This is a genomic window from Paenibacillus qinlingensis (genome assembly GCF_013204845.1).
In the GTDB taxonomy this organism is placed as follows: domain Bacteria; phylum Bacillota; class Bacilli; order Paenibacillales; family NBRC-103111; genus Paenibacillus_E; species Paenibacillus_E qinlingensis.
This window is the reverse complement of sequence record NZ_JABMKY010000019.1, coordinates 1-57,671: the sequence shown is the minus strand read 5'-3', so window position 1 is coordinate 57,671 and position 57,671 is coordinate 1. Positions and strand designations below refer to the sequence as shown.

At 42.9% G+C, this 57,671-nt stretch carries 53 protein-coding genes (1 of these 53 running past the window's edge); 16 read left to right on the top strand and 37 right to left on the bottom strand.

Going from position 1 to position 57,671, the window contains the following annotated elements:
- On the top strand, positions 1 to 1,230 hold the 3' portion of the coding sequence (locus HQN88_RS27075; RefSeq protein WP_173118363.1) for a CPBP family intramembrane glutamic endopeptidase. Its footprint begins 411 nt before the window's first position; only the last 1,230 of its 1,641 coding nucleotides appear in the window; its start codon lies beyond the left edge, outside the window; it ends in the stop codon at positions 1,228 to 1,230.
- Here the strand turns inward: HQN88_RS27075 and uvrC are convergent.
- The 3 genes from uvrC to HQN88_RS27060 all read right to left on the bottom strand — a co-directional run bounded on the left by uvrC (position 1,190) and on the right by HQN88_RS27060 (position 4,062).
- Complete coding sequence (gene uvrC / locus HQN88_RS27070; RefSeq protein WP_173118361.1) at positions 1,190 to 3,088, bottom strand: excinuclease ABC subunit UvrC; 1,899 nt, start codon at positions 3,086 to 3,088, stop codon at positions 1,190 to 1,192. The two genes, HQN88_RS27075 and uvrC, sit on opposite strands and share 41 nt — an antisense overlap.
- Before the next feature lie 116 nt (positions 3,089 to 3,204).
- The gene (gene trxA / locus HQN88_RS27065; RefSeq protein ID WP_056613612.1) at positions 3,205 to 3,519 is read right to left on the bottom strand and encodes a thioredoxin; all 315 of its coding nucleotides are present in this window, start codon (positions 3,517 to 3,519) and stop codon (positions 3,205 to 3,207) included.
- A 159-nt stretch (positions 3,520 to 3,678) separates the two neighbouring features.
- Positions 3,679 to 4,062, bottom strand: coding sequence for a MerR family transcriptional regulator (locus HQN88_RS27060; protein ID WP_056613610.1), 384 nt, complete (start codon positions 4,060 to 4,062; stop codon positions 3,679 to 3,681).
- 210 nt (positions 4,063 to 4,272) lie between these two features.
- On the opposite strand from HQN88_RS27060, the gene HQN88_RS27055 reads away from it, so the two are divergent.
- Together HQN88_RS27055 and HQN88_RS27050 are read left to right on the top strand one after the other, a co-directional pair.
- Positions 4,273 to 4,413, top strand: a complete 141-nt coding sequence (locus HQN88_RS27055) for a YqzM family protein (protein ID WP_173118359.1) — start codon at positions 4,273 to 4,275, stop codon at positions 4,411 to 4,413.
- A 103-nt stretch (positions 4,414 to 4,516) separates the two neighbouring features.
- Positions 4,517 to 5,518: a globin-coupled sensor protein gene (locus HQN88_RS27050; protein ID WP_173118357.1), complete on the top strand. Its 1,002-nt coding sequence runs from the start codon at positions 4,517 to 4,519 to the stop codon at positions 5,516 to 5,518.
- A 41-nt stretch (positions 5,519 to 5,559) separates the two neighbouring features.
- Here HQN88_RS27050 and dnaI read toward each other — a convergent pair whose 3' ends face one another.
- The 4 genes from dnaI to HQN88_RS27030 all read right to left on the bottom strand — a co-directional run bounded on the left by dnaI (position 5,560) and on the right by HQN88_RS27030 (position 9,518).
- Positions 5,560 to 6,513, bottom strand: coding sequence for a primosomal protein DnaI (dnaI, locus tag HQN88_RS27045; protein ID WP_173118510.1), 954 nt, complete (start codon positions 6,511 to 6,513; stop codon positions 5,560 to 5,562).
- A gap of 54 nt (positions 6,514 to 6,567) precedes the next feature.
- Positions 6,568 to 8,061, bottom strand: coding sequence for a replication initiation and membrane attachment family protein (locus tag HQN88_RS27040; RefSeq protein WP_173118355.1), 1,494 nt, complete (start codon positions 8,059 to 8,061; stop codon positions 6,568 to 6,570).
- 212 nt (positions 8,062 to 8,273) lie between these two features.
- Complete coding sequence (locus HQN88_RS27035; protein WP_173118353.1) at positions 8,274 to 9,164, bottom strand: alpha/beta fold hydrolase; 891 nt, start codon at positions 9,162 to 9,164, stop codon at positions 8,274 to 8,276.
- A 69-nt stretch (positions 9,165 to 9,233) separates the two neighbouring features.
- On the bottom strand, positions 9,234 to 9,518 hold the full coding sequence (locus tag HQN88_RS27030; protein ID WP_173118352.1) for a YuiB family protein: 285 nt from the start codon (positions 9,516 to 9,518) through the stop codon (positions 9,234 to 9,236).
- A gap of 204 nt (positions 9,519 to 9,722) precedes the next feature.
- Here HQN88_RS27030 and hemQ point away from each other — a divergent pair, with 204 nt between their 5' ends.
- On the top strand, positions 9,723 to 10,469 hold the full coding sequence (hemQ, locus tag HQN88_RS27025; protein ID WP_173118350.1) for a hydrogen peroxide-dependent heme synthase: 747 nt from the start codon (positions 9,723 to 9,725) through the stop codon (positions 10,467 to 10,469).
- Positions 10,470 to 10,569: 100 nt separating this feature from the next.
- Here the strand turns inward: hemQ and HQN88_RS27020 are convergent, their stop codons facing one another.
- Together HQN88_RS27020 and HQN88_RS27015 are read right to left on the bottom strand one after the other, a co-directional pair.
- Positions 10,570 to 10,851: a hypothetical protein gene (locus tag HQN88_RS27020; protein ID WP_173118348.1), complete on the bottom strand. Its 282-nt coding sequence runs from the start codon at positions 10,849 to 10,851 to the stop codon at positions 10,570 to 10,572.
- Between the two features lie 27 nt (positions 10,852 to 10,878).
- Positions 10,879 to 12,069 carry an NAD(P)/FAD-dependent oxidoreductase gene (locus HQN88_RS27015; RefSeq protein ID WP_056613596.1) on the bottom strand — a complete coding sequence of 397 codons (1,191 nt, stop codon included), beginning with the start codon at positions 12,067 to 12,069 and terminating at the stop codon, positions 10,879 to 10,881.
- A gap of 402 nt (positions 12,070 to 12,471) precedes the next feature.
- Between HQN88_RS27015 and HQN88_RS27010 the strand changes: the two genes are divergently transcribed.
- The gene (locus tag HQN88_RS27010) at positions 12,472 to 13,473 is read left to right on the top strand and encodes an NAD(P)/FAD-dependent oxidoreductase (RefSeq protein WP_173118346.1); all 1,002 of its coding nucleotides are present in this window, start codon (positions 12,472 to 12,474) and stop codon (positions 13,471 to 13,473) included.
- A 61-nt stretch (positions 13,474 to 13,534) separates the two neighbouring features.
- Here the strand turns inward: HQN88_RS27010 and HQN88_RS27005 are convergent, their stop codons facing one another.
- Positions 13,535 to 13,738, bottom strand: coding sequence for a hypothetical protein (locus tag HQN88_RS27005; protein ID WP_173118344.1), 204 nt, complete (start codon positions 13,736 to 13,738; stop codon positions 13,535 to 13,537).
- Between the two features lie 39 nt (positions 13,739 to 13,777).
- Complete coding sequence (gene sda / locus HQN88_RS38700) at positions 13,778 to 14,023, bottom strand: sporulation histidine kinase inhibitor Sda (RefSeq protein ID WP_216855846.1); 246 nt, start codon at positions 14,021 to 14,023, stop codon at positions 13,778 to 13,780.
- A gap of 258 nt (positions 14,024 to 14,281) precedes the next feature.
- On the opposite strand from sda, the gene HQN88_RS26995 reads away from it, so the two are divergent.
- A complete protein-coding gene (locus HQN88_RS26995) occupies positions 14,282 to 14,443 on the top strand; it encodes a mechanosensitive ion channel protein MscL (RefSeq protein ID WP_068664416.1) in 162 nt (53 codons plus the stop codon).
- Between the two features lie 42 nt (positions 14,444 to 14,485).
- On the opposite strand, the gene HQN88_RS26990 is transcribed toward HQN88_RS26995, so the two are convergent.
- Positions 14,486 to 15,163: a glycoside hydrolase family 73 protein gene (locus tag HQN88_RS26990; protein ID WP_173118342.1), complete on the bottom strand. Its 678-nt coding sequence runs from the start codon at positions 15,161 to 15,163 to the stop codon at positions 14,486 to 14,488.
- Positions 15,164 to 15,320: 157 nt separating this feature from the next.
- Between HQN88_RS26990 and HQN88_RS26985 the strand changes: the two genes are divergently transcribed.
- Complete coding sequence (locus tag HQN88_RS26985; protein WP_173118340.1) at positions 15,321 to 16,370, top strand: MerR family transcriptional regulator; 1,050 nt, start codon at positions 15,321 to 15,323, stop codon at positions 16,368 to 16,370.
- An 82-nt stretch (positions 16,371 to 16,452) separates the two neighbouring features.
- Complete coding sequence (locus tag HQN88_RS26980) at positions 16,453 to 17,139, top strand: class I SAM-dependent methyltransferase (RefSeq protein ID WP_173118338.1); 687 nt, start codon at positions 16,453 to 16,455, stop codon at positions 17,137 to 17,139.
- 282 nt (positions 17,140 to 17,421) lie between these two features.
- On the opposite strand, the gene HQN88_RS26975 is transcribed toward HQN88_RS26980, so the two are convergent.
- A complete protein-coding gene (locus tag HQN88_RS26975; RefSeq protein WP_173118335.1) occupies positions 17,422 to 17,793 on the bottom strand; it encodes a HesB/IscA family protein in 372 nt (123 codons plus the stop codon).
- Positions 17,794 to 17,903: 110 nt separating this feature from the next.
- Positions 17,904 to 18,086, bottom strand: coding sequence for an aspartyl-phosphate phosphatase Spo0E family protein (locus HQN88_RS26970; protein ID WP_274318827.1), 183 nt, complete (start codon positions 18,084 to 18,086; stop codon positions 17,904 to 17,906).
- A gap of 339 nt (positions 18,087 to 18,425) precedes the next feature.
- Between HQN88_RS26970 and mqnE the strand changes: the two genes are divergently transcribed.
- Together mqnE and HQN88_RS26960 are read left to right on the top strand one after the other, a co-directional pair.
- Complete coding sequence (mqnE, locus tag HQN88_RS26965) at positions 18,426 to 19,526, top strand: aminofutalosine synthase MqnE (RefSeq protein WP_056613524.1); 1,101 nt, start codon at positions 18,426 to 18,428, stop codon at positions 19,524 to 19,526.
- A 53-nt stretch (positions 19,527 to 19,579) separates the two neighbouring features.
- A complete protein-coding gene (locus tag HQN88_RS26960; RefSeq protein WP_173118508.1) occupies positions 19,580 to 20,644 on the top strand; it encodes an NAD(P)/FAD-dependent oxidoreductase in 1,065 nt (354 codons plus the stop codon).
- A 15-nt stretch (positions 20,645 to 20,659) separates the two neighbouring features.
- Here HQN88_RS26960 and HQN88_RS26955 read toward each other — a convergent pair whose 3' ends face one another.
- Positions 20,660 to 20,914: a YuzB family protein gene (locus HQN88_RS26955; RefSeq protein ID WP_173118333.1), complete on the bottom strand. Its 255-nt coding sequence runs from the start codon at positions 20,912 to 20,914 to the stop codon at positions 20,660 to 20,662.
- Positions 20,915 to 21,010: 96 nt separating this feature from the next.
- On the opposite strand from HQN88_RS26955, the gene HQN88_RS26950 reads away from it, so the two are divergent.
- On the top strand, positions 21,011 to 21,256 hold the full coding sequence (locus HQN88_RS26950) for a NifU family protein (RefSeq protein ID WP_028558591.1): 246 nt from the start codon (positions 21,011 to 21,013) through the stop codon (positions 21,254 to 21,256).
- A gap of 63 nt (positions 21,257 to 21,319) precedes the next feature.
- On the opposite strand, the gene HQN88_RS26945 is transcribed toward HQN88_RS26950, so the two are convergent.
- The 7 genes from HQN88_RS26945 to HQN88_RS26915 form a co-directional block, all read right to left on the bottom strand.
- On the bottom strand, positions 21,320 to 22,114 hold the full coding sequence (locus HQN88_RS26945; protein ID WP_173118331.1) for an SDR family oxidoreductase: 795 nt from the start codon (positions 22,112 to 22,114) through the stop codon (positions 21,320 to 21,322).
- A 6-nt stretch (positions 22,115 to 22,120) separates the two neighbouring features.
- Positions 22,121 to 22,828, bottom strand: a complete 708-nt coding sequence (locus tag HQN88_RS26940; protein WP_056613519.1) for a Cthe_2314 family HEPN domain-containing protein — start codon at positions 22,826 to 22,828, stop codon at positions 22,121 to 22,123.
- Between the two features lie 50 nt (positions 22,829 to 22,878).
- Entirely contained in the window at positions 22,879 to 23,844 is a 966-nt protein-coding gene (locus HQN88_RS26935; RefSeq protein ID WP_173118329.1) for a DMT family transporter, read from the bottom strand.
- Positions 23,844 to 25,607 carry a UbiD family decarboxylase gene (locus HQN88_RS26930; protein WP_173118327.1) on the bottom strand — a complete coding sequence of 588 codons (1,764 nt, stop codon included), beginning with the start codon at positions 25,605 to 25,607 and terminating at the stop codon, positions 23,844 to 23,846. Before HQN88_RS26930 ends, HQN88_RS26935 begins: the two co-directional genes overlap by 1 nt.
- A gap of 106 nt (positions 25,608 to 25,713) precedes the next feature.
- Positions 25,714 to 26,613, bottom strand: coding sequence for a COX15/CtaA family protein (locus HQN88_RS26925; protein ID WP_173118325.1), 900 nt, complete (start codon positions 26,611 to 26,613; stop codon positions 25,714 to 25,716).
- A 572-nt stretch (positions 26,614 to 27,185) separates the two neighbouring features.
- Positions 27,186 to 27,530 carry a thioredoxin family protein gene (locus tag HQN88_RS26920; protein WP_056613511.1) on the bottom strand — a complete coding sequence of 115 codons (345 nt, stop codon included), beginning with the start codon at positions 27,528 to 27,530 and terminating at the stop codon, positions 27,186 to 27,188.
- 389 nt (positions 27,531 to 27,919) lie between these two features.
- A complete protein-coding gene (locus HQN88_RS26915; protein WP_173118323.1) occupies positions 27,920 to 31,846 on the bottom strand; it encodes an FG-GAP-like repeat-containing protein in 3,927 nt (1,308 codons plus the stop codon).
- Between the two features lie 180 nt (positions 31,847 to 32,026).
- Between HQN88_RS26915 and HQN88_RS37390 the strand changes: the two genes are divergently transcribed.
- The 3 genes from HQN88_RS37390 to HQN88_RS26900 all read left to right on the top strand — a co-directional run bounded on the left by HQN88_RS37390 (position 32,027) and on the right by HQN88_RS26900 (position 34,027).
- Positions 32,027 to 32,185, top strand: a complete 159-nt coding sequence (locus HQN88_RS37390) for a hypothetical protein (RefSeq protein ID WP_216855845.1) — start codon at positions 32,027 to 32,029, stop codon at positions 32,183 to 32,185.
- 274 nt (positions 32,186 to 32,459) lie between these two features.
- Positions 32,460 to 32,741 (top strand): ArsR/SmtB family transcription factor, encoded by a 282-nt coding sequence (locus HQN88_RS26905; protein WP_028554769.1) that lies wholly within the window; start codon positions 32,460 to 32,462, stop codon positions 32,739 to 32,741.
- Between the two features lie 83 nt (positions 32,742 to 32,824).
- Positions 32,825 to 34,027 (top strand): MFS transporter, encoded by a 1,203-nt coding sequence (locus tag HQN88_RS26900; protein WP_173118321.1) that lies wholly within the window; start codon positions 32,825 to 32,827, stop codon positions 34,025 to 34,027.
- 235 nt (positions 34,028 to 34,262) lie between these two features.
- Here HQN88_RS26900 and HQN88_RS26895 read toward each other — a convergent pair whose 3' ends face one another.
- From HQN88_RS26895 to HQN88_RS26880, 4 genes are all read right to left on the bottom strand, one after another.
- Positions 34,263 to 40,136, bottom strand: a complete 5,874-nt coding sequence (locus HQN88_RS26895) for an S-layer homology domain-containing protein (protein ID WP_173118319.1) — start codon at positions 40,134 to 40,136, stop codon at positions 34,263 to 34,265.
- 24 nt (positions 40,137 to 40,160) lie between these two features.
- Positions 40,161 to 40,982 carry a carbohydrate ABC transporter permease gene (locus HQN88_RS26890; protein ID WP_216855844.1) on the bottom strand — a complete coding sequence of 274 codons (822 nt, stop codon included), beginning with the start codon at positions 40,980 to 40,982 and terminating at the stop codon, positions 40,161 to 40,163.
- A 23-nt stretch (positions 40,983 to 41,005) separates the two neighbouring features.
- Positions 41,006 to 41,875, bottom strand: coding sequence for a carbohydrate ABC transporter permease (locus HQN88_RS26885; RefSeq protein WP_173118315.1), 870 nt, complete (start codon positions 41,873 to 41,875; stop codon positions 41,006 to 41,008).
- A gap of 81 nt (positions 41,876 to 41,956) precedes the next feature.
- Positions 41,957 to 43,318, bottom strand: a complete 1,362-nt coding sequence (locus HQN88_RS26880) for an ABC transporter substrate-binding protein (protein ID WP_216855843.1) — start codon at positions 43,316 to 43,318, stop codon at positions 41,957 to 41,959.
- A 261-nt stretch (positions 43,319 to 43,579) separates the two neighbouring features.
- Between HQN88_RS26880 and HQN88_RS26875 the strand changes: the two genes are divergently transcribed.
- Both HQN88_RS26875 and HQN88_RS26870 read left to right on the top strand, forming a co-directional pair.
- Entirely contained in the window at positions 43,580 to 45,370 is a 1,791-nt protein-coding gene (locus HQN88_RS26875; RefSeq protein WP_173118313.1) for a sensor histidine kinase, read from the top strand.
- Positions 45,363 to 46,925 (top strand): response regulator, encoded by a 1,563-nt coding sequence (locus tag HQN88_RS26870; RefSeq protein WP_173118311.1) that lies wholly within the window; start codon positions 45,363 to 45,365, stop codon positions 46,923 to 46,925. The genes HQN88_RS26875 and HQN88_RS26870 overlap by 8 nt, the downstream gene beginning before the upstream one ends.
- 427 nt (positions 46,926 to 47,352) lie before the next feature.
- Here HQN88_RS26870 and HQN88_RS26865 read toward each other — a convergent pair whose 3' ends face one another.
- The 11 genes from HQN88_RS26865 to HQN88_RS26815 all read right to left on the bottom strand — a co-directional run bounded on the left by HQN88_RS26865 (position 47,353) and on the right by HQN88_RS26815 (position 57,482).
- Positions 47,353 to 48,147, bottom strand: coding sequence for an SDR family NAD(P)-dependent oxidoreductase (locus tag HQN88_RS26865; RefSeq protein WP_173118309.1), 795 nt, complete (start codon positions 48,145 to 48,147; stop codon positions 47,353 to 47,355).
- Positions 48,148 to 48,197: 50 nt separating this feature from the next.
- On the bottom strand, positions 48,198 to 49,226 hold the full coding sequence (locus tag HQN88_RS26860; RefSeq protein WP_173118307.1) for an AraC family transcriptional regulator: 1,029 nt from the start codon (positions 49,224 to 49,226) through the stop codon (positions 48,198 to 48,200).
- Positions 49,227 to 49,299: 73 nt separating this feature from the next.
- Positions 49,300 to 50,271 carry an aldo/keto reductase gene (locus HQN88_RS26855; protein ID WP_173118305.1) on the bottom strand — a complete coding sequence of 324 codons (972 nt, stop codon included), beginning with the start codon at positions 50,269 to 50,271 and terminating at the stop codon, positions 49,300 to 49,302.
- Positions 50,272 to 50,281: 10 nt separating this feature from the next.
- Positions 50,282 to 50,713: a MerR family transcriptional regulator gene (locus tag HQN88_RS26850; RefSeq protein ID WP_173118303.1), complete on the bottom strand. Its 432-nt coding sequence runs from the start codon at positions 50,711 to 50,713 to the stop codon at positions 50,282 to 50,284.
- Positions 50,714 to 51,641: 928 nt separating this feature from the next.
- A complete protein-coding gene (locus tag HQN88_RS26845) occupies positions 51,642 to 51,947 on the bottom strand; it encodes a hypothetical protein (protein ID WP_173118301.1) in 306 nt (101 codons plus the stop codon).
- 568 nt (positions 51,948 to 52,515) lie between these two features.
- Positions 52,516 to 53,349 carry a hypothetical protein gene (locus HQN88_RS26840; RefSeq protein ID WP_173118299.1) on the bottom strand — a complete coding sequence of 278 codons (834 nt, stop codon included), beginning with the start codon at positions 53,347 to 53,349 and terminating at the stop codon, positions 52,516 to 52,518.
- Between the two features lie 489 nt (positions 53,350 to 53,838).
- Positions 53,839 to 54,966 carry a DUF4303 domain-containing protein gene (locus HQN88_RS26835; protein WP_173118297.1) on the bottom strand — a complete coding sequence of 376 codons (1,128 nt, stop codon included), beginning with the start codon at positions 54,964 to 54,966 and terminating at the stop codon, positions 53,839 to 53,841.
- Positions 54,967 to 55,400: 434 nt separating this feature from the next.
- Positions 55,401 to 55,793 carry a hypothetical protein gene (locus HQN88_RS26830; RefSeq protein WP_173118295.1) on the bottom strand — a complete coding sequence of 131 codons (393 nt, stop codon included), beginning with the start codon at positions 55,791 to 55,793 and terminating at the stop codon, positions 55,401 to 55,403.
- A gap of 23 nt (positions 55,794 to 55,816) precedes the next feature.
- The gene (locus HQN88_RS26825) at positions 55,817 to 56,074 is read right to left on the bottom strand and encodes a hypothetical protein (RefSeq protein WP_173118293.1); all 258 of its coding nucleotides are present in this window, start codon (positions 56,072 to 56,074) and stop codon (positions 55,817 to 55,819) included.
- A gap of 330 nt (positions 56,075 to 56,404) precedes the next feature.
- Positions 56,405 to 56,860: an SMI1/KNR4 family protein gene (locus HQN88_RS26820; RefSeq protein ID WP_173118291.1), complete on the bottom strand. Its 456-nt coding sequence runs from the start codon at positions 56,858 to 56,860 to the stop codon at positions 56,405 to 56,407.
- Between the two features lie 220 nt (positions 56,861 to 57,080).
- Positions 57,081 to 57,482 carry a GNAT family N-acetyltransferase gene (locus HQN88_RS26815; RefSeq protein WP_173118289.1) on the bottom strand — a complete coding sequence of 134 codons (402 nt, stop codon included), beginning with the start codon at positions 57,480 to 57,482 and terminating at the stop codon, positions 57,081 to 57,083.
- Positions 57,483 to 57,671 lie beyond the last annotated feature (189 nt).

Sequence of the window (57,671 nt, the reverse complement as noted above, 5' to 3'; positions counted from 1 at the left end):
AAAACGAAGTCATCGTCACCGATGAGTCCGACTAAAGCAGACACACTAGCGAAACTGGAGCTTCGTCAAATGGGCTTTGACCCAGAGGACTTCAGCACAGTCGACAATGCAAGCAATGATTTTCCAGAAGAGCAAATGACGCTTCAATACGAAAAACGCACGCAACCCATCGGTGAAGCGAAGCTTAACGTACGAGTCAATTTCGATCAAACGACTCTCACCGGTTTCAATGTAAGCTTTGGACTGCCTGATTCTCACTTAGATTGGATCACCCAACAAGATGATTCCGCTTCACGCATGACCTGGATTTCCATGGGCTTCACCCTCTTAATGACGCTTGCTGCAATTGTCTTTGCCATCATATATAGGAAACAAATCAAATTCAGCAGAGGCTTGCTATTAACTACGATCTTCTTCGTGATTTATATCATGAACAATGTGAATATGTACCCAGCTTTCCGAGTTATGAGCGGGGATACGAACAGTAACGAGGCCGTTTGGTTTACAATTATATTTATGAGTGTCGTCACTGTCCTACTAGGGATATCGCTCTATCTTTCTTTAGTCGCCGGTATTGGATTATGGAACTCTATTGGTCAAAACAAGTGGTCTGCCTGGAAAGAAGACAAGTTTGGCCAAGACGTGTACCACGGAATGGGGCGAGGCTATTTGCTCGCACTCTTCATACTAGGTATCCAACAGGTATTATTCTACACAGGTGAAGTGAAATTCGGTGTGTGGTCGGTCAATGACCCTGCCGATTCAGTACTCAACATGCTCAAGCCTCAATTATTCCCGCTTATGGCGTGGGTTGCGGCCATTTCGGAAGAAGCTACCTTCCGATTCCTAGGCATTATCCTTTTCAAAAAACTGTTCCGCAACAATTTCATCGCCATCTTACTCCCAAGTGTAATCTGGGCAGCTAGCCATACACAATACCCGATCTATCCCGTCTATACGCGACTGATCGAGGTCACAATTATCGGAATCATACTCGGATATGTTTTCCTGAAATATGGATTCATTACAGCCATATTCGTCCATGCGTGTATGGATAGCATTCTGATGGGGTTATCCCTATTCTCCTTAGGCCATATCAGCGATGTACTCGCTGGCATCCTGTATCTTGCACTCCCTGGACTGGTTGGGCTTGGCTTAGCTTGGCTGCATGGAAAAAGGCGAAAGCCCCCTATTCTTGGGGAGCCGCCGCCTCGCCTTGAAGTGCTTTGATAATTTCACTCGCTAATTTCTCACCAATACCTAGAGGCTTGAAGTCCGTGACTTCAGCCTCTTTCATTTTGCGCACGGAGCCAAAATGCTTCAGCAGCGCTTTACGGCGCTTCTCACCGATGCCTGGAATGGCATCGAGCTGCGAGACGACCATCGACTTGGCACGCGTTTCCCGATGAAACGTGATGGCGAAGCGATGGACTTCGTCTTGAATACGCTGCAGCAAATAAAACTCCTGGCTATCCCGCGGCAGTGGAACAATCTCAGCAGGATCACCGATCATTAACTGGGCTGTTTTATGCTTGGCATCCTTCACAAGTCCGCAAATCGGAATATATAAGCCAAGTTCATTCTCCAGAATGTCGATAGCAGCGGAGATTTGCCCTTTCCCTCCATCGACAACGATCAAATCAGGCATGGTGAGATTATCCTTCAGAACACGCTCATAGCGCCGTCTGATGACTTCCCGCATCGTTTCATAATCATCCGGTCCGACGACCGTCTTCACTTTATATTTACGGTATTCCTTGCGATCCGGCTTCCCATCCACGAATACAACCATGGCCGACACGGGATTCGTCCCTTGGATGTTCGAGTTATCGAACGCCTCGATTCGGCGTATCGTACCAATGCCAAGCCACTCGCCGAGGTTCTCGACAGCCTTCGTTGTACGCCGCTCGTCGCGTTCAACAAGTCGGAACTTCTCGTCCAAAGCGTTCACTGCGTTATCTCTAGCCATATCGACCATTTGCTTCTTAAGGCCGCGCTGAGGCATGTGCACCTTCACCTTGAGCCAACCTTCCAAGGCTTCGCGAATCTCTTTCTCGTCACCCTCGGTGCGCCTTACGCCATCTCCCAGCGCCTCTTGCTGCGCTTCTGGCTCCGGCATCGTAGGCAAGAAGATCTCCTTCGGCAATGCGGGATTATCGCTGTACACCTGCGTGACATACGTCATGAAATCGTTGTACTCATCGCCGTAGTAAGGGAAGAGCGAGACGTGCCGTTCGATGAGCTTGCCTTGGCGCATGTACTGGATGTGCACCGCCATCCAACCTTTGTCGACGGCGTAGCCGAATACATCGCGATCCAGCGCGTCCGATGTCGTGATCTTCTGCTTCTCCATGAGCGCATCGATGCTCATGATATGATCGCGCAGCTCCTTCGCGCGCTCGAAGTTCAGTTCTTCCGCTGCCGCCAACATCTTGGTCGTCAGCTCTTCTTTAATGACGTCGTGTCCCCCGTTCAGGAAACGACTGATCTCTTGCACCATCCGCTCGTTCGTCTCCGCGGATACCTCTAGTGCGCAGGGCGCAAGACATTGCCCCATGTGATAGTATAGGCATACTTTATCGGGCATGGTCTTGCACTTGCGCAGCGGATACAACCGATCCAGCAGCTTCTTCGTCTGCTGGGCTGCAAAAGCATTCGGATAAGGGCCGAAATATTTCCCCTTATCCTTGTACACCCGCCGCGTGACTTCTAGACGCGGCTGCTCTTCATGTGTAATTTTGATATAAGGAAAAGTCTTATCATCCTTAAGAAGTACGTTATACCGTGGATGATGCTGCTTAATCAGATTACACTCGAGGATGAGAGCCTCCATGTTAGAGGAGGTAATAATATATTCAAAGTCGCGAATTTCGCTGACTAGCTTTTGCGTTTTGGCACTGTGACTCCCCGTGAAATAGGAGCGCACACGATTTTTCAACACTTTGGCCTTACCAACATAAATAATGGTGCCTTGATGGTTCTTCATAATATAACAGCCCGGCTTGTCCGGGAGTAAAGATAGCTTGTGCCTAATCGTTTCTAGACTCTGTTCGCGGACGTCTGCGTCCTCTTGCTCCAAATCAGTCATACCTATATCTCCTTCCAGAAAAAATCATCGTGAATGAAAAAAAAGCTCTTTCTCAGCATAGCAGAAAAAGAGCTTTTTCTCACGAACAATTGTTTCTAGTTTGTAACGGTTAATTCTTATTGGTGACGGGAAACAACGTTTTTCAACGCGTCTTTGGATTGGAAACCAACCACTTTATCAACCGGTTGACCATCTTTGAAAACGATTAGAGTAGGAATACTCATAACGCCAAAGCGAGCAGCGGATTCCGGGTTGTCATCCACGTTTACTTTTGCGATTTTCAAAGATTCAACTTCTTTATCTAGCTCTTCCAAAACAGGAGCGATCATTTTGCAAGGTCCGCACCAAGGTGCCCAGAAGTCTACAAGTACTGTACCTTCTCCTTCAACTTCTGCTTTAAAACTGTTGTCAGAAACATTCACGATTGCCATGATAGTTCCTCCTTCTAAGAATGAATTTGATTTATAAGGTGAAAAGTAAGATTAAGTTAGTCACTTAACTTGCTTCGCATCACGTCAACATACAAAGTATACCACACTCATATGCCTTTTCAACCAAGCCATAAGTTAGCAAACGGGGTATCCTTCGGTCTATATCGAGGGTAATCCAACGGGCAGGCCTTGGCGTCGCTGTTCCTCAATATAGGAAATACGATCTTTGAGATTCGCTTGGAGCAATTGCAGCATCTCCATTTGTTTCTCGATTTCTTGCAGCTTCTCGGTGTACAGCGGCAGCAAATCATCACACTGTGATTCTTGATTCTTCATCACACAGTTCAGAAAGCTTTCAATCTGCTCGGTCGTAAAGCCGAGGCTCAAGTAAAACTGAATGGTTTTCACGCGTTCAACAACCATTTGATTGTAGACCCGATAGCCATTCTCTTCGCGTTGTGTAGCGATCAGCCCTTTGGCTTCGTAGTAGCGCAAGGACCGAATACTTGCTCCGGTAAGCTTGGATAACTCACTAATCCGCATGGACGTCACTTCTTTCTAGTCCCACATGCTTGGAGGGATGTCTTTATTGTAAACCATAACACTAATGTCAGAGTCAAGAAATATTTTACCCATTCTGCTATTTATTACGATTGTTTGCACAATTGTCACTTTGATTAGCTTTACAACTTTCGACGAATTTGGGTATACTAGGCTTACAAATACGAATGTCGGACGTTAGGGGGTAACCACATGAGCAATCAACACCCTGAGCATCACGTGTACGAAGAACCGCGTAATGATTTCATGGATGTAGGCATAGGCTTTGGCGCATTCTTTGGCGTATTGTTCGTCATTGCAGTCATTGCTACCGTCATCCAAGTGATGAATTAAGAATAGGTATAACGTATCAAGTAAAAGCCGCTTTGCACACAATTGCGAAGTGGCTTTTTTCCTGCAATTTTCTAGTCATCCAGTCTAAAGGGGAATCCTATCCATGATTAAAGTTCAGCCAGAACGTCAGAAACTCATTACCTATATTGGATTAACGAATGAAGACTTACAGCTTTTGAAAAGCAAAGAAGCGGCCTTCAAACTCATCGTAAATCAACTTGTTGAAGAATTGTACGCAGACATCATTACTTGGCCTGAGCTCAGGGCACTGATTGAGAAACACAGCACACTGGAACGACTCAAAGAAACACAGCGCTGGTACTTCATGTCCATGACCTCCGGTGTAATTGATGAAGAGTTTATCTCCAAACGTCTTTATATCGGCAATGTTCATTCCCGTATCGGTCTAACAACATCGTGGTATCTAGGGACTTATCTCAAATATACAGACTTGGCTACAGCCCATTTCAAACACATCCTACCAGATGATTGGGCTCAAGTCATTTATTCGCTAAGCAAAATGTTCAATCTTGACTCACAGCTTGTCCTTGAAGCTTATGAACATGATGAGAAACAAAAAATTCAAACACTTGCTGACGAGCAGCATCACATATTGACTACCATCTCCAGCGCTGTTCAAGAGCTTGCCTCCATGATGGTCGAACTCGGCAGCAGCAGTCAAACGGTTGCAGATACAGCGATTCAAACGGCAGAATCTCAAGATCTTTCCAATTCCCGCATCGATGAGTTGAACAATGAGATCAAAGACATTTCCAAAATGGGCTCCGTCATGAAGGAAATCTCTGATCAGACACACCTGCTCGGATTGAATGCTGCCATTGAGGCTGCCCGCTCCGGCGAGCACGGCCGTGGATTCGAGGTCGTTGCAAATGAAGTACGCAAGCTGGCTTCCAATTCGAGACAAGCCCTTGATCAAATTCAATCTAAGCTCAAACTCATAACACAGAAGCTCGAGCTTGTTAGGAAAGGCTCCGAAGAAACGACGCACTACGCACGTACACAAGCTGCAAGCGCGCAAGAACTTACCTCTTTCGTACAAATGATTGAGAAAATCACCACCGAGCTTGAGAAATTGAAAAAATGAATAAAAACCTAGCCATCTTCGGCTAGGTTTTTATTTACGTTTTATCTTCCACGTTTGTTCGTACCTGTTACCTCAACCACATCAACGAAAGGGCGTATCCGATCCATAATCCGTTGTCCCTTATACTCTTCGTCCCCATCCTTGTTCGTGAAGCTGAAATGCTTCTCCAAACCAGATAGCGCATAATTGGAGGTAAAGAATGTTGGTTTGCGATTCATCCGATGATTCACAATCGCACCGATGACATGATCTCTCAGCCAAGGGTTCAAATTCTCGGCCCCGATATCATCAAATACAAGCAGATCCGTCTCCTTGAGAAGATCAATCGTCTCCTTCAGCTTATAAGGCTCTTGGAACATTCCCTTCAAGTCTTCGGCGAAGTCTGGCATGTACACAATAGCTCCCGTCATACCGACCTTCGCCAGTTGATGCAGCATGTAACCCATCAAGAACGTTTTCCCTGTACCGAACGATCCAGATAAATATAACCCTCGCGTCTGAAGACCTTCTTCAATGGTCAAACTCACATAGTCATTGATTTGCATAACCGCTTTCGCACGATCGAGATCTGTTTCCAAGATATCTCCAAAAGAGAAACTTCGCGAAATCATGCGTGGGTCCACGTGAAAAGTGCGAATCCGGCTGGATATGGCATCCTGTTGTCCCTTGGCAATAAACTTCTTGCAGGCCACTTTCTCTTCATGGATATAAGGAGTTTGGCCATCCACCGATTGGGCTGAAATAATCGTGTAATGTCCTGTCATATCATTTGGACATTTGTCTAGACCAGGGCAATTGGAACAATTCTTATATTCAGAAACATGCTGATATAGCTTATTCATATTTATTTTAATCGCATAATCATCCACAAATGGATACTTCTGACGAAATTTAGCAATCAAAGGATCCGCAAGCACACCTTGAATTTTCAATTCAGCTTTTCTTTTCCACTCCGTATCCGGTAATGATTTGAGTAAATGCGATAGGGACTCCATCATGTTTGGCACCTCCTAACAGTTCCATCGTTTAATCCATAGACAAGCAGCTAACTAATTCTTCCGGTTAAATCGCTCATCCAGCTTCTGCGCCATTCGTCTGGCCGCCTCGAGCTCCTCTGCAGACAGCCTAGTAGACGCTGTAGTCCCTGTATCAGGCAATACAATAGGGATATGAGGCTTCTGTGTCTTGCCCTGACGTCCACGCGTAGCAGAGCCTCCACCTGCTTTCGCAGATTCCACTTTCGAAGCAGCTTTCTGTTTGTAATTGATTTTCTCACGTACATATTCAACGGCATGCTCATACGAATTAATTTGCTTGCCTAGCATATCGGAAGCTACAGCCTCAATCGAGGATTTAGCCCACGAACGACGATCAATATGCAAGAAGTGAATCAACACATTAATGACTTCTTCTTTTAATTTATAGTTCAAATCGATTTTTTCGAAAATATTAAGTACGCCATCAGGTATCGAACCCTGTGTGAAAAACATTTTCAACACAGCCGTGTATGGCTCATTTCGCATGATGTAGTTGTATTGATGATCGGTACATTCGCCGCGCAGCTGTTGAGGTACTTCCAAATAATAAGCCATCTCCACCGACTGCTCTTCCGAAGTTTCGACTTCATCCTCAGATTTCGTTGTCGTACGCTCTCGTTCCTCATCCCGCTTCTTGCTCTGTCTATAGAACAAGTTCGCATTATACTGCATGAGATCCATGACAAGCTCACCTTCTTCGGTGAACACCCCATCTTCATCCAGCAAGCGGCATGTTTCTTGCAAAGAGAGGTTATACTTCTTCGCCACAATATTAATAACTACCATATGGTCTGGCTTGTGTTTCAGCGCTTCAACGAACACGCGGTTGCTCGCTCCACGAGGGAACCTCATGATGATATCTGCATACTTGAAGCCTTTGGTCGTCACGTCCATCCGAGCTTCCCCTTGCTTGCTTGCAGAGGCCTCATAGAGCGCTTGTTCCAGCTCATAATCCACAACCTGCGTGTTCAGGCGGAACAACTCATAAAAAGGAACCGACAAGTTCTCCTCGACCGCCTCACGACACTCCTCTGGTTCCGGTGAAAGCAGTTCTTCACGCAGCGAAAGCAGCGTGAACTTCCCAACCTTATCACGCAGCAGCAGCGTTAAATGCTGATTTCGGAAAAACTCATTCGGCCCTAAAGGCGCGAATAGCGTATAGACGAACACATAATCTTCTTCCTCGGGTACAAACTTGCGAGTCGTCTGAAGAAGACCAATCGCCTCAAGCTTGGAGGATTGTTCAATAATATACTTGCGACCGCGCTCGTTCTGTTCAAGATCTAGCAGAAGAAACAACTTGCGTTGCTGCTCCATCGGCGAGAAGCCTACTTTCTCAGCACTCATCTGCTGATAGAGCGCTTGATAGAAGCTTATCGCCAAACCGCCTATCATCGGTTGATACATCATCGCTAGCATTTTATAGTCTAAACTGCTCAAAGAAAACTCACGGTTCACGCAAAACCTGTGATTCTCGGTGAAATGCAGCATATTCGTCATTCTCATCCCGTTACAGCACCATCCTGCCTCAGCTCGACTGAGAGATCGCTCATTATCCAGCCATCCTATGTCTCAGTCTCTCTCTATTAGTCTACCACAAAAATCGACAATCTTGGTATCTACAAGAGAAAAGATAATTTTACCTTTTGGGCAAGAAAAAGATTCCATCGCATTATCACAAGCAATGGAATCTTCATTTCGGGGTCATTATTCTTGCATTAAATAGGGTGTTCGGCATCACTAGGATACCCATTTACATGCCTGTACATTTGAGGATGCAGCTTCTGCGCGATGGCCAAATCGAGCTTCCAACGCTCCTTCTGTTCCTTCTCATGAAGGCTTTCCAGCCATAGATGAATGATGTCATTCATGCGTTCAGCGCTTTGAATCGGTACAGGATGCTTCGCATCTTTGATGAAAAAAAGAGAGCTATGCGGTAACCCCGAATGGAGAATTTGAGCATAGGGATGGAAGTCAACGTCTTTTTCACCATAGATCAATAAGACCGGTTGCTGAATCTTTGCGAGTCTATCTGTACAGCTATATCGCAATGATTGCTCAAAATACGATCTCACATTCCCTGCCATATCCTGCAAAGCATGGTCTTTTAACTCCTGATAGGTTGTCTTTTTATCGGCATTGCCATACGTAATCGCTCTAATCAAAAAATTCATAATTCGACTAGGATTCGCCATTCGTATTGCAAGCCAAACCCTGATTCTATTGTACGTGTCTGTCAATTCTGACATTCCACTAACGATAATTCCCCCCACCAATCGGCGGGGATGGGTTAGTAAAGCGTCCAAGGCAACCGTTCCTCCGGTTGAATATCCGCAAAGAAAGGCCTCCTCGATCCCTAAGAAATCAAGAAGCCCTATGATGTCTTGCGAAATAAGTTGATAAGAAATTGATTGCTTCGAACCCGCACTTCCGCCATGCCCTCTAATGTCAAAAGTAATCACCCGGTAATAGACGCCTAGTTGCTCTTTCTGATATCTGAAAGCTTCCAGCGTAAGCAACGGGGGATGAATAAAGACGATAGGTGTGCCCCGTTCTGGTCCCGTTATCTCATAGTGCAGTGATGTTCCATTCACATTCGCCCAAGGCACTGGTCGTGTCTCCTCCGTAAGTGAAGTTTAAGTAACTTCTCTTAGCGTGACCCAATCGCCTCCGTAATATTAGAACATTTTGAAACCGCGAATCCGCAGTGCTTTAATCGCCGAACCGCTCAAAATGGCACCGACTAAGCCGCCGATAGCTGGAATCACGTCAACAATGGTGAAGCTTTCGTCATTGGATAGAAACGATGATGAACCCATGTACCCATAGATGATAATCCCAATCACTAAGGCGATGAACGCATACAGTGGGAACCATGTTGTTTTCATAAGCATATTCAGAATAAAACCGATCCCAAAAAATAACACCATCATTAAGACAGTGGCAATAACCATTTGTAACATGGTAGTAGTTCCCCCTTAAATATGTAGAAGCACTTCCTAACTTTGGCCTCTATAGCTCTTATTATTGTAATCTACGGAAAGGTACAGGTAAAGTGTACACAAATTGAACAATTGTTGCTCAGTCTTCACCCTTTGTTCATTTGCCCTTTCTCCATGAATTGGATACAATGTAGGGGATATTAGCCCTTGAATGGAGGAAAAACAATGAGTGAAGCCGTACAAACGCTGGAAGGCTGGTATGCGCTCCATGATTTCCGTCTAATGGATTGGAATGCATGGCATGCTGCAACCCCACAAGAACGTAAGCATGCAGCGGACGAGCTGCAATCCTTCTTGTCCCAGTGGCAACAAGTTGAGAACGATAAACTAGGCAGTACTGCCGTTTATAGCATCGTAGGCCAGAAGGCTGATTTCGTTTTCATGCAACTGCGTGAAACATTGGAAGAGCTGAATGAGCTTGAAACTGCTTTTAACAAGTCTAGCTTTGCTGCTTTTACTATACCCGTTTATTCCTACGTCTCCATTGTAGAATTGAGCGCATACCTGGCTAAGCCAGGTGTTGACCCTGCGCTAGATCCTGAACTTCAAGCTCGCTTGAAGCCTATCCTTCCGAAATCCAAGCACATTTGCTTCTACCCGATGAACAAGCGTCGTGAAGGCAATGACAACTGGTACATGGTTCCTGCGGAAGATCGTAAGACAATGATGCGCAGCCACGGCATGATCGGTCGTACATACGCTGGTAAAGTCAAACAAATCATCACAGGCTCCGTAGGATTGGATGATTGGGAATGGGGCGTTACTCTATTCTCTGATGATCCTCTTCATTTCAAAAAGCTCGTGTACGAAATGCGTTTCGATGAAGTCAGTGCACGTTTTGGCGAGTTCGGAGATTTCTACGTTGGGAACGTTATGCTTCCTGACAAATTCGCGTCATTCATTCAAATATAGTTCAAATAATAAGAGCACAGGACTTCGGTCCTCTGCTCTTTTTCTTCTTATACATAGAAAAAGAAGCACTGCTCATTAGAGAGCAATGCTTCTTTGGTAGCTAGTCTTCATCCTCATCGTCACGTAGAGCAGCCGCTAGTTCAGCTTCCATCTGAGCTTTGCGTGCTAGATACGCTTCTGTATCACGGTCACGCTGACGACCTTTTTCCTTCAAACGTTCAATCGCAGGAAGAATGAGGATATCAATTTCCTTTTGGACGACAGCGACATGATCGTACCGTTTCTCGGTCTCTAAGAAGTGACCTACTTCGATCAAGGCATTGTAACGATCCAGTTCATCCCGGGTAAGAAGTCCTCTTACTTGGACACTACAGTGCCGCATGGTAATCCCCCCGTTAGTATTCCTTGACTAGAAACGGCCTTTACGTATAACTAATGGAATTCCGCCAATAATGTAAAGGTATCTCATATCAACCACTTTTTTCATCATAGCTGCGACATTCCCTTTCAATTTACGGGAACCTACGATACCGATCGCTTGACCTTTACCAAGGGAAGCTACTGTACCTTTGTTCGAGTATTTGAAAGTTTTCATTTGCGATCCGCGAATCGATGCGATCAAGTTATGAGCTACAGCTTCACCTTGCTGCATAGCAATTTGTGCTGTCGGCGGGTATGGTCTGCCTTCATCGTTCATAACTATAGAACAGTCACCCACAACATAGATGTTATCGAATCCTGGAGCATGAAGATGCTCGTTTACTTTAATTCTGCCGCGCATCGTTTCGAAACCAGCCTCATCAAGCATATGGTTACCACGGATACCGCCCGTCCATACTACCGTAGCTGCTTTGATAAACTCATCGCCAGCAATCAGAACGCCTTCTGGCGTACATTCTTTAATGGCTGTACCAATTTTGAAAGTAATACCTTTGTCCGTAAGAACTTTCATCGCATACTCAACAAGCTCAGGATCGAAACCTGGCAATGCTGTTGGCGCAGCTTCAATATTATAAATCTTCACAAGGGAAGGATCCACATCGAACTCTTTGCATAGAAGAGGAATACGATCCGCAAGCTCACCAATGAACTCAATACCGGTAAATCCAGCGCCACCGATAACGAAAGTTAGGTAATCTTTGCGGTCTGGTTCACGCTTAAACTTCGCGAATTGATATTCAATGTGCTCACGAATAAAGCGAACACTGTTGATGCTGCGAATATTCAGCGCATTTTCTTTGAGACCAGGAATTCCGAAAGTTTCCGCTTCGCCACCAAGTCCGATTACCAAGTAGTCGTAGGAAAGTGTTCCGTCTTCCAAAATAACTTTTTTCTCATGTGGACGAATTTGGGTGACTGTCGATTTCACGAAATCCACTTTAAATTCATCAATCAATTTCAAAATGTTCACGCGTGCATTTTCAGGATTATCTGTCCCAGCAGCAGGCATGTGAAGATGTGTTGTAATGTAGTGATAGTCATGCTTGTTAACAAGCGTAACATCAGCTTCGTTGTAGTTCAATTCCTTCTGCAATCGAATTGCAGCAAGGATTCCGCCGTAACCGGCTCCTAATATAACGATTCTTGGTATTCTACTCATGTCTCTCTCACTTCCATATCCATATTTTGTCCCATGGTCTCTCTATCTTGTGAAAAATTACACAAACAGCTTCAAAAGTAGTATACTGCTACTAGTTTGCACGCTTTCGAAGTGAATTATGATAAAACAGGCGGAAATTCGTCACAACATGGTAAACCGATTCTCATGATATGATATAATTTTCATAAGTAAATATCAAGTGTCATTTTGCATAAAAAATCTTGTATTATAGGCGTTTTAGCCCATCCAATCCATGTAAGCATTTACTTATCTTCTCTATAAGTATTTATATGGAGAATTTAAACTTTTCTGTTTCCTTCATTAGATGAGACGTTTATAATGATAATGATTATCGCTTTATCTGATTACTTACACATATTGGACCAAATCGGAGGTTCTATTATGAAAGTGACTGAAACAAATCAAGATATCGTTGATATTATTGTAATCGGCGGTGGCCCGGCTGGCATGTTCGCCTCCTTCTACGCTGGAATGCGTCAAGCATCTGTGAAAATTATTGAAAGCATGCCCCAACTCGGTGGCCAACTAGCAGCTCTATATCCAGAAAAATATATTTATGATGTTGCAGGATTCCCGAAAGTTACGGCGCAAGATCTCGTTAATCATTTATCTGCACAAATGAAACACTTTCCGATCCACATTTGCTTGGAAGAGAAGGTTCATGGCGTTGTTAAGAAAGAAGAACGACTATTCGAAATTGCGACAGACAAAGGCGTCCATTTGAGCCATGCCGTTATTATTACAGCTGGTGTTGGCGCATTTGAGCCGCGCCGTCTTGAACTACCGGAAGCTGCGCAATTCGAGAAGAAAAATTTACATTATTTCGTAAGTGACTTGCATCAATTTGCTGGTCAAAAAGTTATCATTAGCGGCGGCGGTGATTCAGCAGTTGATTGGGCTTTGATGCTTGAGCCGATTGCTGAGCAAGTTACACTGATCCACCGTCGAGATAAATTCCGTGCGCATGAGCACAGTGTAGAGAACTTAATGAATTCGAAGGTTAACGTTGTTACACCAACCGAAATCACTAAGCTTCATGGAACAGATCGAATCGAGCGAATTACGCTTAAAAATATTAAATCAGGCGAAGAACGCATCCACGATGTCGATGCCGTTATTATCAACTTCGGCTTCGTATCCTCTCTTGGACCGATTTCAGAATGGGGTCTTGACATCGAAAACGGCTCAATCGTTGTTGATTCCCGTATGGAAACGAATACCCCAGGTATCTTCGCTGCTGGTGATATTACGACATATCCCGGAAAATTAAAATTGATTGCTGTTGGCTTCGGTGAAGCACCTACTGCCATTAACAATGCCAAAGTTTACATTGATCCAAGTGCTAAGCTTTCACCAGGACACAGCTCGAACTTGAAATTATAATGATTAGAAATGAAAAGGGGTATTCTAACCTAATCTACGGATTAGGAGGAATACCCCTTTGTCATCTATATGTCCAGTTTGTAATGGCATGCAAGAATTGCAAACCAACTGTCCTGAGTGCTCGCAGCGTATGTGTGACCATGGTAAGCTGAGTGACTTGCTCGGTCCTTATTCGCCTTACGAGATGAACAACATTTCCTTGACCAACCAGGAAGGCGATGAGCAAGAGCTCTGCCTTCACCTCTTGAATTGTCCCGACTGTCATTCTAGCTATACCCTGCCAATACGTGCTGAGTGAATTTTATTAATTAAGTGGTGCCTCGTCCTTAACCAACACGGATAACTTTAATTTGCGTCTCTGTATTTCCGCGAGCAATAGTTCAAGAAAATCCGATTCTAATCTTAAATCTAGTGCCTTGTAATAAGAGTCGATCAATGTCTCATCGCTAATTTGTCTCACTGAAATCACCCATATTCTATAATTTAAACTAATAGTATCATGGGGTTTTTGATAGAACAAGCGTTCCGTTATCCACAGATAAGTGTGCATATCCTGTGGGTAAATTGTTAATATGTACCATGAAGGCAGACAAATTATAGGGGGATATTGTGCATAAACTTATGCACATCCAAAACTTGTAAATTACTGATAAAAAAAAATGATCACTATTTTAGGCATTTTTAACGTTCATTTAACATAACCTTCATCTTTTTCACAAAATTGAAAAGAAATTTTAATCATCCCTTAATAATCATGCTTTACAATGATAGTAGAAAGACAAAACAAAACAAAAGGAGCTGAACTACTATGATCGTTTACGATATCGTTTTAAATGGAGAAATTAAAGAAACCATTAAACCACGTAAGAACCGTTTGAAAGAAATTTATGCCTATATGCAAGAACAAACAAAGTTGATGCAAGCCAAATATGGTGAAAACGTAAGAATTAAGGGCCGAATGGTTTATTAACCTCATCAATCCCCTTTTCGGCCCCTATGATTTCTTCCACATTTAAATAAACCCCTTGCGATGTAGCACTGTTAATAAGCGGTAGAAATCATAGCTCCCTTTCTCCGGTGTGTCAATCAAACCGGCCTTAACTGCCGCATCAACGGCTGACTTCGCCCATGTTGGCACGACCGTCAAAGCGGCCTGCTCTTCAAGTGAACGAACTCTACTTGTTAATTCTGATATCTGGGCTTGTAAATTCTCTAACATCCGAATGACCTCCTCATCGAAGAAAGTTAACCCTTCCGTCGCTATAATCGAATTTAATTTACTTGTATAGGCAGGGTCAGTCGCATATCCACTCTTCTGTAGTGCAGCTGTTTGAGTTTGTGGTGTGCTTGCTGACCGAACTGCTGAATAACGAGCAGCTTGAAATAACAAATCTTGATCTCGAAATCCATCTTCGATAGAGTTATATACCCGAAAATCCCCAGGTACCGTCACATTTTCCTCATTTATGAATTCCCATGTGCTTACTGACACACGATCGCCCCGCCAATAAGGTGTTTGCACACCATTTCCAACTTTATATCCAACCAAGTTATTCCAAGCGTTTATTTTACCCCCAGTTTCCAGTATCGCCTGTGCTATTCGAACAGATGGGAAAATTGGTGAGCCTTCTAAACGAAGCTTCAAAGCAATCGGTGCAACGAGATCTATGAAATCCTTTCTAGTTGCCATTTGGCTCCCTCCTTTCAAACAACGACTAGTGCTAGCATTATAGTATATTCCACAAATTGGTAATGAGAGACGACTCCTAACTAGCTAGTCAATGCTATTTGCAACTTTACTTTTCCCTTACGTTAAGGTTTATTAAAGGGAGAGAAAGGGTGAAAGCATGCAAATTAAAGATGTTGCAAACAAATTGAATATTTCGCCAAGGGCCATCCGCTTCTATGAAGATAAAGGACTCATTTCACCGTCAAAGCAGGAAAATAATTTATATAGAACATTTTCAGAAAAAGAAATATGGCGGTTGCAAACCATTATTTCGCTAAGGGAATCAGGCATGTCTGTTGCTGATATTCAAAAAGCATTACTTGATGTTGATGCGGATGATAAAGAGCAGCTGCAATACTATTTAGAAATACAGCGATCTGTTGTTTTTGCTCAGTGGCTGGAGTTTAAGCAAATTATTGAAACAACGGATACCATGATTGACCTCCTGAAACAGAACAATTCGCTTCCGATAGACGATATTTTCACACTTGCAGAGGGTTCCAAACGACTTCGGGAAATGCGCAAAAATTGGAGGGATACATGGAATTTTGATCAACAAGCCTTAACTCACGACCAACGGGTTTTACATAATGACAACGAGTATAAAGGATACGAGGAAGTTCTTGATCTAACATTGCAATGGGTAAAGCCGAGGGCTGGGGAAAAAGGGCTGGATCTTGGCACAGGCACTGGTAATTTGGCCCAGCGATTTCTGCAAAATGGCATTCACATGGCTGGCGTAGACCAATCCAAAGAAATGATGAAACAATGCCAAAGTAAACATCCGCAAATGGAGATAAAACTAGGTAATTTCCTTGCTATTCCCTACATGGATAACCAATTCGATTTTGTCGTTACATCGTTTGCTTTTCACCATATTTCTAACGAACAGCAACTGCTGGCGCTAGATGAAATGCGCCGCGTACTCAAGTCTCACGGTAGAATTTGCATAGCGGATTTAATGTTCGAGAATGAATCAGCCAAAGAACAGCACATGAAAGAATTGCTAGCGGACGAGCGGACGGATCTTCTCACAACGATGCAAGATCAGCATTATGCCATCTGCTCTAACCTGCTAGCCTGGTTTGACGAAAATGGTTATATTACCAAACATACGAAAATCAACGATTTCTTATATATCGTATACGCGGTTCCTATTCAACCCTAAAAAAAATGGTGTCTTGACCTTCTCCTTACGTTACACATTACGATAGCAATGTCTAACATTACCCTAAGGAGGAAATAATCAAATGCCTAATCATGCAGATATTTATGCCAATCAAGCAACCATGTATGAACGACTCGTTTCCAAACAAGCAAGCTTATATGAAACCATTCAAGCCATCATCCCCGTTGAAGGCCTCGACATCATAGACATGGGAGCCGGTGCTGGGCGATTAACCCGGGTTCTCGCTCCACAAGCGAAGTCCATTGTAGCTTTGGATGCATCCGAATCTATGCTGCGAATTACCGCAGATCATCTTGGGCAAGCAGATCTGCACAATTGGAGAACTCAAGTTGCTGACCACAGGCAATTGCCGATCGAAGATCATCGAGCAGATTTAATCGTATCCGGATGGAGTATATGCTATCTAGGAAATTCGGATGTCGATCACTGGGAAGCCAATATTCACCAAGTTATAAGCGAAATCAGAAGAGTTCTGCGCCCAGGTGGTACGGCCATTATTATCGAGAACTTCGGAACTGGTTCCGAAACACCCAACCCACCCGATTTCTTGGTGGATTATTATAGGCTTCTTGAATCCGAATATGGTTTTTCTCATAGGTGGATACGGACTGATTATACATTTGAGAGCGTAGATGAAGCCGAGATGCTTACGAGATTTTTCTTTGGGGACGCGATAGCCGATAAGGTTGTCAGCGAGCAGTTGACTACGTTGCCGGAGTGCGCGGGGATTTGGTGGTTGCAGGTTTAAGCCGTCGTTGGTTTACTATGAAAAGGGATCGTAGATGCGCTATTTCACCGAAAGAACTTGAAATTTGTACCAAGAGGAACGTAGATGCGTTATTTGCCTGATTTCTGAAGAATTTGGTGTTTTTGAGAAAAATAAGACACTCTCGTTCCCCTAGGATACTCATTTCGTTAAATTAGTCGAAAATAGCGCATCCTAGTTCCCTTTTCTTCTCTAGCATGACAAAAAAAACCTTCTGAACTAGTGTGATCTACACATAAGTTCAGAAGGTTCATTACTACTTACTCAAGCCTCAACCTTATCATCACAAGGCTCAGGTGTTCCCTCATAATCCGCTGGCTTGAACGAGGATCCACAACCACACGAAGCTACTGCGTTAGGGTTGTTGATGGTGAAACCGCCGCCCATGCCTTTGTCTTCGAAGTCGATTTGGACGCCGTATAAATACTTGGCGCTCTCTTCATCCACGACAACTTTCACGCCGTGAATAGTAAATTCTTTATCGTCAGCCTTTTGATCATCATCAAAGCCCATTCCGTAAGAAAAGCCGCTACAACCCCCAGCTTTCACGCCAAGGCGCAAGAATAGATTAGGTGATTCTTCTGATGCCAAAAGCTCTTTAATTTTATCACTAGCTGATTCACTTATATTAATCATAATGGAAATCCCTCCTTGTTTTTCCTTATATATAAGGAAAACTGGCATTGGTATACGAAGTGCTTAGTATAAGTATACTCCTAATTCATCCGATGCTCAAGGGCAGCTGTTCACTGTTTAGAACGTCTAGTGGCATAATACTGCAATAGCAACTGGTCCAGATCGCGACTGCATTTCTGCACGTCAGGATGCAGGAATCCATGCGAGGTTCCCAAACTAACCATTTGGCCTCGAAGTTGTTCAATTTTGATATGAAGTCGTTCCTGCGGTTCGGTCACGAATAATGGTAGCACGATTATTATCACCTTTAGCCCTTACGTAATCACATTGCAATAGTATACAGGAATTTGTTAATATTGGGAATAACATTTCGCCAATTTCACCGAAAAAATATAGGACATGGATAAGATTGTCGATTTATCTTCAACGTTCTGATGTTGCCCCTCCTAAGTAGGAGGTTTATAATAAGATGGATGGATAGCTTGTATCGATATAAATCTGGTTGTGAATTCCTTAACCGAACTGGTTGACAGGTACGCGAGCAACTCACACCACCTAACGCACCTAGTTCTAACTGCTGGCTGCGTCGTTTCATTATGCGGTTTATTTTATTTTCATAGGAGGCATGGAGCATGAGTATTACGACAGTAGACCCGATTAAACGGATGGCTGAGATTGCTGACAAAGTTGAGAACGGCGAACGTCTAAGTATGGAAGACGGACTGTTTTTATATGAATCCGACGATCTTTTAACCATTGGTCAATTAGCCAATAAAGTGAATACACGGTTGAATGGGAACAAGGTATATTTTGTACAAAATATGAGCTTATATTTCACGAATGTCTGTGAAGAGCATTGTTCATTTTGTCATTTCCGCCGCGACGAAGGTCAAGAAGGTGCTTACACACTAACACCAGACCAGATGTTAGATTACATCGCCGAGAATTTTAACCCTGAAATTAAAGAGTTCCATATTAGTCAGGGGCATAACCCCCATCTGCCTTTCGAGTATTACGTGGATTGCATTCGTCGGTTGAAGCAAGCTTACCCCGATGTCACGATTAAAGCTCATACTGCTGCAGAGATCGAATTCTTCTCACGTATTAGCGGCCTCAGCTATCGAGATGTACTTAAGGCATTAATGGATGCTGGACTTTCCACACTTCCTGGCGGAGGCGCGGAAATTCTTACGGAACGTTACCGTTCGAAAATGAAAGTCGAAAAAGCGTCCACTGAAGAATGGTTGGATGTTCATCGTCAAGCTCATCTTCTAGGGATGAAAACTCATGCGACCATGCTATATGGTTCCATTGAAACGAAAGAAGAACGGATTCGCCATATGATGTTGCTGCGCGAGCTGCAAGACGAAACAGGCGGTTTCCTCGTATTCATTCCTAATTCTGTTCAGCCAGCGAGCAAAAATGCAAGCCTTAAACGTTTCGTTCCTGCTTGGGACGAACTCAAAACAATGGCGATTAGCCGCCTAATGTTAGACAATTTCCCACATATTAAAGCTTACTTTATCAATATCGGAACGAAACTTACGCAACTCTCCTTCACATTCGGTGCTTCAGATGCTCACGGCACGATCGTGAAAGAGAAAATCTCACATGCTGCTGGCGCTCTTTCACCAGAAGGTTTAACACGCGATGAGATTGTATGGCTCATTCAAGGTGCTGGCCGCGTCGCGGTAGAGCGAGACACCTTTTATAATGAAATCAAAGTATATTAGAGATAATAGGTAGTAGAGAATAGATCATCGTTCAGAAGGGATATTGGTTGGCTATGAAAAAGTTTGTCATTCTCGGAGGAGGCTATGGCGGTCTCACCATAGCTTTAAATTTGCTGGAAAAGGATTTACCAGACGACACTGAACTTATTATGATTGATCGCAGTCCCTTCCAAGGACTCAAAACAGAATATTATGCACTTGCTTCCGGTACCATTGCTGAAACGCATATTCGTGTATCTTATCCCGATGATTCGCGGCTTCAGCTTGTTTACGGAGAAGTGTCAGATGTTAATCTCGAAACGAAACAGGTCAACTTCTACGACAAAGAACCCATCTCCTATGACTGGCTAGTCATTGGACTTGGTTGTGTTGACAGTTATCATGGTATTGCTGGTGCGCAAGAGTTTTCATCCAGTATCCAAACACTCGCTCAAACACGTGCAACCTATCAGAAAATAAACAACATTAATCCATACGGACAAGTTTCCATCATTGGTGGAGGACTTAGCGGTGTAGAGATGGCATCAGAGCTTCGTGAAAGCCGCCCTGATCTCAATATTCGATTAATCGATCGGGGTCCGAGTCTGCTCTCCGCTTTTCCTACGAATCTGCAACAGTATGTGCGCGAATGGATGATCGAACACCATATTGAGCTTCGTACACAAGTCTCGCTTATTCGTTTGGATGGCGGCGATTTGTACAACCAAGATGAAATTATCCGTACCGATGCAACAATCTGGACAGCAGGTATACAACCAACACCTATTGTCGAAGCTTTGAATGTACCAAAAGATCGGCAAGGACGTATTCTGTTAAATGAATACCACCAAATCCCGGACTTTGAAGAAGTTTACGTCGTAGGTGACTGTGCGTCCCTGCCGTTCTCACCAAGTGCCCAAGCCGCACAAGCGCAAGGCAAGCAAATTGCCGAAGTGATTCAAGCGATTTGGAAAGGCGATGCACCTAAGCTTGGCAAAATCAAGCTGCGTGGAACACTCGGTTCACTTGGCAAAAAGAGCGGATTCGGCATCATGGGAAAACGTACGTTAATGACAGGAAAAATTGCTCGTATGCTAAAAAGCGGCGTACTTTGGAAATCCAAACGCCACTTCGGTTAAGAAAGCTGGATCGGCTTATTCACTAAGCAAATCATACATGGCCTCAATCTCTTTGATTTTTTCTAAAATAAGAATATGGAGGCTCTCGGCGCTTTCCGCGGCAATGATTTCGCCGTTGACTAGTGCGTAAGGCTCCATGTAGCACTGGCCACAGTTGCCCAGACAGCCGTATTCCATGACATCAAATTCCGGATTTTGTTCAAGGTCTTTCATTACTTTATCTGTTCCTGTGTGCATATTGCTGGCACAAAATTCAATAATTGGTCGCATTTAAAAATTCCACCCCATGTTGATAGTTTCAAACCCAAAACCATTTTCATTTAATGCGTATTGTACTATAATAGATAAAGAAAGGAGATGAATCAAATGACAGAAAAAACCAAAGAAGCGATTTACGATGAAGTTCTTGAGGTTTTAGATAAACTTCGTCCTTTCCTACAACGTGATGGCGGTGACGTCGATCTAGTTGATGTGGAAGACGGAATCGTAAAGCTTAAACTTATGGGTGCCTGCGGCAGCTGCCCAAGCTCAACAATCACTTTGAAAGCTGGTATTGAGCGCGCATTGGTTGAAGAGGTAGAAGGCATAACAGAAGTCGTACAGGTATTCTAATTACGACTATATCATAAAGAAAGAGCTTACCTCTATGGTAAGCTCTTTTTGCCATATGGCGTTCTACTCTGTTTTGCGTTGTTTGAGTACAGGAATCGGCTGGATCGGATCCAACGCGCCAGAGATGTCCATAATGTTACCTGTGATGAAATCCGAGTTAGGCGAGCAGAGGAAATCAATAACACGCGCTACATCCTCACCCGTTCCCGGTCTGCCAACAGGCGTTTCCCCATCCACTTCTAAGCGTGCCTCTTCCATCGTGCGTTCTTTGTTCTTTCCGCGAATGTCACCCGGACAAATCATATTCACCGTGATACCATGTGCGGCTTCTTCTTCGGCTAATGTTTTGGTAAATGAAACTAACCCTACTTTGGCAGCCGCATAAGCAGCTCTGTGCGTCCAACCCCTCGCTTCAGCCGCTTTCCCAAAGCCGAAATGGATGATACGCCCCCATCTTCTCTCTCTCATCATAGGGAGAACAAGATGATCCAACTCCATGACGCCTATCAGATTCCCTCGCATTAAATAGTCAATTTCGTCCATGCTGTAATCTGCGAAAAAACGCCGTTCACGAACAAAAGGCCCTGCGTTATTGACAAGTATATCTATCGGCCCCAACTGTGAGACCGTTTCTTCAACCATCCGGTAGATGTCCTCGCGCTTGGCTACATCCCCCTGTACCGCGATGCTGCGAACGCCAATATCCTTCAATTGATGAACGAGTTCGGCAGCTTCCTTCTCACTTGTTACATAATTCACAGCAACCTGGCAGCCCTTCTTGGCTAAGGTCAATGCCGTCATTTTGCCCAAACCCTTGGCACTGCCTGTAACAAGCACTGTTCGACCTCTTAATGGCATGGTCCCCTACCCCTTTGTCACATATGCCGTAATATAAGTAAACGCTATTGTTAAGGTTCGGCATACCATGTCAAATCCCTGCTGCAAATCAGATAAATTCAGCTTCACATCCTCAATATGAACGCGTTCACCAAGCATCGGCTCTTTCTGCATAAGATCGTCTAACATCTCAGCATTAATATAATGCATTTCCATATTACGCAGATTGCGGAGTCGCTCTAACGGCACTTTATACGTCATTTTGAGCGTATACAGTTGCAGTTCTAACGAGCCATGAAGATGCTTATCATGCATATGGCGAAGTACCGTAAAATACGAAAATCGCGATTTCACGGTTTCCGTCTTCAAGGCGAAGAGGTCATTCATAAATGTTCCTAGTTTATCAAATACAGAGAATAGACGGATGAATGCATTTTTGTAGAAATAAACAAAGCGTTGATAATCATCTGTTTCTTGCGGGGTCATTTCTTCCAAAAAACCTTTAACAATCCGCTCGCCATATCGCTCACAGCAGTACTTGCTCTGTTCGAGCTCATCTAAGGCATCAATAAACCCCTTGCTCCATATCGCTTGCCGATGAAAGATCGAATGCGCTGTGGAGAGGTGACTCTGTTCAGTTTCGATCTGTTTCATATAGGCTCTCACCGCATCGAAAGCTTCCAAAAGGAGTCCGCTGTCGATACGTTCCGGCTCATTAAATAACACACGAAGCATAAGTCACCACCCTTTTTATCCAAAATAATATGAGATTTAGAATTGCCCTGTTACTTTGTTAACGTCGTGGCCGTTGCTGCAGGGATAGGTGCTCGTTTGGCACTTGTTGCTCGATCACGCTGCACGAAAAACATCGCGGCTAACACACCCACGCCTCCAAGATACTGACTTAACGAGATTGATTCTCCTAAAAAAATGAAACCACCAAGTGCAGCTGTAACCGGAAGTAAATACCCATAGGCTGATGATTTGAATGGCCCCAGTTTGGCTAGACTCCAATTGTGTAACGAGAAACCTACCGCTGTTGCCAGCAATGAGGTATAGATTAAGCTGATCCAGCCCGTCTGCGAGATCGCAGCGAAATAAGCACCATCCGCACGCAATAGCACGAACGGTAATAAAGATAGGGCTCCAGCTGTCATTTCAAGTGAAATTAAAATCGGAAGCGGATATTTCACGACTAAGCGGTTCATGCCAATGAGATAAATCGCTCCCATGAAACTGCGCATAAGCAGAAGAATGTCCCCGCGAAATGTTTCACTACCTAAGTGAAAGCCCTCGGCTCCCCCCGAGACAATGAGGATGACACTGCCGAGTGCCAAGGGGATTCCGATTAGGATTCGCCATGTGATCTTCACTTGCCTAGCCAAGACGGCAATAAGCACTGTGATAACAGGCATAAACCCTCGACCCAGTACAGCACCATTCGCAGCGTTGGAAAACTGTAGCGCATATTGCAGCAGTGCTTCCATACCAACGGCATTCAGTATCCCTAACCCACAGATGAGCAGAAGATCACGACCTGCAATATGGAAACGAAGCGACCGAGAGCGATAATAAAAGTAAGTATAGACCCACAAGATCGGAATCATACTCGCAAAGCGTAGTCCATTAAAAACGAGACTGTCCCATTCTCTTCCACCGATTTTGAGAGAAGCCATATTGATCCCCCAAAGCAAATAAACCAATACAAATCCCAAATGCGGGTAGATGGCTCGTAAACGTCCCGAGCTCATCACGCGAAGTATTCCTTCCATCTGCGATCAACGAGTTCTACAATATCTTCCCGCGGGAACAGTTCATCTGGATATCCGGGTTTCATTCGAGCGTCAATGACAATCGGAACTTCATACGCAATATGATGTCGGTTCACGCTGGACTCTGCATACATATCACTTGCAGGGTTAAAACGTGTGAACACGGTCCATAAGAATTTGGTTTGATCATTTGCAATATCACTGGCATCGTCAACAAGGATGACCATAGGCCATTGCTTCAATCGATCAGCTGCATTCGCAAGCAGGCGCTGTGGCAGCTCTGGTTCGGCTGCATAGGAAGCGCCAGAGACGAGCAGACAGCCGCCGCAATAAACAGCGATATCATGGATCTCAGGCAGTTCGCCCTCTGTGTAAGCCCTTGGGAGCTCGCGTACAGGGTCGCCTGTGCCGAGTAGTACGGCTTTCGAGCCGTGGTTGAGCTGCCCACCGGTATAATCCAAAGTATCATGCGATGTTTTATTAAATATAAACAGATCCCGAGCTGGATCGAAGCGTTCCAATACATTTTCTAACAACTGTGAGAAGTTCGCTAAGGTCGTTGGACGGTCCGTCACGATCAAGAACTTCGTGAGGGATAGCTGACCCTCACCGAGGATGCGGAACGCCGTGCCGAGCGCCTCACGGCTGTAGCTTTCTCGGACGACTGCGGCTGCGAGCGGGTGGAACCCGGTCTCGGCATACGTCCACAGGTCTTTCACCCCTGGCATCGCCATCGGGAACGCGGGCTCCAGCAATCTTTGCAAGAATTCGCCAAGGAAGTAATCTTCTTGGCGGGGCTTGCCGACGATCGTCGCCGGATAGATCGCGTCTTTGCGGTGCCACACATGATTCACGTTGAACACGGGGAAATCATGGGTAAGTGAGTAATACCCGAAGTGGTCGCCGAACGGCCCTTCGGGGCGTCTGAGATGCGGCGGTACGGAGCCGCATATCGCGAACTCCGCCTCGGCTACGAGGCGGTGCCCCCCATGGGGATTCTCCACCATGGGCAACTTCTGCCCGAGGATGAGCGAAGCGAGCATCAGCTCGGGCAGGTGCTCGGGCACCGGCGCAATCGCCGAGGCGATGAGCGCAGGCGGGCCGCCCAGGAACACGGTGACGGGCAGCGCCTGGTTCCGCTTCTCGGCTTCGTGGTAGTGGAAGCCGCCGCCCTTGTGGATTTGCCAGTGCATCCCGGTCGTGAAGTCATCATACACCTGCATGCGATACATGCCCAGGTTATGATGACCGCCGTCGGGATGCTCGGTGTACACGAGCGGCAGCGTGACGAACGGGCCGCCGTCTTCTTGCCAGCTCGTCAGGACAGGCAGTCCTGCGAGCGGGTTGTCCTTCTTCAAGCCGCCGAGAATCGGCGCTTGATTCGGCTGGATCTTCTTCGTTCCGACTTTCATGAGGTCGAGGATAAGACCTCTTTCACCCCACAGTGCTTTCGGTGTGGGGGGCATCAACGTATTTGTCGCGTTAATAACCGCTTTCATGAATTGCTCTGGCTTCGGACCGAACGCCAGGTCTACTCTTCTTGTTGTGCCGAAGAGATTCGTCACGACAGGGAATGCGCTGCCTTTTACATTCGTGAACAGTAAAGCTGGGCCTTGTTCGTCGATGACGCGACGATGTATTTCAGCAAGCTCGAGATTCGGATCTACGGGAGCCGAGATTTCGATCAATTCATTTTCGCGTCGCAACATCTCTATAAACGCTCGAAGATTAGTTGGTACCATGGGAACTTCCACCTTTGTCTATGTAATAGTTACTCATTCTTAAGAGATGAAAAAGGAAATGGCCTTCCGTTAGAAGGCCTTGTTGTGCCTGCGCCGCATGCTGCTGCTAGGCTTTGCGATCATATAGCGTAAGTACACACAAATAACATAAGAATCCAAACATACAAGCCACAATAATGGCATGAATCATACCTGTGAATAAATAAGCGACTTCATTTCCTAAGGACCATGTTACGACTGCGCCGCTAATCACTTGAAGCGAAACGAGAATAAGTGCCCACTTGCTCCCGAACCAAAGCTTGTCCGTAGGCTGATAATAACGCCGTGCTTGCAGGTACAGAAATAAAATACAAACAAAAAGCAGTAACGCGGCAATTCGATGTGTAAATACAATTCCTGTTGCACCGCTAAGTTCTGGAATCACTTCACCATTACATAACGGCCAGCCCGAGCAACCACCTGAAGAAACGGTATGACGCACGAAGGCTCCTAAATAAACAACTACATAGCTGTAAATAGCGGTAAACCAAACGATCACTTTAAAGCTGGTATGAATCTGCGTCGTGCGTACAAATTGTCCCCACGGGGTAAACACGAGTGCAAGCAGCAGGGAGAAGGCAAAGGCGAGCAAGGATAATCCGAAATGAAGTGCCAGGACAAGGGAAGATTGCGGCCAGACAACGGCCAACGCGCCCATTGCTGCTTGGATTAGTGTCATTACTACTGTTGCTGAGATAAAAAATTTAGCATCTCTACGTTTCACATAGCGGAAAACTAAGTAAAACGTTGCAACAAGTATCATGGTTACAATACCTACAACTAAGCGATGGCTGTACTCGATAAACGAAGAAATGGTATGTGCTGGAATAAATTTGCCATGGCACAACGGCCATTCGTCTCCACAACCCCGACCTGCGTCAGCCTTAGTCACTAAGGCCCCCATAGCAAGGATAAGAAACATGCCGATGGCTGATAAATTAGCTAATCTTTGGATCCATTTTTGCATGATTGCACCTACTTTATGTCATATCTACTGAGGATCATGTCGAATACTGTAGTTCCGCTTTCAATTATAGCTGTAATATGTAGGCATTTCCATTCGCAATTGTTACAAAGCTCTGAAACCACCACAATTGTTACAAAGCTCCGAAACCGCAGGGAATCGATTTGTCATTTTGTCGACTTATCGCCTTGTAGCACCCAACACTTGGAAATAACATTATAGTGTGTGTAGTATGGGAGCATTTATTCGGGATACGAAAAAAGGCTTTCCACCGCGTAATGCTGTTTAGTTATTTAGTCCGATTTCTCCGAATTAAAACGAGGATGGCTTATGAAAATTGACCATTAGTCCGATTTTACCGAACTATTTACCCATTTTTCTTGTTTGAAGGTAGTTTGGGGCGATTTAGTTTGGCGATTTCGGACTAATTAGGATTTAATGATGCGGATAGTGAGATTAGTTCGGTCATTTCGGACAAAATAGGCGCAGGTAGTGGATCAACGTAAAAAACACCGACATCGGATAGAACCGACGACGGTGTTTCTACTCCTGCTATCCTCTATGCATTACTCCTTCTACGGAGCTAACGCATTCGAAACTTCGATTGCACGGTCAAGGAATTGCTCGATTTCCTCACGGGTTTTACGCAGCTTGCTGACGAAACGAACGACTTCTTGGCCGTTACGGAAAGCAATGAAACTCGGGATGCCTAAGATATTCAATTGTTCACACAAATCCGGGAATTCATCGCGATCCAGTTCAATGAAAGTGAGACGGCCTTCATAAGCTTGCTCCACTGCTGGCATAAAAGGGTCAATATAGTGGCAATCCTTACACCATGTCGTTTTGAAAATGGCGATAGTCACACCGGATTGCGAAATTTGTTCTTGAAATTGTTGCTCAGTCGATACTTTACGCATGGTACACCTCTTCACTTCTGGCTTTTACTCTCTTATAGCATGCGAGAAAATCAGTGTCAAGCGACGGACGCCGCCGCTGATTCAGGCTTCATTACAAATATGCCTGATTAAACAGTGGCCTAATCTGCTAGAAACCTTTTTCAGAATATTCAGCGAAATGATACCCTTCCTCACAGACAGAGCACTATAGGTCAGTATGAACATCCGCCATCTAGCGGTGTACTTATGACTTTCACCCGCTAGTACGATGCGCTGCCAAGCGCACCAAAAACTGCCCATCCCCAGCCACAGCCAGGTTTGGGCAGTTTCTCTTTTATTTGAGTGTCTTCAGTAGGCGTTTCGCCTTCCCCTTAAAAGCCGCGGAATAGTCCACAGCTCTCTTTATGTGATTACTTATTAATCAACTTTGCTTGCTGTAGCAATCTTGTTACAATTGCAGCTGTTTGGGCACGTGTTAGGTGACTTGCTGCTGCAAGATGTTGATTATCGCCTTGCATGATATTATTAATGACCATAAGTGCTACAGCTCTCTTCGCCCAACCAGAAACTTGTTGACTGTCCTCAAACGGACTTAATGCCTGATTCGCTTCGGCATCCGTCACTGCCGTTGCAAGCAAAGTGATCGCCATCGCTCTAGATAAGATCACAGCGGCTTCTTGCCTTGTAATCGTCTGATAAGGTCTGAAAGTATTATCCTCATACCCTTGAACAAGTTGATACGTTAGAGCAGCTTCTACTACAGATGCATACCAATCTGAGGACTTCACATCCTGTGGCAAGTTGATTGGCTCAACTGACTTCAAGCCCAATGCTCTAACAACAATCGCGAGAAACTCTGCACGGTTGACATCTTGATCTGGTTGAAAGGATGTTGTTGTAACACCATCAACAATGAGGCGTGATGCCATATTATTGACATCATTTTGACTCCAATGTCCTTGCACATCGGCGAATTTCTTCGAGTTCCATATAATCGAATAGGTACTATTCGTTAAGCTATTCAATACGGCATGCGGTTTCCCGTCTTTTGTAAAGACATTTGTTGGGATATGGGATATGGTTCCATCTTTATTTAATACAACGCCAGTTGTTATTTGAGTGGAATCGATTGAATCCGGCAATACAATCTCACGTGACACATAACGATCGAATTGTTCGATCTTAATGGCACGATCCCCATACGTAGCTATAATTTCAAAATCAATCACTGGAGCAACCAAAGTCACATTTTGGTTTTCAGCGGCAGAATCAACCAACTTCTTACTTTCAGTAGAAGGTTTTCCCATATGAATGCTTAACTTAATGTCTTCTAGCTTCACGTTATTGCCAAACTGAGACGCGATTTGATCAATCATTAGCTGATTCGATTGGATGGTATACATCGCATCATGGGTGCGAATTTCAATAACTGTATCAGTCTTCCCCAATGATTTAATCATTTTACCGTTCAATTCTGTCTGGATTACATCTGACTTAGAAGTTACTGGAATAATGAGTGTTTGATTGTTTTTGCCTTCCAGTACAGCAAGCAATTTCTCATTATCAATGGACACAATCGTCGTCGCTTGTCCTCCTACAACAACTTCTTTCAACGTCGTCAATTTATCTAGCTTTACACCATCCAAAAAAATAGGGATATCTGTTTGTGTAGCTGATGGTCCACTTTCCGAGGATGAACGATCTTCTTGTTCAATTTGGAGTACTGCCGTTGAAGGAGTTCCGATGACCGCATCTGCCGAAGGAGTACTTATTTGAATGTTCAACGACTTAGTACCCGCGACAATATGATTGTTCATGATCGGTATCATAAAAAATTGGCTAGTCTCACCATCTTGGAACTGTAACGTACCCGTAGTTGCCGTATAATCGACTCCAGCTATAGCAGTACCATCCGAAGTCGCATATACAACACTCGTTACGCCTGTGCTGATGCCTTCCCTAGTAACAGTAACCTTCGCGCTGCCGATATTCTCTTGAGCACGATAGGTTGTTGCAGCCAGCTTCACTTTCCATTTAGGAGGGAAGCTTTTGATAATTGTGACATTGTTGGCAAAACGGTTTGCCGTTGCTAGATCATCTTTGCCGTCGTTATTATAATCGCCAGCCGCAACCGAGCTAGGCATAACATCGGTACTATAACTATTTTCCAAGCCAAAACTGCCCGTGCCATCACCCATAAATACAGATATTGATTGTAATACAACAGGAACTGCAATATCCAACTTCTCATCACCGTTATAATCACCAACTGCTAGTGAATAAACCTGTCCCGAAAATGTAGAAATTGTTTCATCTCGAAATGTCCCCGTTTGATCACCAAAGAGAATATGAAGTGAATATGCTGTCGGACCATTATTAGCAACCGCTATATCCTCCCATCCATCACGATTAAAATCACCTGTAGCAAGCGCACTTGGTTCGCTGATGCCCCCATATTCGCCACCAGAGGTAAACGTCCCATCCCCTTGTCCATGCAATATGTATACTTTCTTCGTTCCCTTGTTAGCTATAGCCAGATCGATCTTGTCATCATCATTAAAATGACCCGAAACGATGGAATTGGGTGAGACGATTCGATTATCAGCTGGATGTTCCTTTATCTGAAATTCCCCATTGCCGTCTCCAAGCATCACACTTAAAAGGTTTGATCCAGTATGTGCTACAGCTAGATCTGGAGTATTGTCTCCATTAAAATCAGCAACAGCAATTGTTCTAGCTTTGGAACTAGATTCGGTGCTAGACACAAAATTCTCGCTAATAAATGATCCTGTCCCATCGTTTAATAAACGTGTTATGGTATTACCACCAGAATTAGCAATAACCAGATCTGGTTTCCCATCGAGGTTAAGGTCACCTGACAACAGTTCAGCTGGGCTATTCCCAACTTCATACTTTTCGGCGGCTGCAAACTGACCTTTTCCATTACCGCGCATGATGGACACATCATTAGAAACATAATTTGCCGTTGCTACATCCAAATTCCCGTCTCCGTCAAAGTCGAAACTTGTTACCGACACTGGTTCTTCGCCACTAATCTCGTAATTAACAGATGCAAGTAAAGTTCCGTCTCCTCTACCCAGTAAAATGGCAGCAAAATTCACATTATTACCAAACTCTTCATAATTTGTTGCGACTACATCCAATTTATCATCAGAATTGAAATCAGCAATAACTACCTGAGAGTAAGAACCTTTTACAGCATATCGATCTACGGCTTGCAATGATAGACTGGATCCTTCACTATCATTTAATAAAATGGATACTTGAGTTGCCTCCGAACAACCAACAGCCATGTCAAGATCACCATCACCATCTAGATCAGCGAGAGCAAGCGAGTATGGATCATCGAGAGCAGGTACGTATGAATTTGGACAGCTAGCCTTAAATTTAACGGCATCTTTAAATGAACCATGTCCGTCAGCTTGAAGAACAGAAATTCCAGCCGAATCTCCCGTAGTAACCACAACAATATCCGCATGGCCGTCACCATTCAGATCTCCAATAACAGATGTGCTTGGCTGATTACCTACTGGATATTCGGTTGTTGTCACCGCCGTCAAGACTCCATTGTTAGTTATGACAGAAACTTTCCCATTTCCGCTATGGGTAACAACGAAATCTAAGTTGCCATCCCCGTTAATGTCACCCGCAGTAATAGAACTAGGCTTAGCCCCTACTCGAATCGGGATTGGCTCACTAAATGTAAGCGTCCCATCCAATTGTGGACGTTCACCAAGTAACACTACAATGTGATATTCACTGTTACCAGACTCACTGTTAGATACAGCCAAATCCATAAACGAATCATTGTTGAAATCCCCTATCGTTACTGAAGTAGGAGAAAATGTTTTGTAGTCCACACTATTGATATAGACATTATAGTTTACTGTGGGCTTAAACTCCCCGCCTGCTTGACCTATCAGTACAGAAACCGTACTAGAATTAATATCACTATCTCCACTGTTAGCTGTTACAATATCAACGATGTTGTCACCATTCAGATCTCCAACAGCTACATCACTGGGTCTAATACCAACCGGATATTGTTTCTCCTGATAAAGTCCAGAACCATTATTAAGTAGTAGAGAAATCTGGCTATAATATGAGTTCGCAGTTACTAAATCAGGTAACCCATCTTGATTAAAATCACCTACAGCGGCCGCATTCGGCGTAGCGCTTATTCCGACGTTCTCCGCTCCTTCAAAGTTTGATCTGCCTAGTGCGGTTGTAGGAAGAATAAGTACAAATAAACATAAACTTATAACTATTAATTTCAATCTCCTCAAACTAACTTTCTTCGACATAATTCTCAACATATTCAACTCCCTTACATTTTTCGACACGTTTACAAGCGCAAACATACCATAAAATATTCCAGATTAATACCATAAAATATTCCAGATGCGGCGTTTGAGAAATTTACAGGTTCAAAAATCGCAGATACTTCCCAAAGCGCTGAGGTAATATTTTCTTTTGCCGCTGAAAGCAGAAAATAAGTGGATGCCTTTATTCAAAAAGTAGAGTTTGCTGGAGGAAGCATCTTTGGCAAGCCGAGTGAAATTGACGGCTGGATGTACGGCGCAGGGGTTGCCGTCCTGGACGGTCACCGCTGGAACCAGCTGTACATGGTTGAGAGCAAAATGTCGAAAAACTAATATGTAAACGCCGGTCACCTACTTAAAACCATCTATAATCACATATCTGTCATTCAAATCAAAATCGTTGCTTAGATGGAAAAATTCGTAGGTTAATTACCTGGGTTAGCCCGTGTTAATTTATTGGTTTTACATAATCTATATTAACTTATATTGGAACTAACCTGCCCGATAGTTAAGAAAAAGGCAACTGATCCATTTACAATGGCTGTCTAGTTGTGTTAATCTTATTTCTATAGTTTTCGAAATACATGTGAAAAGGCGGTGAGAACCTATGGTCGAGGACAACGAGGAAGTCAAACAGGCAGTGAAAGTCTACAAAGCACTCGGAGAGCCGACCCGGATCAAAATAGCGATGCTTCTTACAGAAGAGATGAATCTCTGTTGCTCCGACATCAGTAGCAAGCTCGAGTCCGTTGCCGGTTCCACGCTGTCGCATCACTTGAAACAGCTTACGGAATGCGGACTGCTCACGCTGCGCAAAGACGGAACGTACATTTATTACAGCGTCAATAAAGAAGTCGCGCGAAAGTATGCCCCGTATCTACTGGGGTAGCCGTTTTTTTTCGTCGTATATTTCGATATATTTAGAAATATAAAAATACTATATAGAGAAAAATGGATAAGGAGTTGGAACGTTTGTCTTACAATTTGAAAATTTATATGCTTGCTTTAGTTAGCTTTCTCGTCGGTACGTCCGAATTCATCATTGCCGGTATTCTGGATAAAGTATCTGACGATATCGGCGTCTCGGTCGCAGCAGCAGGCCAGTTGATCACCGTGTTCTCCCTTGCATACGGGTTTGGGACACCTTTCCTGATGGCGGCCGCTGCCAAAGTCGACCGCAAAAAGCTGATGCTATACGCGCTCTCGGTATTCATCATCGGCAATGTCGCAGCCTACTTGTTCTCTGGCTTCGGCGCCCTCATCGTTTCTCGAGTTATCGTAGCCCTCAGCAGCGGCGTATTCGTTGTCACGGCGCTCACAGTCGCTGCGAAACTTGCACCTGCGGAGAAGCAGGGCAGTGCCATTGCCACGCTCGTCATGGGCTTCAGTACGGCACTGATCGTCGGCGTACCGCTTGGCCGGCTAGTCGCTTCCGCCTATGACTGGAAGGTTGTTTTCGGCGGCATCGGACTGCTTGGACTACTTGCGTTGCTGCTCATTGCCTCCACGATTCCAAAGACAGACGGCGAGCAGCCGGTACCGCTGCGCGACCAACTGAAACTGCTCAAGAATCCGAAAATCGTCGTCGCGCTCAGCATTACGTTCTTCTGGCTAGCCGGCTACTCCATCACCTACACGTATATTTCCCCCTTTCTGCTCGATATTACGGGCATGAGCGAGAAATTCGTTAGCATCGCTCTACTTGCGTTTGGTATTGCCAGTCTGATCGGCTCCAAGCTTGGCGGGTTCGGCACCGACCGTTGGGGATTCAAGCGCACACTAGTGACCGGCATGCTGTTCCACGCAACCTGGCTGGTTGTGATTTCATTCGCCGCCCATTCGCCAGGGCTGATGTTCCCTTTGCTCATGCTCTGGTCCTTTTCCGCATGGTCGTCCGGCCCGACGCAGCAGTACCATCTAATCTCGCTTGCGCCTGAAGCGACCAGCATCATGCTTAGCCTGAACAGCTCCGTCGTCCAGCTAGCTATGGCTGCCGGTGCGGGCATCGGCGGCATCGTCGTAGAAGCCTCTTCGTTGACAGCCGTCACCTGGATCGGCGCCGCCGGCGTCGCCGTCGCCGCACTCATGTCGGCCGCGTCCTTCGGTTACTTCCGCGTCGGCGCGGCTTCCCGAGCAGCACACAAGGCAGCTCGCGCAGGGAAGATCTCCTCATAAGCATTTCTCTTTCACGTCAACTGCGCAGCGCCTAACGTGCCAGACCCAAGCAAAACGAAAAGAAGCATGCAGCTCCCGCTTTGACTAGCAGGCTGCATGCTTTTCAAGAGGGCGAGTACTTCAAGGAGAAGGCAAAAGAACGCTATATAGTTGAAGCGAAAAAAAGTAAAGGCGAATTCTCATTCACAATGGAATGAATATTCGCCTTTACGAGTTTAAGTGCATTTTATTATATTTATTTTTTCTTTGGTAACGACATTTTCAAAAGAACCGTTACTGCCTCTGCTCTTGTTGTGTTGGCATCAGGAGCGAATTCATTCGCTCCTTTACCTTCAATAATACCAAGTTTCTTTATTGCTGCTACTGCACCTTTTGCCCACTGCGGAATATTTACGTCATCTGCAAAGTCAGTTGTGGCATTAGACTCGACAGCTAGACCGAGCGCATTCGCAATCATAGATGCCATTTCAGGTCGAGTAATTTCCGTATTCGGACGGAAAGAACCGTCCTCGTATCCATGAATAATGCCCGCTTGTACCGCTTGTGCAACCTCTCTCTGCGCCCAGGTTTCTATCGTAGCTTCATCTGTGAAAGTCAGTGCAGCACCTTCTCCATGCGGCTTCAATGTATGCATCAGCATGACCGCAAATTCTGCACGAGTCACAGCAGTATCTGGCACAAAGGTACCGTCTGAATAACCACTGACGATTCCGCTGCTCACAGCTTGCTTGATGCTTGCCTCAGCCCAGTGTCCAGCGATATCGCTGAATGTAACCGTGCCTGTTGAAGGATCCTTTGTTGAGATATCTACATGGTCTACGGCCATTACAACATACTTGGTAAAGTGATTAACATCCACTGTAATGTAATTCCCGTTCACTTTGCCACCTGCAACTTCCACCCACACTTGCTTCACTTCATCATAATAAAATACAGCTGCCTTTTGATCTTTTTTCAGGCTTGTTGGATCGAATGCAAAGGTCAGCGTTACCGCTTTACTAAAGTTCTCAGAGAAGTTTTTCAAAATCTCATACACCGGGCTCGCCAGAACTTCTTTATTCGTTAAAAGGTTTTGGCTATCCATTACTTTTTCGATCGTTAATTTTAGCTCTTTGTCCGAAGCATCTTTGGGAATTGTGATCGTGACCGCATCTCCTCCGAAACTAACCTCACCTGTTGTGCCTACTGGAAGCGTTAATTTACCATCTGTAGAGGTAACAGAGTTGTTTATTGGAGGCGTTTGTGAAGACGGCCCCGAATCCGTTGACTCTGGTTGAGCTCGGTTCACATTGATCGTATACGTATTTATCGTACTTCCATCCCCCGCTGTTACCACAATCTGAATAGGGTTTGCCCCTACAAGTAAGTTTGCCGCACGATAAGCATGCACATTACCTGTTTCAGAAATTTTAGCAGCTCCTGAAACCACAAGCACTTCATTTGGATCAGCTTTGGTCAGGGTGAGATTAAGACTTGAAGCTGTGTTAGGAACATTGACCACATAATTCGATACCGATGACGAAAATGCAGGTGATAGCGTACCTTGATCCACCGCCAAATTAGTCAGTAGCGCATTGTTACTAAAACTTGTTAAGTAAATCGTCAAGTTTTTTGTACTTGCTGGTACGGTAACCATGCCTTTTTCTTTATCAATAACACCTGCTGATGCATGAATGATATTGTTCACCATAATCGGTAATTGAACGCTAAAGTTAGCACGACTTGCGTCAACTTTCGCTTGATCCAGCTTCGTCTCAAATGTCACATAGAGTTTGTTATCATCTCTTACTACGGTATATCCTACTCTTCCTCCTTGTAGCGCAGGGTAGTTCTGTACATCGGCTACAACATTGTTATTATCCGCAGCATTAACGACCCACTCATTAGGAATACCACGGCCTACGATAATATCAACCTTTTCATTGTGGTCATAAATTCTTTCGGCAATAAGCGAATCAATCAATACTTTTGAGTTGACGGATTGCCCCCACATATGTGGTGCTGAGCCACCTCCGCCTGGTGTATTTTGCACATTGAGGTCGTCATTCGTCTTGGACCATGGACTGTTTGAATCCGGATAAGCAATGCCTTCCCACCAGCTAAATGGTCCGCTCATTGAATTTTCAATCATGAATTCGTAGGATTTAATTCCGATATCTCTGTACCGTTCTCCACGCAGCGCGGCACTGCCGTAACCAGCATTGTAAGCACTTGAATAGAATCCATGCGGATAACCACCAAAGTTGTACGGAGAATCCGTCGTATTTTCATTAACACGTCTGTTTATGCCATAAGTATACGTATCATCCAACATCGTTAAATTGATATTGTCTTCGGGTTGATCGGCTCCGTATAGGTATCCATCCCATTGCCATAAACCGAATAGGAACATGGAAGCCCAGTTTGCATCTCTTGAATCATGCATGCGATTTTCATCATTACTTTGTACGACAGATGCAGGAATATAGTCAAGCCCTTTATCTGTTATCGTTTGTTGCAATCTAGCTGTGAATTGTGCTAATAAATCTTCATATTGCGCTTTAGCCCACTTCGCCTCATTCAAATAATATTCATCGTTATTTAATCGATATAATTCCCGTGTTATATATTCATATGCGGTTAAACCTGTTAGGGCTGAATAATTGTCAATCGTCCAATTGCCATCTGAATCAATCGCAAGCGTGTTTTTCATAATGCCATTGACGCGATCAGCCTCGATCCTCTTCGCACCATATTTGATTCTCTTTTCAAATACGGTACCGATCGACCCATCAGCAGCAGTCATAGATTCATTAAAGACAGACGTATCACCTGTTTTACTCAAATATACAGCATACGCCCATGGAAGTTTCCAGTTAGCATCCCAGTAGAGGTCTACGTCTGTGACACCCGTTTCAATATTGATTCCACCTGTCAATGGAACGCTTTTCAAATAATCTTTCGCATGTTGAAAATCGCCGCTTTGAATCAATTGAACTAAAATGCCAATCGTATCATGAGAAAATAATCGAGCATAACCATTCTCACCCACGTGTAGAAAATTGCCATCCTTAATCATCATGGTATCGATATATCCAGCTTTAAAAGCATGAACAAGTTCTTTATTAGGCAAATCAATATCTACCATTTCAGCAAGTCTTGTTTTCCAGTACGTACTCATTTCACTATAGTTATGGTCATAGGTACCTTGTCCAATCACTTGTTCCATGGTTAATGACGTGAAATCGGTTACTCCCTCCGTAAAATATTCGTATTTATCCGCTTCAATCGCATATTCCCTTACAACGGTTGCTCCAGGCTCAACAACATACACATATTTCGCATCATCATTTATTGGAATCAGATTAGTAGATACGACGGGTAAAAGTTTAGCTTCACTAGCATTATTCGTTACGGTTACTCGAGAGTAATCAATAACATAATCCTTGTTGTTAACTGTATGTTTGTTAGCGAATGATTCAATTTTGTATGTCACATCATCTTTCGAATATTCACTAATATACACAGGCAAGTATCCTTCACCCAAATACCATTGAATATTGCTCGTATCTGTCACACCGAATGTGACCATTTGTTTGGGAGCAACGGGTCCATGCTGCATAGGACGATTCCCGCCAATTTGATACGAACCATCCAAGAACGCAAGAGAAGCATTTTTATCCCCTTCAAAACCAAAAGCTGATATCCGGTTTGGATTCGTTTCATATTGATATTTTCCTGATACTTGCAAATGATCAATCGCGTTCAACACTTTTGAAAGTGCTTTTATTTTTTCATTTTGTGATGCATCATTGCCTAATGACTTGGCAGCAGTAATAGCACTGTTTAAAGTACTCACTGAACTCTCTGTGTAACCCTGCACAACTGCGTGATGAATAGTATCGATTTGGCTAACATAGGTAGTCATATCTCTATTTAAAGCTAAGCTAGCAAATGCTGTTTGCAACTGATTTCTAGCACGATCAAGCTCAATTTGGGTTGCATCAAAATTGTACAACCATGCATTGGCTTTATTCAATTCGGTTTTCAATGTGGACCACGACTGTACGGTGTACAGTTTGCTATTATATTGGCTAATTTCCATGATTAGTGCTTGTAGCGCACTTCGATCTACAGTAGATTTTTTGATAATTCTCAACATTCCCGTTCCTAGATGAGCTTCTGACGTGAAGTTCCCTGAAACCGTTTTACCAAAATACTCCGTGTTGGATTCTTCATCCTTATCCTTGACAACCCAACGATATTTGCCAGTAACCAGACCCGCTTGTGATAAAACAATGGCATACCGTGTATCATGAACGAGATTATAATCGAATTGAACTGTAGTGAGTGCACCGTCTACAACATGATCTTTACTGACGGTGACCTGTTTAAGTGGTGAACCGATCGGTAAGCCATTACTATTGGTATTATATAGTTTGACAACCAAGTCATTCGCATCGCTGGCCATCTGTTTGATAACAAATTGAACATAGTCCATTTCAAAACTTTCTTTCGCCGTGAATGTTTGATACCTGTCTTGTTGATCTACCGCGTTGCCAAAATCGTATTCATTTTTTTCAACGCCTGTGTAATCGATCATGATATTCGTTTCTTTCTTTGCAAGAGCAGATTTTGCAGTTAATAGCGCATTCAATGCCGTATTAATTTCATCTTGTGTCGCTTCTGCTTTGTCTAGAATACGCTTAGCATCGCCTCTTGCAGCGACAAACAACTGCCATGTTTCATCTGTATATAATTTTTGAGCCCAATCTTTCACTTTGTTGTAATCGTTAAGCAAATTAACTTTATCAGCGATCTCTTCACTACTGACAGCCAATCCGGAAAAGGACATGTTCCCCCATTGACTAACTACCTCTGTTTGCAGGCCTTCTACTTTTAACTGTACATTCGCTGGTACTTTGATCTGGTACTTATACACCTGAGAAGTACCGCCTGCACTGATTTTCTTCGTCTCCATAAGTTGATCATCCGCATAGATTTTTACATCTACTTTCGCTTGCCACATGCCGATGCCAAATACGACCGTCGACTCCTGTAGTTGTGGTGCTACTGAAAAGTTCCAACCTACATTCTCGTAAACGCCAGGACTTCTGTTCGTTGGAAAAAACACGCCAAATCCTGTATCCCTTATACCCGCTTCATATCCTGTCATTCCGTTATTCCAAGTATAGGATAAATAATTGGCATCCGAACCTCTGTCCATCTTGCCCTCATACCCTGTCGTATTATTTCCGTTTAAGCTAAATGTGACAGCAGCCGAATCCGCTTTCTTAATTTGGGTCATATTACTAACGCCATTTCCTTTGAGATGCAACCAGTCCACATTGCCAATTTGGGAGAGATTAAGCGCATATTCCCCATTTACTTGACTTTCTATGACATCTAGTGCAGGAGGAGAAGTACTGCTAACAGCCAAACCGGAGAAAGACATGTTCCCCCATTGACTAACGGTCTCTGTTTGTAAGCCCTCTACTTTTAACTGTACATTCGCCGGTACGTTAATCTGGTACTTATACACCTGTGAAGTACCGCCTGCACTGACTTTCTTCGTCTCAACAAGGCTACCATCTGCATAAATTTTCACATCTACTTTCGCTTGCCACATGCCGATGCCAAATACGACCGTCGACTCCTGTGGTTGCGGTGCCACCGTAAAATTCCAACCTACATTCTCATAGATGCCAGGATTCCTGTTATTCGGAAAAAACACCCCAAAACCTGTATCATTTGAGCCTGTTTCATATCCTGTCATCCCGTTATCCCAGGAGTAAGACAAATAATCGGTATCCGCTCCTCGATCCTGCTTGCCCTCGAAACCTGTCGTGTTATCTCCGTATACACTGAATGTCACAGCGTTCGAATTCGCTTTTTTAATTTGAGTCATATTATTGACGCCATTTCCTTTGAGATGCAGCCAGTCCACATTACCCATTTGGGATAGATTAAGCGCATTTTCCCCGTTCACTTGGCTTTCTACTACATCAAGTCCAGAACCATTTATACTGCCATTGTCAGCAAATACAACAACAGCTTGACCCATTGATGTTATAACCATACAAATTAGCAATAATGCCGAAGTCAACTTTTTCAACCTTTTTCTCAACATCACATAAGACCTCCATTACGATAACTATCCTTTAACTGCACCCGCTGTCAAACCAGAGACTACCTGTTCTTGCATGATGATGTACACAATAATACTTGGGATGATAACAATAATCGTAGCTGCAAACATAACACCGTAGTCGCTTCCAAATTGGCTTTTAAAGTAATATAAGGCCAAAGGAAGTGTTCTGCTGTTACTACCAGTGGTTAACGTAAGTGCAAATTGAAATTCATTCCAGCATAATAAAAACTGTAATACGGCCGCAGTCGAGAACCCCGGTTTGGAAAGAGGTAAAATGACTCGGTAAAAAGTCTTTATGAAGCCTGCGCCATCCAAATAAGCGGACTCTTCCAAAGATTTGGGAATCGTAAGGAAAAAACTTGAAAGAATGAATAGGGAAGTGGGCAGTCCGAAACCTGCATATACCAAAATTAATCCAAATAAATGGTCATACAATCCCAATGTTTTCACAGTAAGATACAATGGCTGCAAAAGCGCAGCTCCAGGGATTAATAAAGATAAAGACAAGATGCCGATGATGATATTTTTCCCTCTAAAGTTGAACCTTGCAATTACATAAGATGACAATCCAAGAATAAATAGATTCAAAAACGTACCGCCGATTGCAACAATGACGCTGTTCAGATAAAACCTAGCCAAGGGAGCAATTTTAAAAGCTTTCTCATAATTGCTCATATTGAAATGACTTGCTAAACTTAAGGATGATTCCATGATTTCTAAATTGCTCTTAAATGATGATTGAAACACCCACAAGAAAGGCGCTACAGATAAGGCGATAATTAAGCCCACAAACATATATCTAATCACATATAGTAAGAATTTCATTCTGTTCATCTCCACCACCCTAGTTATTCCAAGGAGTCTCCGATTTTAAATACAGCTTTGGTTGTCATGACAAACACTATGCCCAATAGAATTGAAAAAACGCCGATTGCATTCGCATAGCCAAAGTTATTGTCAATAAGCGCTGTTTTATATATGTACATAGGCAAATTCATTGTTTCGTTTCCTGGGCCTCCGCCTGTCGTCATCATAATAATGTCGAACTTTTGCAAAATGCTGGTTCCTGCCAGAAGGATGCAAGTTCCTATAATATTCCTGAGCATAGGAATAACGATATACAAACTAATCTGAAGCTCACTGGCTCCGTCGATTTTCGCAGATTCGAATACACTTTCAGAAATAGCCGCAATTTCAGCTAAAACCAGAATCGTAATCACTGCCGCATAAGGTAACCAAGTCATTGTGACTGAGAAAAAAGCAGAATTATAATCCATAAACCAATTTTGTGAAAAATCCTCAAAACCGAGCAATCTAAATATTTGGTTCACAGCTCCGATTTCAGGATTAAGTATACTTAAAAAGAGCATACCTATCGCAGCACCGGATATAATATTGGGCAGCATATACACGGTTCTGGCGAATTTCCAATAGAACTCCTTTTTCAAAAGAACAAGAGCAAAACTAACGCCAATGACAATATGCACTGTCGATTGGAGCAGCATCCATAGGATCGTATTCCAGACACTTTTCCAAAAATCCGCATCTACGAACATATTCATATAGTTATGAATGCCATTAAACGTCGCTTCGGTTCCAATTCGCCATTCCGTAAATGAGGTGCCAAACAAGATCACACACGAAGCGGCAAAAACTAAAGCAAACAATAATAAAGTTGGTAGAAGGAACAATGTAATATACAACTTATTTTTTGCCATCATGTGACTCCTTAGTTGATGCGACTCCCCTAAACTATTTAGCTGAAGGGAGTCACATTCCATCATTTTAACCGGTTGGTACTATTTGTTTTTCTCCGCTATGGCGCTTAGCTTCTTCGCAATTTCCTCAGCTGTCGCCTTATTGAAGTTCAGTTCAGGGTAAAATGTTTTCCAAGCATCTGTTACATTGGCAAAGTTGATGGAGTCTAGGTTTGCGAATTTGCTTTTAGCCTGACCTCCGAGTTCAACACTCGCCATAAACAGTGGGTTTTTCTGCTTAAATTCATCACTAGGCTTTACATTGGCTGTCAATGGCATTGTGCTGCTGAGTTCAAGATTAATCTGCTGCGCATGTGCGTTTGTTAAAAATTTCAACAGTTTGATCGCCGCATCTTTCGTTTCCTTGTTCTTAGCGGTTAACATATAACCGACCTCAAAGGATGAAAACATCCCAGAATTAGGGTACATCGCTACGCCAACTTTTGAATCAAAGCCTTCAAGTGCTTTTGTTTTATCACTGAAATCACTGATCATCCATGGACCATTTGCTATAATAGCCGCCTTGCCTTGCAAGAAATTGTTGGCTGCATTCGCATAACCCGCACCCAGTGCATCCTTCGTCGTATATTTCTGAAGAATCGTTTGGATCTTCTTAAGACCTTCTATGAATTCAGGCGCCTCAAAGCTTTTTGGAAAAGGCGTATTCATGAACTTATTTCCTGCATCTCCACTAGTCCCAACAATAGCTCCCAGAAGTAGATTGGTTGTCCAAGCATTTTCGCCGGTCATCATGGCCATTGGCGCAACGCCAGTCGTTGTTTTGATTTTATCGAGATTGGCAATAAATTCATCCCACGTAGCTGCTGGCTTAACTCCTGCTTTATCGAATAACTCCTTGTTGTAGAAATATCCGATAAGTTGAGCACCGTTGGCTATAGACCAAACTTTCCCATCCCGTGAGTTTGATTTAATAGCATCGGAACCCACCTCATCCTTCCACGAAGTATCCGCTTCCAAATATTCGTTTAATGGTGTTGCTAGATTCCCTTTTATGAGTAGATCATTAAGACCGTTCTTACCTTCAACAACATCAGGCAGGTCGCTTGAAGCCGCAAGTACCTTAATCTTATCAACGTAAGCCTGATCACCTGGAATTTCTTCAACTTGTAGATCAATTTCTCCGTTATATTTCTTTTTGAATTCGTCCAAAATTTTCTTCTCCGCAGCAGCTGAAACATGTGTACCTACCCGATAAGTCGCATATTTAATTTTCACAGGAGCCTTTTTCGGCTCTGCCGTATTCTGTGCAGTTGCTGCGGTTGGGCTCGGACTTGCGCTCTCTTTTGTATCTACAGTCTTTGCTGAACTACAAGCTGCCAAAGATAGAACCAACATACCACTTGTAATCATCGTAATTCCTTTGCTTACCAATCTCTTTTTCACTTTGTGAAACCCCTCTCGACATGTTATTTAGCTGAAAACCTTTACTTCATAATCTTATTATCTATAATTATTAATGTTAATGAGAAAATGCAGGATAACCTTGCATTATTTTTACTTAAATCACTATTCAAGCGCTTCCATTCTGCAATTTCTCCCTTTTTATTGTGATATTATGACTTTTCTATAAAGATTTTCACCGCCTCGGATGAACAAATAGCGCTTTCATCCCATCCCGATTACAATGAATTTGGGAGGTCGATTATGTTTAAACTTTTAAAAGCAATATCCATTCGACATAAAATAATTGTTACTACTGTTATTATGATGCTATTTCCGATGTCCATTTCCGGTCTTTATTTTTATTGGAGTATGTCTTCCGAATTGACTAAGAATGCAGAACACAACTGGTCACAGATTATGGGACAAACGAACGATAATATTGAAAGCTCTTTCAAACTGATAACGGACACTTCTCTCCACATGCTTTCTACCAAATCGATTAGGACCTGGTTGGCAGGTGATACTTCCGTAGAAAGTGACAACTACAGTCAATTTGTTAATAAAAGTGAAATGGAGGAAGAGCTTAAATATAGTTTAATGTTCAATACGGCATGGGTAAGCAAATTGATCTCAACCGTTTACATTTTCCAAAATGAATCCAATTACTCTTCCATCTCTAGATCAACGAAAGATGTCAACATCGTCACTTCAAACAATATCAACATCTATAATCAACAAAAAGGAAGGATACTTGAGGGAATTGAGCCGGTACCTACATTTTATAATGATAATGTCATTTATTACGCTAGAAACCTCTCCAACATTTATAATCCTGAACAACGGTTATATTTAATTATTGGTATTGATGAAAATCAAATATTTAATAAATATGCTGCATTACTTGAAATCCCAGGTGCAATGGCGTACTTAATCGATAAACAAGGCTTTATTTACTCAAGCTCGAATAAAAGTCAGATTGGAACGATCGTAGATCCATCGATTTTACATGTAAGCGATAAAACGGATATCACTAACGTAACCTTGGATAATCTGACCTACATGGCTGCAACGAAAAAAATAAATGAGAGCGGTCTAAGCTTTGTTGTCTGTATCCCGAAGAAACAAATTCTGGCCAAATTATCGGACAATATGAGGAATTACACGTTCATTTTGTTACTGATCGTACTCGTATTCCTTGTTTCAAGTATTTTCTTATCCCTTCGATTTACGCGATTTATTAAGGATTTGTTGCGTAATATCAATCAGGTGAAGGTCGGAAACTATGATGCCAAAATGCCTGAATATACCGATTTGGAATTAAACTTGCTCAGTCATACCTTCAACAAAATGGCAAGTGAAATCAAATATCTCTTTAATCAAGTTTATGAAAAACAGTTGTTACTGAAAGAAACAGAGCTGAAATTTTTACAATCACAAATGAATCCACACTTTTTATTTAATACGCTGATCACCATTGGATATAAAGCCCGGTTTTCCAATGATGAGACTGTATATAAGATGGTTATGTCCTTAACCGAGTTATTACAAGCCAGTATGTATACGGAAAGTAAAACCAAAATAACCATTCGCGAGGAATTAGAACTCGTCAATTTTTATCTGTACCTGCAAAAAATGCGCTTCGAAGACAAATTAGAATTTCGCATTGATATTAAAGACGAAGCCCTTTTAGACTATTATGTGCCTAAGTTTTGTCTAGAGCCCCTCGTCGAAAACGCGGTCGTACATGGTATCGAAAATAAATTAGATAAAGGTACAATTACCATTACAATTAATGAGAATGCGGAATCAATCTATTTTAAAATTGAAGATGACGGTCTTGGTTTTAAAGCAGATCAAATCAATCTAGATTACGCCGTACATAGCGAACGTCGTAGAAAAGATCACAACAATATTGGATTACATAATACAAATTCTAGAATTAAACTTATATACGGGGATCAATACGGTATTACAATTCAGAGCAAGTTAAACATAGGTACTAAGGTTGCAGTGCATATTCCTGCAGATAAGGGAGATAACGGATATGTATAAGGTAATGATTGTGGATGACGAATCCGTCATCAGACAAGGACTTCAAAGCTTTGTAGACTGGAAGGCTCTTGAATGCGAGCTGGTATACATGGCAACGAATGGCAAGGAAGCGAAGGAATATTTGCAATCTGCCCCTATTGATATCGTGATAACAGATATTAAGATGGCCGGCATGGACGGCATCGAGCTTGCCAAATATATTTACGAAAACCATCCTCAAACCAAAGTCATATTATTAACGGCCTATGCCGATTTTGCTTACGCACAGTCTGCAATCAAGTATAATGTCGTTGATTTTCTAGTGAAAATCAACCCGACCGAGAAAATTCCTGATGCTGTCCACAAAGCAAAGGCATTAATCGCATTGCAGCAGAAACACTTGTCCGAGATTCGGGATAAATTCATCAAAGAAGTTTTCGATAACATGATTAGCCATCCTGAGGCCATTGTAAACAAAATGAATGAACACGGTATTTCTCTTGATAACTATCTCCTTGTCATGTTTGAAATAAACAATCTTCCAGACGATCCTATTGAAACAACATCCAAAGATTACAACAACTTTGTGTATCAAGTTAAGCATTTTTCAACCCTTGCTTTCAAGAACTTCCGACACTACACCTCGATCATTAGTAAAAATCAACTTGTATCCATTGTTTCTTTTGCGAATGAGAAAACCTCTGAATACATGCAACTAATACCAAATACATCTAAGGACATTTTAAAAATGGTCGCCAATTTCATGAGTTTTGCTGTGCACGTGGGTATAAGTCTTCCACATACTTCTCCATTTGAGTTACCTGAAGCGTTCGGCGAAGTAAAGAAAGCGCTCACTAACAGTTTATATCACGATATCCCTATTTCTTTCTTTAACCCAAGTGATCCCATGCCCTCGGGATTGAAACCTTTACAAACGCACACCTATATAGATGAAATCATGACCAATATCCAAAAGGAAAATGTTGTTGAAGCAACAACTCAATTGTCAAAGCTTTTTGACGCTTATAAAGAAAATAATGTGCCTATGGAGCAAATCAAAGCAGGTGGGTTACTCTTATGTTCAATGTCTTACAAATTAATCGACGAGCCACAATGGGAAGAATCAACTTTCATCAATAATGAGACTCTTACCTACGCTCAGATCCAAAATAGCAAATCTGTTCGCGATCTGTTCCTTCTTTTAAGCACCTTTATTCATTCGACAATCCATATGATTAACTCGCAAGGAAATCAAAGTAATTACCTTGTAAGAGAAGTAAACAAGTTCATCCGCGAACATTACAATAATCAAATTAATCTGCAGTCCATTGCAGAATCTGTACATGTAAACAGCAGTTATTTAAGCAGATTATATAAAAAAGAAACAGGCGAAGCGTTAACAGATGCGCTCAACAAATATCGCATTGAAATGGCCAAAAAGCTGCTCAAAAATTCAAGTTTAAAGATTTTTGAAGTTGCCAGAGAGGTAGGCATCGAGGATCCAGCCTATTTTACTCACGTTTTTACTAAATATGCCGGTGTAAGTCCGAGGGCTTTTAAGGAAAAGATATTTTAACGCTTCCGATTCAGTTATTGGTGTGGAAGTTTCAAAGGAAGAGAGCCATGAAAAGCATTTTTAGACCGTGGAGTACTTCATGGGAAGATCTTTTATCATGATTTAGAGCGTCTAGCAACGCCTCTTTTTAAATTATAATAATTTACATATATGTATCCATAAAACAAATATAAATTCTAGCTTAAATCATATCGATTTATATAGAAATCTAGAGTGGAATAAAGATAGATAAAGTCGGACTTTATTCCATCATGTAATCCTTTCATTAACTTCAATAATATAGGGATCGTCCAGACTGCGAGGCAGTTGGCGATCCCTAAAATGACAGGCACTACCGACAATGCAATGAAGGGTAAGCTCATAAAGAACCAAAATCTCGGTTTGGATAGAATTGACTGATTGGCTGTATTATTTCTCGTTAAATCAATTAAAATATAGTCGGTACCATACCCCCATCCATTCGGATAGGTGAGCCTCTGAACGCAGAGGCATAAGGACTGCAGATGAATGCGGCTAACCGGCCGATCTCCATCGGTCTTATGAACCGCTGAATCTCGGATTGCGGCAAGTTCTTGTCCATGAAATCCTTCTCTTTTGCCTCGAAGGTCATCTCTTCGTTCGAATAAACGCTTTCGATGATCATTTGCACATTCTCAGAAAGTGTCGGTCCGGGGAGGATGGTGTTCACCGTTACTCCAGTTCCCTTGGTCAGCTTCGACAAACTCTTGGATAACGAAAGGAGCATCGATTTGGTCACGGCATAATGTGGCATCTGACCTGAAGGCATTACGGCTTCCTCACTTGCGATAAAGAGAATGCGTCCATAATCGCCGCTCAACATGGAAGGCAGATAGAACTTAGTTAGACTGTTTGCAGCAAGCACATTCGTACGGATGTACTTCTCCCATAAGGCATCCTCTATATTCTCATATGATATGATCTCGTAGATCCCCATGCTATTGACCAGAATATCGACTTGTGGGAACTTCTCAAACAAAGCTTCTCTTTGCCGAGCATCCACGAGATCGGCTGCTGCATTCTGAGGCCGAGTGTCCGGAAATTTCGCCTGAATCTCCCTCATCGTGAGTGCAACCTCTTCGTTACTTCGACCATTTATGAGAACATGAACACCTTCTCTAGCAAGTTCTATGGCAATTGCTTTACCGATCCCCTTAGTTGACCCCGTTACTAATGCTGTCTTATTTTTCAATCCCATATCCATATGTCTGCACTCCTTATGTTCAGTATAAGGATAATGGTACCTCATTTCGTCTACTCGGTAACTAGCGAGGAACGCCAATGATCTTGCGCTACGCGCCAATTGGCAGGAGACTCCCCTTCCCACGTGCGAAATGCACGGTAAAATGAATTTTGATCTTCGTAACCTACGAGAAAAGCAACCTCTTTGATCTCCAGCGAGGGGTCTGCTAGGTATGCGAGCGCCTGCTCGTGCCTCGTTTGCGCCAGCAACTGCTTAAAGTTTTCTCCTTCTTCCATCAAGCGGCGCTGCAAGGTGCGGTCGCTTAAGCCCAACTCGATGGCTACGGTTTGAATGTCGATTCGCCCGCGTGAAAGGTAACGCGAGAGTATCCATTTCACTTTACTGCTAATCTTGCGTTTGCTCCGTTGTTCATCCAATGAGCGATCCAAAGCCGGTGTCAGAATTTCGAGAAGTTCTTCGTTATAAGAAACGAAAGGACGCTCCAGATCACTGCCTCGCAGCGTAAGCCGGTTGCCAGACGCACCTACCCGAACCGAGCATCCGAAATAAGCTTCGAGTACTTCCGTGTTGCCCATATCGTGGACGAACTCTACCGAATAAGCCGTGAGCGGCTGACCGGTTCCTCGTCGTCCTAGCTCTAAGAGATAGGCCAGTGTAATCCCAACCAGTACAGGAGGTCCGGGCTCCGTGGCATGCTGCCAATCCAGTTCGATGATACCCAGCCCTCCTTCTTCACGAAAACATAAGCTTTCAGGCGGGCACATTTGCTTATATCGAGTCATTCGCGTAAGAGCATCTCGGAAATCCCTGGCATGGAAGGTCGCTAAGGCGGCCGGTGGATATTGCGCCGTCTCGAATGCGGTGGCCAACTTGACGATTCCCGTGGCAGTATCCCCGACAAGTTCGGCATAAGCCTGCCAGATCGCGTAGTATTGGGCGGTTGTGACGACTGGATCGTCGATGACGGTCAAAGGCAGATGAGCATGGCGCGCTACTTCTTGAGGGGGAATCCCTAATAGGCGCAAACTGGACCAGAACCCTAGCGCGAGCTTCACTCGATCAGCGGCTGTTGCTTTCATTATGTTTAACCTCCTAGGGCAATATCGAATATCAAAAATGGCCCACGGATAGCGTGGACCATTAAATTATAGCTTAACCATCAAGCAGCGTCATTTGTTCTTTCATGTATCGAGTGCCTTGAGTAATGTTCTTCGGACTAACGTTCTCAATGCGCGTAAGGTCCTCTTTCGTCAGGACAACATCCGAGGCAGCGGCATTTTCCTCCAAATACTTAATTCGCTTCGTTCCTGGGATGGGAAGCGCTCCATTAGAGATCGTCCAGGCGATGGCCAATTGAGAGGGCGAACAATCTTTTTCAAGCGCTATCTCCTTGATCTTATTAACAATCTCCAAGTTCTTCATAAAGTTCTCTCCCTGGAATCGTGGCAACCATCTACGAAGATCGTCGGCAGCCAAATCCTCGAACTTACGAAGCTCGCCGGAGATAAAGCCTCTGCTGAGCGGACTATATGCAACATGGGTAATCCCCAGTTCTTTTGCGGCAGGAAGAATCTCGTCTTCGATGTCACGGCTCCAGAGTGAATATTCGCTCTCCAGCGCGGAGATCGGATGCACGGCATGGGCACGACGAATGGTGGATGCGGAAGCTTCAGACAGACCGAGCGCCCGAACCTTGCCAGCCTTAACTAGATCGGCCATCGCCCCAACCGTCTCTTCAATCGGAATTTGCGGATCGACGCGGTGCTGATAATACAGATCGATGTAATCCGTCTTTAATCGATGCAGACTATCTTCCACTGCCTTCTTAATGTAATCGGGATGGCCGTTGATACTCTCGTAATTAGGGGTGTAAGAGAACTTGGTCGCAATGACAGCTTGCTCTCGACGCCCCTGAAGTGCTTTCCCAAGCAACTCTTCGTTGTGCCCGTTCCCATACACGTCGGCGGTATCGAACATCGTGACGCCTAGGTCCAAAGCACGATGAATCGTTTGGATAGATTGTTCATCGTTAGTCTCCCCGTACATGCCCGGAGACATTCCCATGATGCCAAGTCCTATCGAAGATAAAATAATATCACTATTGCCCAATACTCTTTGTTTCATCTCTTCATCCTCATTCCTGTTTAATCGATTGGTTGTGTTGATCTTCCATTTGATTCAGCAGCCTGCTCTCGGAAGGAAGCCTTCCCCTCTCAATATCCTCGTAGATGGCAAGCTTATTATTAACGGCATCAAGCGCTTCAGCCAGTTGGCTTTGTCGACGGTACAATTCTTCTTTGTACTGGTTTAAGATCGCTTTTCTCTGCGGAATCGTGGCATCGCCGTCTAACGCGAGATTTACCATCTGCTTCATCAATGAAATTTTCATTCCGGTTGCCCGGAAGCACGTCATTAACCGAATCCAATCCAGATGATCTTGATCAAACAGACGATTGCCGTGCCGATCCCTCTTAATGTAAGGAGGCAATCCCTCCTTCTCATAAAACCGAATCGTATGTGCCGGGCAACCAAGCCGCTCCGAAGCTTCCTTGATCGTATATGACATAGCGATGTTCGCTCCTTTTGTGCAAATTTGAAGAAAGCCGGCTGGTTCTTATTAGCCTAAACCTTAAAGTGTACTTTAAAGCAAGCATAATTTTGAAGCAATTGCTCACAGCTTCAATTACGTGCACGGCTGGCCAACGATAGAACTATTCTGCTCGATCGTATAGCTAAATGAGGCTGCAGTTCACTTTCACGGCAACCTCATTTTATAGTTTGTTGAACTAACGTTCTCCGTTAGAGTTCAAAGGTCTCATGGAAAACCTAATATACTTATAACTTATCCACTGAGATTACTTCGACTTCTTTACAAAACAACTCAATGTTTTCACTCTCATAATCATAAACCTTTTAGTTCAATTCGCTCCAACCATCATTTCTGATGTCAATAACTTGAAATGAACTTAATTGTAATATTAACCCTCCAGAACTGATCTCATAGAGTCCCAACTCCTTAAATTGAGTCTTTATGAGGTAACTCTCCGTTCCTTTATATTCAAAAATAATTTCGATAATTGAAATATCTCAAAAACTTTGCATCGAAACATCATTAAAAAGACGAATTCTTGAGGCATGTAATTCTTTTCTATACGTCTGTTCAGTAATAGTCCCTCTAAGTTTCATGATTTTCCCTCTTTATCTGAAAATGCCGAAGATTATTTGTACATTACATATTCATTACAATTCCACGTTATCCTCCCGTTTCTTGAATGAACAAAAAGAGGAGCTGCCTCGATGCAGTCTCCTCCGCTATAGTTCTCTGATAGCTTAACATAGCTGAATCTATTCCGTTGGTAATGAGATCAAGTTCTTGTCACTGGCTCGAGATAAAAATATTGATGTCATAAAAGACAAGAACCTGATCCTATCTCATTCCCGGATCGAAAAAAATCCAGCGGATTAAAACGCGTGTTTTTCAAATGAGCAATCATTTATAAATGGGTTGTTTTACTTAACTGTTTTAATTTTATTATTCGCTTTCTTTGCACAATTGTTTGGCGGATTGTCTCAATAAATTTAAAACATATCCAAAGAAAAAGATTGTTATGTATGACAGCCATTTTATAAGTGGGATACCTTCCATAAATCAATGATTTATGTAGTTCATCTATTTCTCCTTTATCATTCATTAATAAAATAGTATCTTGGCTTTCTTTCACAATCTCATAGATTTTATATGCAGTAAAAATATTTAAATCATTATAGTATACATCTTGCGCTGGTGTCACGTAAGACAAGAATCTGCACATCCTTTCTTTTTTTCTATTATGAATTATTCGCCTTTCCACTCAGCAACAAAAAGACGATAAGTGTTAAATCGTAACTTTCATGCAGAAGCTCCCGATGCAAAGTGGGTAACTAAGACGAGCTTATTTGAATTGTAATATATACTTTACTAAAATAACATATTTATCTAAAAATGTGTATTAGTTTGAGGAAATAAAATAAAACCGAGCCCCTACGAGCTCTTGAGTGTCCCACCACAACAAGACACAATCATCAACAAGACAAGTGATTCAGGAAAATAAAGTTCGTTAGTTGAAGCCCAGTAATTCCGCGGTTTTCACAATTGTTTGAAACTTAATTAAGTTCGTTAGTTAAATGACTTTTTCAAGAGTTGTTCAGTAAAAATGGAAAATAAAGTTTGTTAGTAATATTTACTTTTGTAAATACATTCAATACTATTTCTTCATATAGTGTAACGCAGCTACCGAATTGTACTGTCAGCCGCGCCAGAAGTTTTTGAGCTACCGTGTTAAAGCGTTGAACTAACGCTTGTGACAAATGGACGGTAGTTAACTTCACCTAACCAAACATACCTGAAATTGAAATCGCCTCGTTCCACTCCGCCGTACCGTCCTGTTTTATCGGCATGAACATCATGTATGAGGTGTATCCCAGTTCCATTCTAGGTAGGATATAAGGAATTGACACTGAAGCAATAATTCCAAGAACTTGATCACTTCGGTTAGAAAAGTATGTGTTGGAAAAGGTACCTCTAATTGTGTTTTCTATGATTTCATTTACTTTTCTCACTGAATAATCAGGATCAATAATTTCCATAATTCGATTTCTTTCCTCATATAATCGATCTAATGAAATAGCAATAAATCCATAGTTGTTAGTTACTCTGATTTGATGATCAGCCTTTTTTAAGTTTTTCTCTATTCCTCCAAGTGTTACTCTTTTAGCGGCTACGCCGTATATTTTTCCTTTGAAATGAAACAAAAAATCCGGCTCTTCTAATCGTATTACAAAACCCGCTCTGTGAAATTTAGCGGCTGTATATAGCTCAAATTGAAAATCTCTTGGCTGATGATTGTTGCCTTCATTAAGAGGGGAGTTGGAGCCTCCAAAGATTTTTGTGAGATCTTTCTTACCGTCATTCATAATTATTGGACTTCCTGTAATAACTGATAATTGCATATAAGACTTGAACCCATCTAATAACTCAATAAGCATTTCATCCTTGAATTTTTGACCCTTCAGCAATGAATGATAATATCTATCCAATAATTTACTAAATTGGTGGAATCGCGAATTATTGCCTACACTAATCCCCATACTGCTCAAATTATCAAGGATTATCTTCAATTTGTACGAAATGAGTCTCAGGTCTTCTGAATATCCGCGAATCACTTTAGCGCTCCTTTGCAATTTACGACTTAAAAATAACATATTCCTGTTCTGCCGCTGTCTTCTTCTATCAAAAAGGTTATTTTAGCCACCACACCCGTCAGGTCGTCCATCTATTCCTCACCCATTACACAGGCGAAAATTATCATACAGATTTTAACATAAAAGCATTAAGGATTACTGCCCATAGCCTGCACAGGCCTCCGATCCGGCAACCTGTTGAATTGAAGTATCGTGTCCCGGGAGCTTTATACCTGACATTTCCAGTCTACTCTAATTTCATTTCTACTGACACTCAAATATAGCTTTAATCAGAATGCCACAAGGGTAGCTTAAAATACGATTGTAGTTCTTCTCATTCATCCCTCGGGAATGAGATAAAGTTCTTGTCAAAATCGGGAATGACAAGAACTTTATGTGCAGCGCTTGGTTTGTCACGGAGCTCATTGATTCGTGAGGCCCCGTTTTTGTTATGACTATATTTATTATAGATTACGTTCTCGCAATTGCTAGTAGCGTATTCGCCCATTCCTGCAAGTCCTCGTTGGAATCGGTCATTTGTTCAGCTATTGCTATGCAGCTTTCACGCTGGTCTTCTGTAAGCTCTCCTGCAAAATGTAGTGCTTCCTGATAATTTGCGATGAGCTCATAATCATTGCGTTCAAGAGGCTCATTCCAATCAAACTTTTTCAATCGCTCCAAACACTCCCTAGCAAGAGAGTTACTGTAACACACCAGACGCATAAATAGATCATATTCGAATTTGATATATTGGGCTGGTGACTCTGGCACATAGTCCGAATGAACAGCAGGAAGCCAGTAATCCAATGCTTCACTCACGGATAAGCCTGCAGTCTTATCAATTTCCACTTGGAAGAGCGCATCCTTCTCCTTAACATCAGGGAACAAGCGATAAAACAAGTCAAGATCTATTGTTTTTCGCATCGTCAAGCTGTAGTCCACATAATCATTTCCCGTCGCAGCAAATGCGATAAAGTCTTCTGTTAGTTGTAACGGAGCAAAGGCATTTTCCTCAATAAGTTGAGCTGCTGCCTTCAAGGTAAGCAGATTAAACCCATCTTTCAGAATACCTGCTTCGAAGGCAATCACAGGCTCATCCTCTTCGCTTAAGCAGTCGTCCTCATCCAGGTCCATAACCGAATAAGCCAAGCTTTCAAAAGCTCTGATGATGCGGCTGCTTTCCCCCATATCATCTGGGAAGAGCTGAAAGCTAAAGTCCCCTTGACTGTATTTTAACGAAAGAACCTCACTGTCTTTCTGGTATTTGTCTCCGTACTTGCCGCCCCGATACTTTTCCAGTGTTTTCTCAAATCGATCTAGCGTGTTCATATAGATGTAGTAGCTATTATGTTCGTCAGCATATAAATTAAAAGCGTATACGTTCTTGTTATCTGGGCCCTCCGCAAAAGATTGGATGACAAACTTACAGCCTTCCACCAGCGCATGGGTAAAGGCTTCCGCTGTAATGAGTTCTACGCCCTCTGGTTTCTCTGGACTGAATTTAGCCTCGTCACCTTCACACAACACGTAATAACCTTCCTGGTAGATAGGTGTTTTTTCATCCAGCAGTCGTCCAAGTCTTGAATAGTAGGTGTTCATATTATTGCTCCGATCTGTTTATTTTTAAGAATTCCGATGAGCTTAATCTATTCTCGAAGTTGAAGGCATCTATTATATTGTACCATCTTTCCCGTAAATTGGTATGTTCTACCTTCTTGAAGAAAAGGAAACCTGAAGATCATGTATCAGCTGAAAAGTGGATTCGCTTTGGTTGTCGGGAATGGGATAATGTTCTTGTTACCCAACATTTAGTGTCATACATCATAGTTTGATTTTATTTCTTATTAAAAAAATAAGTAATCGGAGCTACTTGATGCGCACCTTCCATGGTGTACGGAAGTTCAAAAACATTGTACATAATGCAGAGCCTGGGGATCTTTATGAACCATTGGGTTTTTCTTTTTCTATACACCTGGTTGTTAGACGCTTAGAAAGAAACCACCCTACGATAGTTAGTCGCAAGGTGGTTGAAATCAGCCAATAAGATCGTATAACTCGTTTAATCGAGTGTGAAATTCCTCTAGCTCGCCTGATGTAAACTCATATTGAAATTCATCCTTATCTGTTAATATTAAATTTTTGCTAGAAATATGACCAGACCAAATAGTTCCTTCCATCCAATCAGTCCAATTTAAATAATTAGACTGATATCCTACAAAAGTAATAGTTATTTGTTCGTCTTCTTGTACGGCTGTGAATGGATGTGAACTATTTGATATATTTGGTACTGAAGTAATTATCTCCGTTACCTCTCTGACTACTTCAGATATACCTAGCGTACCTTCTAATACTCCATTTTGTTTAATAAATTCGATCGAATATATCTTTTCGGGAAGGAAAAGCATATATAACTTATGATCCTTCATGCATGCAGCCTCCTCAGTCTGGTCTAGTTTGGTAACCCTTTAACCCAATTTATGATTTTCCCCAAAATGCCTGCTGCTGCTGCTGCACCTTCTCTAGCGGCTGCACCAGCTGGATTAGCTGCTGCTCCTGCCTGCACTCCCGCTCTTTCACCTTTTTGGAATTTTTCACGAATGACCCTTTCTGGATACCCGAGTGGTTGGTAAATTGGATTACCGTCATTTTCATTGCTGTTATATAACTGGTCTTTGTTCCCATTGATATAGTAAACAAACCGAGCCAAAAACCCATTTTTGCCTATAGCTATTGATAATCCAGATGTCCTCTTCAAAAGGAAATCTAACTGGCTCGTTAAAATTGTAAATCATCTGTTTGCTTTTTTCTTGGGTTTCATTATTACCACTACACCCACATAATAAAAAAAGTAATATCAATAAAGCAAAAGGAATATTTTTCATTGTTTCACCTCTTATAATTAAACGTATATCAAAACATTTTGTTGCGTTAAATAATCTGCCCGTTAGGTGAGCAAAAGGCTACCGATCGTGCCGGCAGCCTTCTCTTAATGTCTATTGAGTTGTAGTTCCCAGTTAGCGGAAAGGTGGAAAAGTGCTTAGTCAGTTCGTAGTCCTTCAATAAACTCAGAGAAACTCTTTGCAATTAGCACTAGATGATTATAGCTTGGATTATCACAATCATCATTCATGAAATCCCAGTAATAAACAAACCCACTGTCATTGCCAGCTAGAGAAATGCAAACCAGATTCCTAAGTGGATCATGTCCAATTGCAATTAAATTGGATGGGATTTTCTCTTCTTTGTTGAAGTATAGAAAATTACTAACTAAACTTGGCATTTCCCGTTCGAATAAAGGATGAACGTAAACAAGATAACTTGTTAAAATTCCATTCTTTGTTGTGAACATCACATTAGGAATCGGGTTTCCACCATTGTACTTAAGTAAAAACTCCTTGTAATCATTTGGAAGTTTAATTCCATATCTTTGCTCTACTTCTTGAATATTTTCTAAAGAAATAGGAGCAAATGTATTTTTTATTTGAAACTTCACGTTTCCTCCTGTAAATAGGAATTTTATTTAGTTATTAATTCGAGGGGGATTTCGTTATTCCTGTATGGTTTCTTTTGAAGGATATTTATCCGTTAGGTGAGCAAAAGACTGCCGATCGTGCTGGCAGCCTTCCATTGCTGTGTATTGAACATACGTTATCCGATAGAGAATCAATTATCGAAACATTCCCATTTCCCTTGTTGCACTAAACCCTATTGATTCATATAGGTGGTCTTGCTTGATCACTTGCTACAAGTCTAAATAATCGTATATTTCTTTCAGAGAACCAGTCTAATGTTGCATTAGTTAATGTTCTGGCTATCCCCTGCCTTCTAAATTCTGCCTCTACATATACATCAGCAATAAATCCATAAGAACGAAGTTTAAGATAGCGATAAGGTGCATCATCTTTAATAAATGCTCCAGCACATGCAATAATTCCACCATCATTTTCAACTACAAAGTGTTGTGCCGTTTTTGCCAAATATAACGATCTGTAATCTTCCTCAACAATTGTATGGAACTCAGGGAGTAATCTTTGAACCATCCCTGTTTCTTCAAACATCTTATATTTCAAATTAACAATAATAGGAATATCATCAACGATTGCAGATCTGAACATTTTCGCACCCCTTTTTTGATAATAATTCCCATTAATATTCCATGCTCATATGGAACTATTCTGCCCGTTCGTATTATGAGGTCACCAGATCTTTCTGGTAGACCTCATTTTTGTATGGTCTTATTATAGCGGTAGCCGGGGATCGAACGTTTCTGCCCGTGGGACTTGGATTCCGAGAGCTATTCAGTT

What these genes read in the sequence shown, in the direction of transcription:
- uvrC (WP_173118361.1), bottom strand. Translation starts at nt 3,088, where the DNA reads ATGACTGATTTGGAGCAAGAGGACGCAGACGTCCGCGAACAGAGTCTA.
- trxA (WP_056613612.1), bottom strand. Translation starts at nt 3,519, where the DNA reads ATGGCAATCGTGAATGTTTCTGACAACAGTTTTAAAGCAGAAGTTGAA.
- HQN88_RS27060 (WP_056613610.1), bottom strand. Translation starts at nt 4,062, where the DNA reads ATGCGGATTAGTGAGTTATCCAAGCTTACCGGAGCAAGTATTCGGTCC.
- HQN88_RS27055 (WP_173118359.1), top strand. Translation starts at nt 4,273, where the DNA reads ATGAGCAATCAACACCCTGAGCATCACGTGTACGAAGAACCGCGTAAT.
- HQN88_RS27050 (WP_173118357.1), top strand. Translation starts at nt 4,517, where the DNA reads ATGATTAAAGTTCAGCCAGAACGTCAGAAACTCATTACCTATATTGGA.
- dnaI (WP_173118510.1), bottom strand. Translation starts at nt 6,513, where the DNA reads ATGGAGTCCCTATCGCATTTACTCAAATCATTACCGGATACGGAGTGG.
- HQN88_RS27040 (WP_173118355.1), bottom strand. Translation starts at nt 8,061, where the DNA reads ATGAGAATGACGAATATGCTGCATTTCACCGAGAATCACAGGTTTTGC.
- HQN88_RS27030 (WP_173118352.1), bottom strand. Translation starts at nt 9,518, where the DNA reads ATGTTACAAATGGTTATTGCCACTGTCTTAATGATGGTGTTATTTTTT.
- hemQ (WP_173118350.1), top strand. Translation starts at nt 9,723, where the DNA reads ATGAGTGAAGCCGTACAAACGCTGGAAGGCTGGTATGCGCTCCATGAT.
- HQN88_RS27020 (WP_173118348.1), bottom strand. Translation starts at nt 10,851, where the DNA reads ATGCGGCACTGTAGTGTCCAAGTAAGAGGACTTCTTACCCGGGATGAA.
- HQN88_RS27015 (WP_056613596.1), bottom strand. Translation starts at nt 12,069, where the DNA reads ATGAGTAGAATACCAAGAATCGTTATATTAGGAGCCGGTTACGGCGGA.
- HQN88_RS27010 (WP_173118346.1), top strand. Translation starts at nt 12,472, where the DNA reads ATGAAAGTGACTGAAACAAATCAAGATATCGTTGATATTATTGTAATC.
- HQN88_RS27005 (WP_173118344.1), bottom strand. Translation starts at nt 13,738, where the DNA reads ATGACAGTCGGGACAATTCAAGAGGTGAAGGCAGAGCTCTTGCTCATC.
- sda (WP_216855846.1), bottom strand. Translation starts at nt 14,023, where the DNA reads ATGCACACTTATCTGTGGATAACGGAACGCTTGTTCTATCAAAAACCC.
- HQN88_RS26995 (WP_068664416.1), top strand. Translation starts at nt 14,282, where the DNA reads ATGATCGTTTACGATATCGTTTTAAATGGAGAAATTAAAGAAACCATT.
- HQN88_RS26990 (WP_173118342.1), bottom strand. Translation starts at nt 15,163, where the DNA reads ATGGCAACTAGAAAGGATTTCATAGATCTCGTTGCACCGATTGCTTTG.
- HQN88_RS26985 (WP_173118340.1), top strand. Translation starts at nt 15,321, where the DNA reads ATGCAAATTAAAGATGTTGCAAACAAATTGAATATTTCGCCAAGGGCC.
- HQN88_RS26980 (WP_173118338.1), top strand. Translation starts at nt 16,453, where the DNA reads ATGCCTAATCATGCAGATATTTATGCCAATCAAGCAACCATGTATGAA.
- HQN88_RS26975 (WP_173118335.1), bottom strand. Translation starts at nt 17,793, where the DNA reads ATGATTAATATAAGTGAATCAGCTAGTGATAAAATTAAAGAGCTTTTG.
- mqnE (WP_056613524.1), top strand. Translation starts at nt 18,426, where the DNA reads ATGAGTATTACGACAGTAGACCCGATTAAACGGATGGCTGAGATTGCT.
- HQN88_RS26960 (WP_173118508.1), top strand. Translation starts at nt 19,580, where the DNA reads ATGAAAAAGTTTGTCATTCTCGGAGGAGGCTATGGCGGTCTCACCATA.
- HQN88_RS26955 (WP_173118333.1), bottom strand. Translation starts at nt 20,914, where the DNA reads ATGCGACCAATTATTGAATTTTGTGCCAGCAATATGCACACAGGAACA.
- HQN88_RS26950 (WP_028558591.1), top strand. Translation starts at nt 21,011, where the DNA reads ATGACAGAAAAAACCAAAGAAGCGATTTACGATGAAGTTCTTGAGGTT.
- HQN88_RS26945 (WP_173118331.1), bottom strand. Translation starts at nt 22,114, where the DNA reads ATGCCATTAAGAGGTCGAACAGTGCTTGTTACAGGCAGTGCCAAGGGT.
- HQN88_RS26940 (WP_056613519.1), bottom strand. Translation starts at nt 22,828, where the DNA reads ATGCTTCGTGTGTTATTTAATGAGCCGGAACGTATCGACAGCGGACTC.
- HQN88_RS26935 (WP_173118329.1), bottom strand. Translation starts at nt 23,844, where the DNA reads ATGAGCTCGGGACGTTTACGAGCCATCTACCCGCATTTGGGATTTGTA.
- HQN88_RS26930 (WP_173118327.1), bottom strand. Translation starts at nt 25,607, where the DNA reads ATGGTACCAACTAATCTTCGAGCGTTTATAGAGATGTTGCGACGCGAA.
- HQN88_RS26925 (WP_173118325.1), bottom strand. Translation starts at nt 26,613, where the DNA reads ATGCAAAAATGGATCCAAAGATTAGCTAATTTATCAGCCATCGGCATG.
- HQN88_RS26920 (WP_056613511.1), bottom strand. Translation starts at nt 27,530, where the DNA reads ATGCGTAAAGTATCGACTGAGCAACAATTTCAAGAACAAATTTCGCAA.
- HQN88_RS26915 (WP_173118323.1), bottom strand. Translation starts at nt 31,846, where the DNA reads ATGTTGAGAATTATGTCGAAGAAAGTTAGTTTGAGGAGATTGAAATTA.
- HQN88_RS26905 (WP_028554769.1), top strand. Translation starts at nt 32,460, where the DNA reads ATGGTCGAGGACAACGAGGAAGTCAAACAGGCAGTGAAAGTCTACAAA.
- HQN88_RS26895 (WP_173118319.1), bottom strand. Translation starts at nt 40,136, where the DNA reads ATGTTGAGAAAAAGGTTGAAAAAGTTGACTTCGGCATTATTGCTAATT.
- HQN88_RS26890 (WP_216855844.1), bottom strand. Translation starts at nt 40,982, where the DNA reads ATGAAATTCTTACTATATGTGATTAGATATATGTTTGTGGGCTTAATT.
- HQN88_RS26885 (WP_173118315.1), bottom strand. Translation starts at nt 41,875, where the DNA reads ATGGCAAAAAATAAGTTGTATATTACATTGTTCCTTCTACCAACTTTA.
- HQN88_RS26875 (WP_173118313.1), top strand. Translation starts at nt 43,580, where the DNA reads ATGTTTAAACTTTTAAAAGCAATATCCATTCGACATAAAATAATTGTT.
- HQN88_RS26870 (WP_173118311.1), top strand. Translation starts at nt 45,363, where the DNA reads ATGTATAAGGTAATGATTGTGGATGACGAATCCGTCATCAGACAAGGA.
- HQN88_RS26865 (WP_173118309.1), bottom strand. Translation starts at nt 48,147, where the DNA reads ATGGATATGGGATTGAAAAATAAGACAGCATTAGTAACGGGGTCAACT.
- HQN88_RS26860 (WP_173118307.1), bottom strand. Translation starts at nt 49,226, where the DNA reads ATGAAAGCAACAGCCGCTGATCGAGTGAAGCTCGCGCTAGGGTTCTGG.
- HQN88_RS26855 (WP_173118305.1), bottom strand. Translation starts at nt 50,271, where the DNA reads ATGAAACAAAGAGTATTGGGCAATAGTGATATTATTTTATCTTCGATA.
- HQN88_RS26850 (WP_173118303.1), bottom strand. Translation starts at nt 50,713, where the DNA reads ATGTCATATACGATCAAGGAAGCTTCGGAGCGGCTTGGTTGCCCGGCA.
- HQN88_RS26835 (WP_173118297.1), bottom strand. Translation starts at nt 54,966, where the DNA reads ATGAACACCTACTATTCAAGACTTGGACGACTGCTGGATGAAAAAACA.
- HQN88_RS26830 (WP_173118295.1), bottom strand. Translation starts at nt 55,793, where the DNA reads ATGAAGGATCATAAGTTATATATGCTTTTCCTTCCCGAAAAGATATAT.
- HQN88_RS26815 (WP_173118289.1), bottom strand. Translation starts at nt 57,482, where the DNA reads ATGTTCAGATCTGCAATCGTTGATGATATTCCTATTATTGTTAATTTG.